Source organism: Amycolatopsis sp. NPDC048633, from assembly GCF_040650695.1.
GTDB lineage: Bacteria > Actinomycetota > Actinomycetes > Mycobacteriales > Pseudonocardiaceae > Amycolatopsis.
This window is the reverse complement of record NZ_JBEZHS010000029.1, coordinates 57092-110632: the sequence shown is the minus strand read 5'-3', so window position 1 is coordinate 110632 and position 53541 is coordinate 57092. Positions and strand designations below refer to the sequence as shown.

Genomic DNA, 53541 nt, shown 5'->3' with positions numbered 1-53541 from the left:
GTCCTCCAGCTGCCGGACCGTGCGGCTCAGCGCGGGCTGGGTGATCGCGAGGTCGGCCGCCGCCCCGGTGAACGACCTCAGCCGGGCCACCGCCTCGAAGCCGCGCAGGTGCCTCAGCTCCACCCGGCCGGACGCGAACTCGCTCATGCCTGAGGAGCATAGATTCACCCCAGCAGGCATTTCCCAGCCGGACGCGCCCTGCCTAGCCTCGAAATCATGACCACCAAGCTCGACGCGTTCGGCCTCTCCGTGCCGATCCTCGCCGCCCCCATGGCGGGCGGACCCACGACACCCCGGCTCGTCACGGCCGCGGCGGCGGCCGGCGGGGCCGGGCTGCTCGCCGGTGGGTACCAGGCCCCCGAAGCGCTCGCGCGGCAGATCGCCGAGGTGCGGGCGGCGTCCGTCCCGTTCGGGGTGAACCTGTTCGCGCCGAACCCGGTGCCGATCGACCCCACCACCTACGCCGCCTACGCCCGCACGCTGCAGCCGGAGGCCGACCACTACGACCTCGACCTGGCCGGCATCCCCCGCACCGAGGACGACGACAGCTGGCGCGACAAGATCGACCTGCTGCTCGACGCGCCGGTCCCGGTGGTCACCTTCACCTTCGGCCTCCCGGATCCGGCGGTGCTGCAGGCACTGCGCGGGGTGGGCACGCTCGTCGGCCAGACGGTCACCTCCCCCGACGAGGCGCGCCGGGCCGCGGACGCCGACTTCCTCGTCGTGCAGGCCTCCGCGGCGGGCGGGCATTCGGGCACGCTCACCCCGGGGTGGACACCCGCGGACATCCCGGTCACCGACCTCCTCCGCGCCGTCGCCCGGGTGAGCGGGCTCCCCCTCGTCGCGGCCGGCGGGATCGCCACCGCCGACGCCGTCGCCGAGGTGCTCCGGGCCGGCGCCGCGGCCGCGATGGTCGGCACCGTGCTCCTGCGCTCCGACGAGAGCGGCGCGTCGAAGACGCACCAGGCCGCGCTCGCCGATCCGCCCGGCGACCGGACGGTCGTCACCCGCGCCTTCACCGGCCGGCCCGCCCGCGCGCTGGCCAACGCGTTCACCCGCCGCTACGACCGGCTCGCCCCGGCCGGGTATCCGGCGGTGCACCACCTCACCGGCCCCCTGCGCAAGGCGGCGGCCGCCGCGGGCGACGCGGACCGGCTCCACCTGTGGGCCGGCACCGGGTTCCGGCACGCGTCCGCCGAGCCCGCCGCGCGCATCCTCGGCCGGCTCGCCGCCCACCTCTGAAGGAGACTCTTCGATGATCGAGCTCGTCGACTACCAGTTCGGGCCGCAGGCACGCCTGCGGCTGGCCGAAGCCCGCGATCGCCGCCGGGACGGCGCGATCGCCGCGCTGGAAAGCTTCTACCACGCCCTCAACCGCCGCGACCTCGACGCGCTTTCCGCCGTGTGGTCGCAGGACGAGCTGGCGCAGCTGAACAACCCGGTCGGCGGTATCCTCCGCTCCGGGGCGGCGGTCACCGACCTCTACCGCCGCATCTTCGCCGGCGACCTCCGCCTGACCGTCACGTTCGCCGACGCGGTCACCTACTGGTGGGCGGACGCGGTCGTGTTCGCCGGCCGCGAGCTCGGTCAGTACCGCGACCGCGACGGAACCACGGTGCCGCTGACGATCCGGACGTCACGGGTGTTCGGGTACGACTCGGGGCGCTGGCTGCAGGTTCACCACCACGGCAGCATCGACCACCCCGAAGAGCTTGCGAGGTACCAGAAAGCCGTCCGCGGCTAGTCGCGGGAAAGAGCGTCGGACTGCGAGGCGGCGACGGCCAGCGCCTCGGTGAGCCCGGTCAGCTCGAGCGCCCGCCCGACGGTGCTGCGCTCGGGGGTCACGACCCGGAGCCGGGTGGTGCGACCGGCTTCGCGGTAGACCTTGAGCAGGACCGTCATCCCGACGGAGGCGAGGAAGGAGACCCCGGTCAGGTCGATCACCAGCAGCGCCGGGTCGCGGCCGAGCGCCTCGGTGATCGCGTTCTCCAGGACCTGGACGCTGAAGAGGTCGACCTCGCCGGAAACCTCCAGCAGCTCCGCCTCGAACCCGACGTCGGGCCGGCGCGACGTCACGCGCAGCAGATCTCGGGGCCGGATCCGGCCCTCGCCAGCGGTCACCCGCACCTCCGGTTTTCTCGACCGTTTCGAGGCGTCCTACCCGCGTGATCGGCGGTTGAAACACGTCCGGCGGGCTCTCAGGCGATCGGCGCGAACTCGAGGGCGGCCGGCTGCTCCTCGGCGGGGGTCTCGACGACCGCGGGCGCGGGGTTGCGGTTGACGAGCAGCCGCAGCACGTCCGGGCGGGAGTAGTGGCCGACGGGGTCCGCGGCCGACTTGGCGATCGCGATCAGGTCCGGGTCGAGGTCGCCGTAGAGGATGCCTTCCTCCGTCTCGGGCAGCGGCTCGGCCAGCGGCGAACCCTCGGGACCGTAGATCCGGGCGAACCCGCCACCGGGCAGGAGCAGCTGCCGCTTCAGGTCGGTGTCGCAGAACAGCTCGAGCGCGGCCGGCCCGATCACGCCGCAGGGGGCGACGACGAACGTCCCGCCCTCGACCGCGTACATCAGGCTGGCCGCCGTGTTGACCTCCGGCCCCAGGGCCCGCGCGGCACCGCGGTAGACCGAGAAGCTCGGCCACGCCGCGACGTGGATTTCCTCGCCCTGGCTGTACATCGCGTACTTCGTCAGCGGTTGCAGGTGTTCCCAGCAGTTCAGCGCGCCGAGCCGGCCGAGCGCGGTGTCGTGGACCTGCAGGTCGCTCCCGTCCCCTTCGCCGAACACCGCGCGTTCGACGTGGGTGGGCTTGAGCTTGCGGCGCACCGAGATCAGCTCCCCGGTGTCGGCGATGAACGCCTGCGCCATGTACAGGCTGCCGCCGGCCCGTTCGCTGAAGCCGACCACGACGTGGATCCGGTGTTCGGCGGCGGCACGGCGGATGCGGTCCAGCTCGGCGCCGTCGCGGGTCATCGAGTGCGCGGCGTAGCGCGGGACGAACGCCATACCGGCCGCGGGCGAGTCGAGCCAGATCCACCACGGGTAGCCGGGGAGGAAGGTCTCGGGGAACGTCACCAGCCGCGCGCCGCCGGCGGCCGCTGCACCGATCAGGCCGACCACCTTGTCGACGCCCGCGGCCAGGTCCAGCCAGGCCGACTCGGCCTGGACGGCCGCCACGCGCACGGTTTCCTGCATTGCCGGGCTCCTTCGCCGAAGTGCTGGGGGCCTCCCACGATGCGCCCGCGCCACGGCGTCCGGCTGACCGATCGTGCCGCCGTCGCTTACCCGGCGTGCCACCCGCGAACCGACCTCGCCGCCGTCCGGAGGCGGCGGTACTCCCCCGGCGACCTCCCGGTGACGGCGCGGAAAGCCCGGTGGAACCCGGACTCGCTGTCGAACCCGCAGGCCGCGGCGACCGACCCGATCGTCCGCCCGGGATCGGCGACGAGGATCTCCTGGGCCCGCTCGATCCGCATCCGGCGCAGCCGTGCGGCGATCCCTTCGTCGCCGGCGATCCGGTACAGGGTGCGGCGGGAGACGCGGCACGCGCGGGCGACGGCGTCCGCGTCCAGCCGGGGATCGGCGAGGTTGCGGCGCAGGAAAGCCAGCACGCGCTCCCGCGCCATCGCTTCGGCGGCGGGCAGGCCGGGCCGGGCGTTCCCGGCGAACGAGGCGGTGGCCGAGAGCAGGCCGAGCGCGTGGGGAAGCAGGACCGCGGACTGGTCGGGGGCGGTCCTCGCCGAGTCGGCCAGCGACGTGAAGAAGGTCGACACCACCGCACCCGGCGTGCCGCGGCCGCACACCCGCGCGGTCAGCTGCCGGGTGTCGCGCACCAGCAGCTCCCGCTTCGGGACCTGGACGACGAGCTGGTGGAACGGCTCGTCGAAATGCAGCGTGTAGGGCCGGGTGCTGTCGTAGAACGCCAGGTCACCTGGCGAGAGCAAGGCCACCCGGCCGTCTTGTTCGACCCGGCCCGGCCCCCGCACCTGGATGCTCGCGAGCAGGTACTCCTCGTCGCCGCCCGCGACCAGCGACCGGGTGCGCCGCACGTGCTGGCTCCCGGCCACGACGGTGGACAGTTCGAGGTCGCCGACCGGGACGTGCTCGATCCGGCCGCTGAACCCGGCGCCGGCGACCGGCTCGGCAGCGAGCCGGACGAAGGTCGCACAGATCATCTCCCGCCAGTAGGCGAACGCCTCCTGAGCCGACACCACCGAGGTCGTCAGCTCCGCGTAGGCCCCTCTGTCCAATGTGGCGGACACGCACCGAGTATCCCCAGGTCACGGGGACGCTGTCCAGCGCTCGCGGGTAACCTCGGGGCGATGGCACGGATTCTCGTCACCGGCTCCACCCAGGGTCTCGGCCGGCTCACCGCCGAAGCCCTCCTGGACGGCGGCCACCGGGTGGTCGTCCACGGACGCGACGCCGGACGGCTGGACGACCTGGCCGCGCGCGGCGCCGACGTGGTCGTCGGCGACCTCGCCGACGTCGGGCAGATCCGGAGCGTCGCCGAGCAGACAGCCAGGCTCGGGCGGATGGACGCCGTGATCCACAACGCCGGGGTCATGACCGGCCCCACCGTGCTCCCGGTCAACGTGGTCGCGCCCTACCTGCTGACCGCGCTCTCCGACCTGCCCGCGCGCCTGGTCTACCTCAGCAGCGGCATGCACCGCGGCGGCCGGGCCGAGCTGGCCGGCCTCGACTGGTCCGGCACCCGGCCGACCGCCTCCTACTCCGACAGCAAGCTCCTGGTCACCACGCTCGCGGCCGCCGTCGCCCGGCGGTGGCCGCAGGTGCGCAGCAACGCCGTCGCCCCCGGCTGGGTCCCCACCCGGATGGGCGGCGCGGGCGCCCCGGACGACCTGCGGCTGGGCGTGCTGACCCAGGTCTGGCTCGCGACCGCCGACGACCCGGAAGCGCTCACCACCGACGGCTACTGGTACCACCGGAAACGCGCCGACCGGCACCCCGCGGCCGGCGACCACGACTTCCAGGCCCGGCTCCTCGCCGCGCTCGCCGGCCACACCGGGACTCCCCTCGCCTGAGGCGTCAGGAGCGCGAATGGGTCTCCATGAGAACTCCTCCGTTCCTCGCGGCAGCTCGTTGCCGCGTCCACGCTCGCAGCACGGAGGCCGGCTCTCCATCGCTCGCGGAGTGACGGAATCGCGCCCGGGCCTCATCATGGGTCGGTGCGCTCCGATCACTCGGACAGAGACTCGGACAGACCGGCCCGGCTCCGGGTCGACGCCGAGACGACGCTGATCCTGCGCGAGGCGTTCCACAAGATCGACGCGAATTACCGCAACGACCACTACGGCCTCTACGACTACGCGCGCGCCGTGATGAGCAAAATCGTTCCCCTGGACCACTTCTACATCGGGTTCTTCCACGGCGCGAACCGCGTGCGCTACCCCTACGGCTACGACGGCGGCATGTACACCGATCCGGCGTCGCACATCTACGGGCCGCACGGCCAGGCCGCCTGGCTCCTGAAGCACCGCCAGACCTACCGGATGCAGTACGACAACGGTGCCGCGCTCAACGCGGGCGTCGCATCCGGGGACACGAGCCGCGCTTCCGCCGATGCCGTCACCACTCCGCTGTTCCGCCGCGGCCGCGACGGCGAGCCGGCGGTGTTCGGCATGATGTCGATGCAGAGCTACCAGCCCGACACCTTCGACGACAACGCGGTGCGCGCCTTCGAATGGCTGGCCGAGCTGGTGGCCCGCGTGCTGACGACCGAAGCCGAAGACGTCGACGCGCTCCGCCGGCTGCCCGCCGATGTCGACGACGCGCCGCAGCTGGTCACCGCGGACCACATCGTCGAGCTGCTTTCCTCGCGGGTGGCGGACATCCGGCAGCGAGCCCAGGACGCCCTCGCGGTACCCGACGCTTCGCCGCGCGAGGCTTTGCAGCGCATAGTGACCGACTGCCAGCAGCTCCAGTCGGACCTCGTCGAGCTCACCCTCGACATCGACAACGGCCCCGAGGAACGCTTCCGCTCGCTCACCGCCGCCGAGCAGGGAGTGGCGGTGCTGCTCGGCAGCGACATGCACAACGAACAGATCGCCCGGGAGCTGGGGATCAGCCTCCACACGGTGAAGACCCACGTCCGCAACATCCTGGCCAAGTACCGGATGAGCGGACGCGCGGGAGTGGCCGACGACGTCCGCAAGCACCTGGCGCGCTGATCGCTCAGGCCGGCGAGCTCACCCGGGTGACGAGGTCCCGCACGGTGGCGAGGGTTTCGCCGGGGTGGTCGAGGTGCACGCTGTGCGTCGCTCCCGGCCAGCACACGACCTCGCCGCCGAACGCGGCCGCGAGCCGGGTGTGGCCGCGCCGTATCGCCGTGTCCGGCTTGCGGTCCGCGGTCACCACCACCGACGGCACCCGGGGCAGGTCGGCCTCCCGCAGGCCGCGGGACAGCTCGGTGATGCCGCGGACCGCCCTGGCCAGCACCGGGATGTCCATGTCCGCCATCCGCACGTACGCGGCCTCGCAGTCCGGCCGCAGCCGCTGGCGCCGCGCCGATCGGACGATGGACGCGCGGACGAGCCGGGGAAGCACCCGGCGCACCACGGGCAACGCCGCGAGGGTCCCGAGCGCGCGCGTCATGCGTTCCAAGGTGGCACAGGTGCGGGGATCGTTGATCACCGTCGGGTCGAGCAGCACCAGGCCCGCGACGTTTTCGGGGTGGTCGCGGGCCAGCAGCACGCCGACGGCGCCGCCGAGGCTCTGCCCGACCACCACCACCGGGCCGCACCCCAGGCGCTCGATCAGGGCGTTCAGGTAATCGCCGGCGCCGGCCAGCGTCCCGTCGGCGGCGGTACCCGTGCCGGGCCGGTCGTGCACGATCACCCGGCACCCCGGGTCCGCGACCAGGCCTTCGACGAGCCCAGGGAAGAAACCGTCGCACGCTTCGGCACCGCCGGGCAGCAGCAGCACCGGCTGCCCCGCTTCGCCGTGCACCCGGACCCCGTCGATCTCCATGCGCGCTCCTCGTCCACTACGTCCCGACGCAGATTGTTGCACAATCTCGCGGTGTATTGTCGAGCAATGACTCAAGCCGTCCCGGAGCGGATCGCCGCGGCCTTGCGCGGCGAGCTGCTCGACGGAGCCCACCCCGTCGGCACCCGCTTCCGCGAGGAAGTCCTGGCGGAGCGCTTCGACGCCGGCCGGCACACGGTCCGCTCGGCCCTGCAGCTGCTGGTCGAGCGCGGCCTGCTGGTCCACGAACGCCACCGGGGCGCGACCGTCGCCCCGTTGAGCAGGCAGCGGATCGACGAGGTCTTCGACTTCCGCAAGATCCTCGAGCTCGGCGCGTTGCGCACGGCTCAGGACCGGGAAGCGGACCTCGGTCCGGTGCTCGTCGAAGTGGAACGGCTCGAGGCTCTGGCCGAGCGGTCACCGGCGCCGTCGTGGCGCGAGCTGACCGGCGCCCACCGGGCGATCCACCGCGCGATCGTCGCGGCGGCCGGCAACCGGCGCGTGCTGGACAGCTACCGGCGCTGCGAGGACGAAGTCCGCCTGCTGCTGACGTTCGTCCGCCCGGACTTCGACGCGGCCCGCCTCGCCGCGGTCCACCGCGCCCTGGTCGAGAAGCTCGGCCAGGGCGGCGAAACGGCGGCGGCCGCCCTGGCCGCGGACATCGACCAGGGCGGCCGGGCCGCACTGCTGACGGCGTTGCGCCGCACCGAAGAGAGCGCGCGTCTCCTGGGGCTCTAGGACTTTCAGGCGCAGCCGGCGGAATCGGCGTCGAGCACCGGGTCCGTCGCCGGACGGCCGCTGAACGGGACCGTGTCGTGGACGGTCAAGGCGCCGTCGCGCAGGGTGTAGGCGGTGCGGGTGCCCGAGTAGGTGAGCTGATCGACCGGACGGCCGAGGTCGTCGGACTCCGCGGCGACGGTCACGAAGGCGCGGCCCCCGTCCAGCGGCGTGCACTGGTAACCCAGGTGAGCGGCGACGCCGCCGCCTTCGGCGACCGAGAACGGCTTGTCGTCGGCCCCGACGACCTCGCCGAGCTTGCGGCCGTCGTAGTGCAGCACGGAGAAGAACGTGGTGTTGGCGCCGATCGACCGGGTGACGAGCAGCTCGGCCCGGCCGTCACCGTTGAGGTCGGCCACGCGCGGCGCCTCGATGCCGAACTGACTGTCGGCCGGCAGGTGGATCGACGTGTACGTCCCGCCGACCGTGGCCGAGATCAGCTGGTCGCCGTCCCCGGTGAGCTGGGCGGTGACGGTCTCGATCTCCCCGTCGCCGTTCAGGTCGGCGACCGTGGTGACCGGGTTCGGGCCCGGCGCGGCCAGGGCGGGCACCGCGGCGGCGAGGCCCAGTGCGGCGGCCAGGCCGGCAACAGTGGCGGTACGGACGATTCCGGTGCGGTTCATGAGATCTCCCTCCCGTTCGGTGATCTTTTCACCGAACGTGCTCCCATGAAGAAAGACGGCCACGCATGGGCGGCGTGCAGCGGAAGTGCGATGTGCCACACGAACGCAACCCGCGCCGCCGTGGTCAGGGCCGGTAGGTGCAGAAGGCGCCGATGCTGTTGGACTGCTCCACGACGGTCTTGCCGTCGACGGTGATCTTGCAGGTGTTGTCCTTGTTGCCCATCTTGAAGTCCACCGCGTCGACGCTGACCGAGGTGAACGCCAGGTCGTCCATCGACAGGGTCTGGCGCCAGGTCTTGCCCTTCTCCAGGACCTCCTGGGAGTTCGCGCTGAACCCGCTGCTCCACTGCACGTTCGCCTTCGCCGCCGTCGTGACCTCGAGGACGATGGTGTGCTTCGCCGCCGCCGTCGGGGCCGCCGCGGCGGGCTCGGCCCCGGCGTCCGCGACCGCGGCCGGCGCCGCCGGGGCAGGCAGGCCGTTGGCGGTGTCGCTGACGGCCTTGCCGAACGCGGCCGTCCAGATGACGCAGATGACCAGTCCGAGCGCCGAAAGCACGACGGCGGTGATGGCCAGCCCCTTGTTGCTCGCCTGGCCGCGGTTCGCGCGCAGCGTCCCGACGACGCCGAAGATCAGCCCGAGGATCACCAGCGGCCACGCGATGACCCCGATGATCGGGATGAACGCGAAGACCAGGCCGACCAGGCCGAGCACGAACCCGGCGGTGCCGAGGCCGTTCTTGAGCTGGACCGGAGCGGACACGGGCGGCACGGGGGCGTAGGACATGGTTGCCTCTTTCAGCGCAGCGACGGCACGACCGAATGCGGTCACGCTTTGCGCCGTTCGTCGTCACGCGAGCCGCGCGCGTAACAAGGCCCTGCAGCCACTCTTGGTCACGACGAGGACTCGGGACACCTCGCGTCTCGATCATTTCCGCAGGTGGCTGCGGTGCGTAACTCGCCCACCGTCGTTACCCAAGGTGAGAAAGTGAGGCTCCCAGTTCACTCGTAAGGAGTACGTGCGCGCGTACGTCGACCGCATGGCGGCGACGCTCACTGCATCCCGGCCCCCGGACCGATGGCCGGCGTGAGGTCCATGTGGACGCGGTAGTCGGTCACCCGGTCCCCCGCCAGCCGGATGACCGTCACGCACGGCAGGGCCAGCGGCTTGCCGTCCGGGGCCGCCGTCTCGATCGTGAAGCGGCAGAACAGCTGGTCCTCCCCCACCTCCGCGACCTGCTCCACGACGTGGCGGACCCACGGCAGCGCGCCCGCCGCCCCGGCCGTCGCCGCGGTGATCGCCGCTCGGCCGGTCAGCGGCTCGTCGTTGGCGAACACATACGTGGCGTCGTCGGCGAACCACGAGGCGAACGCCGGAGCGTCGCCCGCGTCGACCGCCGCGCACATCGCGTGCACCATCCGCTCGCGTGAGTCGCTCACTTCCGCAGTTCCAGCCCGTAGCGGGTCATCACTTCCGCGACCAGCTTCATGTCCCGCCCGGGCGGCAGCTGGGACAGCTCCCGGTAGTAGTTCTCCAGCCCCGGCGGCGAAACCACGGCGATGACGCGGGTCTCCTCGTCGAACGGGTTGCGGAACACGTGCGGCACCCCGCGCGGCATCAGCAGCGAATCGCCCGGGCCGAGGACGTGCCGCTCGCCGTCGAGCTCCACCTCGACGCGGCCCTGAACACACGTGAACAGCTCGTCCTCGCGGGTGTGGACGTGGGTCGGCGGCCCGCCGAGCCCCGGCGGCACGACGTACTCGAACAGCGAATACGCGCCGTTCGTGTCGGCGCCGGTCAGGCGGGCGTGGATGCCCAGCCCGATCGCCCCGAGGTTCGTGCCGTCGCCGGGGTGGATGACGTGGTGGCCGGTCGCGGTGCTCATCGGGAAACTCCTTCGCTACAGCGGGGTCTTCGCGGGTTCGGGGGTGTCCGCCAGCCGGGTCAGCACGGCCGGCGTGAGCGACCGGTAGGCCGCGGGCGCGACCGGGTTCAGCCAGTGCGTGAAGCGGGTGAAGCGGCCGATCTGCACGCCGAGGTCGCCGAGCACCTCGTCGACGTTGTGGATGGAGAACGGGATGATCTTGGTGCCGCGGCAGTGGTGCGCGCCGGTCGCGACGTCGAGGAACGCCAGCTGGGCGACGACGTCCGCGCGCCGGGCCGGCTCGTCGGGCAGCGTGAGTGCGCCGGCGAGGTCGGCCGCGATCCACAGCGCCGCCATCTCGGCGTTGAGCGGGCTGAAGAACGACGAGTTGTACCCGTTGAAGTAGAGCCCCGGCGCGGCCAAGGGCTGGATCTGCCGGTACAGCAGGAAGTTCCCGCGTTCGTCGAAGAGCCGCTCCTGGACGGCGGCGGGCAGGAACGGGACGCCCTGGGTGAACCCGGTCGCGCAGACGACCAGGTCGGCCGGCAGCACCGTGCCGTCGGCCAGTTCGGCCATCGGCCGGCCGGCCTCGGCGAACAGCCGCGTGATCACCTGGTCGCGGCGGACGCGGATCGAGCCGTCGGCCACGCCTTCGAAGAATCCTTCGGTGGCCAGGCCGATCGCGTTCTTGACGATGTCCTCCATCCGCCCGCGCGGCACCAGGTCGTGCTTCGCGAGCCCGAACTGCCGCACCGACACGCTCCCGATGGAGTTGAGCATCGCGCGCCGCAGCCGGTTTCCCGGGCCGTGCAGGAACTTCTCGAACCCGCGCAGCCACCGGTAGCGGAACAGTGCCTCGCCCAGCCGGGTCAGCAGCAGCATCTTGAAGTTGACCACGCCGGCGATCTTGCGCGGGACCTTCCACAGCAGCTGGCGGGCGATGACGTCGGTGGTCTCGGCGACCTCGCTGATGGCCACAGTCACGTCGCAAGCCGACTTGCCGTAGCCGACGACGAGCACGTGCTTGCCCTTCGCCTCGGCGACGTCGTGGAAGTCCGAACCGGCCGGCAGCCGCCCGCCCGCCGCCTCGAACTCCGCGCGGCCCGGGTAGTCCGGCAGCGCCGGCTCGCAGAACACGCCGTTGGCGACGACGACGCGGTCGACCACCGAGGCCCCCTGCGCCCCGGTGGTCACCGCCCACCGCGCGCCGTCCGGGACCACGGACTCGACGGTGGTCCCGAGCCGCAGGTGCGGCGTGACGCCGAACTGGTCGGCGTAGCCGGCGAGGTACTCCTGGATCTGGGCGCCGGTCGGCCACTCCGGGAAGTGCCCGGGCATCGGGAAGTCCGAGAACGAGTACTGAGCCTTGGGGCTCTGCGTGGTCAGGCCCGGGTAGCGCCGGGTCCGGCTCCACACCCCGCCGACGTCCGGTGTCCGGTCGAAGACCTCGACGTCGTGGCCGGCCGCCAGCAGCACCTTGGCCGTGGTCAGCCCGGCCAGTCCGGCCCCGATGATCGCGACGCGCATGCCTGGTCCTCCTCGTCCGGCATCCGGGCCGGGTAGCCCGGCTCGGCGTGCGCCACAGCGTGGATCAGGGACGGGCTCCGGCCCAACCGCGAGTCCTGGTCACTGGGACGGCAGCTCCGGGCGCGGCACCGCCCACCGCCGGGCGGAGTAGGCGCGGCTCGCCGCCGCGGCCGCCATCCGCACGGCCGGCCCGATCCGGTCGGGCTGCACCGCGGCGCTGGGCCCGGTGACCGACAGCGCGGCGGTCACGCTGCCGGTGAAGTCGAAGATCGGGGCCGCGACACAGCTGATGCCGGCGTTGCCCTCTTCCCGGTCGTAGGCCCAGCCCTGCTCGTGCACGACGGCCAGCTCGCGCTCGAGCGCGGCGGCGCCGGTGATCGTGCGCGGGGTCCGCCGGGCGAGCCCACCGGCGACGACCGCGCCGACCGTTTCGGCGTCCGACCAGGCGAGGATCGCCCGGCCGAGCCCGGAGCAGTGCGCCGGGATGAACCCGCCGACCTGGTCGAGCATCGGCAGCTGACGGTGCCCGCTGATCTTCTCGACGACGAGCACCCGGGTGCCTTCGAGCACCCCGAGCTGCACGGTCGTCTTGGCCGCGGCGTAGAGGTCCTGCAGGTAGGGCAGCACGGCCTCGCGCAGCTCGTGGCGCACCGGCACCAGGCCGGACAGCTCGAACAGGCGGTTCCCGATCCGGTACTTCTCGCCGGGCTTGTCCAGCCAGCCCAGCTCGATCATCCGCGCCGCGGTGCGGTGCACGGTCGAGCGCGGCAGGCCCGAGCGCTCGACGAGCCGGGACAGCGTCAGCTCGCGGTGGGTCGCGTCGAAGGCGTCCAGCAGGGCAGCGGCGCGTTCGAGCGCGCCCGACGCCGCGACGTCTTCGCTGGAGTCCCGGGCAGTGGGACCCGTTCTTGGCCGGCCGGCGGTCATGGCCCGAATGTAGGTCACATCATGGAGAGCAACCAGTCCTTCCCGGACCGCCGCCGCGTCGCGCTCGTCGGCGGCGGAGCCGGCGGCATCGGCTCGGCCTGCGCGGCCGCGCTGCTGGCGACCGGGCACCGCGTGGTCCTCGCCGGCCGCACGGAGGCGACGCTGGCCGAGACGGCGTCGACGCTCGGCGAGGACGTCGGTCACGTCGTGTGCGACCTCGCCGAGCCGGCCGCGGCCGCCGACGCCGTGGCCCGGGTGCACGAGCGCCACGGCTCGCTCGACGTCCTCGTGGCCAACGCGGGCGGCCCGGCACCCGGCCGCGTGCTCGACGTCCCGGCGGAGCAGTGGCACCACGACCTCGACCTGCTGGTCCTCGGTCCGCTGTCCCTCCTGCGCGCCGCCCTGCCCGGGATGGCAGAGCGCGGTTACGGCCGCGTCGTCGTGATCAGCTCGACCGCGGTGCGGCAGCCACAGCCGGAGCTCGCCGCCTCGACGGTGCTGCGCTCGGCGACGACGTCGGCGGCGAAACTGGCCGCCCTCGAATACGCCGACCGCGGTGTCACCGTCAACTGCGTCGCGGTCGGTGCCACGCTCACCGCGCGACGCCTGGAGATCGTGCGCAGCCGGGCCGGCGCGGCGGGCATCGACGTCGCGACCGCGATGGCCGAGGACCTCGCCGCCATCCCCGCCGGCCGGGCCGCCGCGCCCCGGGAGGTCGCGGCCGCGGTGGCGTTCCTGGCCTCGCCCGAAGCAGGCTATGTCAACGGAACCGTGCTGGCCGTCGACGGCGGCCGCACGGAATGTCCCGCCTGAGCGGAAGGTGCGCCATGACCACGTCCGGACCCGGGTTCGCGATGACCGACTTCCTCGCGAGCATCAGCCACGCCGTCCGCCCCGACGGCCGGCGCCCGCTCGTGGTGCACGACGGCGACCTCGAAGAGATCCCGCCGGGCGCCGTCCCGAACCCGACGTCGCTGCGGATCGCCGGCACCCTGCCGACCGCGACGTTCGAGCTCTTCCGGCAGGTCATCCCGGCCGGCGAAAGCTCCGACATGCAGCGCCACCACCACGAGACCGTCCACTTCGTCCTGACCGGCGACGGCCACAGCGAGATCGAGGACGAGACCGTCGCCTGGACGACCGGATCGTTCGTCTACACCCCGCCGTGGACCTGGCACCGCCACCACAACGACTCGGCCGAGCACCCGGTCGAGTTCCTGACCATCGAGAACTCGCGGCTGCTCGGCCCGCTCGGGCTGAACCGCCGGCAAAGCGCGGGACTGGCGACCCTCGCCGAAGCCCGCGCCCGCTTCGACCACCGGGAGGACCAGTGACCGAGCCGATCCCCGACCACGTCGGCATCTGGGGCGAGCTGGGCGAGCTCGACCACACGCTGCGCCACGTCGACGTGCCGCTGGACGGACACCCCGTGCGGACGCGGGTGCTGCAGGCCGGCACCGGCCCCGACCTGGTCCTGCTGCACGGGACCGGCGGGCACCTCGAGGCCTACGCCCGCGACCTGGCCGGCCTCGCCCGCGACTTCCGCGTCACGGCCTACGACATGGTCGGCCACGGCTGGTCGGACCTGCCCGACCGGCCCTACACGATCGACGTCCTGTCCGCGCACCTCGTGTCCCTTTTGGACGTTCTCGGCATCGGGCGCACCCACCTGTCCGGCGAGTCGCTCGGCGGCTGGGTGGTCGCGTGGACCGCCGCGCACCACCCGGACCGCGTCGACCGGCTCGTGCTCAACACCCCCGGCAACATCGCCAACAAGCCCGAGGTGATGGCCCGGATGCGCGACACCACGATGGCGGCGGTGCTCGACCCGAGCGACGAGACCGTGCGCCGGCGCGTGGAATTCCTGTTCCACCACAAGGAGATGGTGACCGACGAGCTGGTGAACCTGCGCCGCCGCATCTACTCCCGGCCCGGGTTCGTCCGGGCGATCACGAACACCCTGGTCCTGCAGGATCCCGAGGTGCGCAAGGACTTCGCGTGGGACCCGGCGTGGGTGTCGAAGGTGAAGGCGCCGACGCTGCTGCTGTGGACCAGCCACGACCCCACCGGCGGGCTCGACGAGGCCGACCTGCTGCTCGGCTGGCTGCCCGACGCGCTGCTGCACGTCATCGACGACGCCGGGCACTGGCCGCAGTGGGAGAAGGTCGACGAGTTCGTCGAGGTCCACCGCACCTGGCTGCTGACCGGAACGGACCCGTCCTGATGGCCGCGGTCGCCGGGTTCGCCGGCATGTCCCACAGCCCGTTCGCGACCCTGCTGCCGCCGCCGTCCGACGGCGGTCCGGGCGCGAGGTTCCTGGCCGACGCCGACCGGGTCCGCCGCGCGGTGAAAGCCCTCGCCCCGGACGCGATCGTCGTGCTCGGGCCCGACCACTTCCACGGCAACTTCTACGACGTGATGCCGCCGTTCGTCCTGGGGGTCGAGCACGCCGCGGGGTTCGGCGACTTCGGCAGCACCGAGGGTCCGCTGCCGGTCGCCGGGGAGCTGGCGTGGTCCGTCCACAACGGACTGACGGACGCGGGCTTCGACGTGTCGCTGTCGTATTCGCTCACCGTCGACCACGGCATCGTGCAGACGTACGAGATGCTCACCGGCGGCACGCTGCCGATGGTGCCGATCGTCGTCAACACGGCCGCGCCGCCGCTGCCCACGTTGCAGCGGTGCCTCGCCTTGGGACAGGCGCTGGGGACGGCTGTGCGTGCGGCGGAGTTCCCCGGCCGGGTCCTGGTGGCGGCGAGCGGCGGGCTGTCGCACTGGCTGCCGTCGAACGATCCCCGCGAGATCGACGGCGAGCGCCGGGCGTCGCTGATCCACGGGCGTTCGGACGTCCACGCCTTCGCCGCGGCCCGCGAACCCCGCGTCCGCGCCATGGGCGGCGACCCGGGCGCGCGCGTGAACACGGAGTGGGACCGGTGGTTCCTCGACCGCTTGACCGCGGGCGACGCCGGCGCCGTGGCCGACCTCGGCCACGAAAAGCTCGAGGCGTCGGCGGGCAGCGGCGGCCACGAGGTGCGCTGCTGGCTGATCGGCCAGGTCGCGGCCGGGGCCCCGCTCGCGTGGACCAGCTACGAGCCGGTCCCCGAGTGGATCACCGGCATGGGCATCGGCACCACGTTCCCCGTCGCCTGACCGCCGATCGGGCAAGGACGGTTCCTGTTCGCACCCCCGGCGGCGCCGCGATCTTGCCGCGGCTCCCCGGGGTGCGCTACCCCGGTGGAGGACCAGCGCGACTTCCTCTCCAGGAGCGGCTCGTGAAGAAAATGCTCGCCGTCGTGGCCGTCGTTCTGCTCGCTCTCGGCGGTTTCGCCACGCCGGCCGCCGGGGCGAGTGGCAAGAAAGGCGTCAGCGCCAACCCGTATCCCGGTGCCGCGACCGCGTTGCAGGACGTCGGGGCGAAGTGGTTCTACACCTGGGCCGCCGACCCCCAGGGCATCGCCGCGCCGAGCGGAACCGAGTTCGTGCCCATGATCTGGGGCCGGGACTCCGTGACGCAGGACCAGCTCGACCGGGCCAAGGCCGCCGGCACCACCCTGCTGTCCTTCAACGAACCGGACCTGGCGGGCCAGGCGAGCATGCCCGTCGAGACCGCGCTCGACCTCTGGCCGCGGCTGCAGTCCACCGGGCTGCGCCTCGGCGCGCCCGCGGTCGCCTACGGGGGCGACGTCGCGGGCGGCTGGCTCGACCGCTTCATGAGCGGCGCCGCGGCGCGCGGGTACCGCGTCGACTTCATCCCGCTGCACTGGTACGGCGGCGACTTCTCGAGCGCGGCCACCGGCCAGCTGCAGTCCTACCTGCAGAAGGTCCACGACCGCTACCACCTCCCGGTCTGGCTGACCGAGTACGCCCTCATCGACTTCTCGGGCTCGACGCCGCGCTACCCATCCTCGGCCCAGCAGACCGACTTCGTCAGCCGGTCCACCGGGATGCTGGACGGATTGTCGTTCGTGGAGCGGTACGCGTGGTTTTCGCTGTCCACGTCGACCTCCCCGACGGGCCTGTACTCCGGCACGACCCCGAACGCGAGCGGCGTGGCTTACCGCGCTGGGTAGCCGCGCTCCTGGACGACCCACGTGTTGCCGTCCGGGTCGGCGAAGCCGAAGAAGCTCGCGTAGTCACGCCGGTCCGGGTCCACCCCCGGCGCGAAGTCCCCTTGCCAGTCCGCGGACTTCTTGTGCCGCAGCTCGCTGACCGGGACGCCGCGCCCGGCCAGCTCCCCGTGGGCTGCCTCGATGTCGGCCACCACCAGGTAGTTGTCCCGGGCCGAGCCCGGGGCCGCGCCGGTCAGGCCGACCCCGAGCTGGACCGAGGCCGCCGACCCGGGCGGGGTCAGCTGGACGACCCGGAAGCCGTCGTGCGGCCCGTAGTCGACGTCCAGGCCGAACCCGACCTGCGACGTGTAGAACCGGACCGCCCGGTCGACGTCGGCGACGGCCAGGGTGAGGACCTCGATGCGGAACTCCATCACGCACGCCCCCGCCGGGCCGGGCGCCGGACGACCCGCCGCGGTACGTAGATCGCCGGGACGAGCCCGACCTCCGGCGTGACCGTGCCGGCCGGGCGCGGAACCTTGCGAGTGATCATGACTGCTCCTCCTCAGACGAGCGGTTCGCCGCCGTCGACGCCGAGCGAGACACCGGTCAGGAAGGTGCTGCCCAGCGCGAAGACCACGGCTTCGGCGATTTCTTCGGGACGTCCGACGCGCCGCGCCGGGCTGGTGGCCGCGCGGGCGGCGAACAGGGCGGCCTTCTTCTCGTCCCCCAGGGCGTCGTAGGCCCCGGTGTCGATGGTGCCGGGCGAGACCGCGTTCACCCGGATCGGCGCCAGCTCCACCGCGAGGCCCCGGGTCAGCGCGTCCACCGCGGCGTTCGTGGCGCCGACGGCGAGCATGCCGGCGGCGGGCTTGCGCGCCGACGATCCCGAGAAGAAGACGAACGAGCCGTCCTCGGGCATGCGCGGCGCGAAGTGCTTTGCCAGCAGCAGGGGGCCGAGCACCTTGACGTCGAACGACCTCAGCACGACGTCGTGGGCGAGGTCGCCCACCGTGCCGCGGGCCCGGGCCGACGCCGTCGACACGACGTGGTCGACCCGGCCGAGGCGCTCGGCCAGCGCGGCGACGGAGGCTTCGTCGGTCAGGTCGACGGTGGCCGCCGTGACATCCGGGTCGTCGTACGCCTTGGCCAGTGCTTCTTCGTCGCGTCCGGCGACGACGACCGTGGCCCCGGCCGCCCGCACGGCGAGCGTCACCGCCCGGGCGATGCCGCTGCCGCGGCCGATGACGAGAACAGTGCGGTCTTTCAGGGAAGTCATCTCAGTTTCCTTTCGAAACGATCAGCTCGTCGGGGTCCAGGCCCCGGTCGATCCCGTGCGGGGTGACGGTCTGGCCCGGTTCGAGGGTCAGCTTGCGGCCGTCGAGGGTCACGTCGACGACGTCCGGCTCGAACGACACGAACCCGGACACCCGCTCGACCTCGGACCACGCCTCCGGGTAGGACCAGGCGGCGCGCTTGCCCGACCCGATGTCGAAGTAGCCGGCCAGCCCCTTGTACGGGCAGAAGGTCTCGCCGTCGACCGGCGTCAGCGCCGTCAGGTCGATGTCCTCGCGCGGCACGTACCAGCGCGGCGCGAAGCCCGATTCGTAGAGCACGACCGGGCGCCGGGTCTCGGCGACGACGCGGTCGCCCTCGCGCACGACGAGGTGCCGCGAGGTCTGCCGGATGTCGATGCGGTGGTACGGGTCGGCAGCGTGCCCGACGATCCGCTCGTCCTCCTCGTAGAAGGCGTCCATCGCCCGCCAGGCGAAGGCGACGCGGTCGCGCAGGACGTCCGCGTGGCCCGGGAGGCCGGTGTAGCGCCAGGCCGCGCGCGGCGCCTGCTTGCCCGCCGCGTGGACCGAGTACCACTCGGCCGGGCCGAGCTCGCGGTGCGTCGTCGTCCGGTTCTCGGCGACGAGCACGTCCTCGCGGACGTCGGCGAGCGGGAAGTACGCCACCGGGTAACGGCCGGGCTCGTGCAGCAGGACGACGTCCTCGCTGTCGGCCACCCACTCCCCGCCGAACCGCACGCGCATCCGCCGCCGCAGCGGCTCGGCGAACAGCATCCGCTCGGGCAGCGGCTGCTCGACCAGGAAGTGCCCCACCGCCCGCGTCGCCAGTGGTCCCTGCTGCCAGGCCAGTCCCATGATGTCCTCCTCGGTTCTAACCCTTCTAAGCTGCTTTGATAGTTAGACATGCAATCAGGCGTCGTGTAACCTGTCAAGTATGAGTTTGGAGGTTAGGCAGATGGCGACCGACGAGACACTGCTCCTGGACCTGCTGAACACCACCCCGGTCCGCGACGGGACACCCGGCGACGACCTCGCCGACGCGCGGGCGGCCCGGGAGTGGCTGGCCGGCCACGGGCAACCGGCCACCGACGACGAGCACCGCACGCTGCTCGAGGCGCGGTCCGCGCTCCAGGCGATCGTCCGCGGCCAGGACGCGCCCACCGCCGCGGCGCGGTTCGTCGACGACGTGACCTACCGGGCGTCCTTCGGCGACGACGGCGTCGAGTGGGTCCTCGACCTCCCCGCCGGCCGGTCCGCCGCCGCGCGGGCCGTGCTCGCCTGGGACGCGCTCGCCAAGTCGAGCCCCGGCCGGCTGCGCCCGTGCGCCAACCCGGAGTGCCGGCTGTTCCTGATCGACCACAGCAAGCCCAACAGCGCCCGCTGGTGTTCGATGGCCGTGTGCGGCAACCGCATGAAGGCCCGGCGGCACTACCAGCGCTCCCGCACGGCCGCGGACTGAAGGAGACGACCACCATGGCCCGCTTGGTGTCACTGAACGTCGGGATGCCGGAGGACGTGCCCTGGCAGGGGCGGACCGTCCACACGGGAATCTTCAAGTACCCCGTCGAAGGCAGGCTGATGGTCCGCCGGCTCAACGTCGACGGCGACGGCCAGGGCGATCTGGGCGGCCACGGCGGCGAGAACCGCGCGGTGCTCGTGTACCAGCGCCAGTCCTACGAGCACTGGCGGCGGTTCCTCGGCCGCAACGACCTCGAAGACGGCCAGTTCGGCGAGAACTTCACCGTCGACGGCCTGCCCGACGACGAGGTGCACATCGGCGACCGGTACCGGATCGGCGAGGCCGAGTTCGAGGTCACCCAGCCGCGCGTCACGTGCTTCCGCGTCGGGATGCGCCTGGGCGAGCCGCGGATGCCGTCGCTGCTGGTCGCACACCACCGGCCCGGCTTCTACCTGCGCGTCATCACCGAAGGCCACGTCGAGGCCGGCGACGAGATCGTCCGCACCCGGACCGGCCGCCACGAGATGAGCGTCGCGGACATCGACGCGCTCCTCTACCTGCCGGGCCGCGACTCCGGCGCGCTCCGCAAGGCCGTCGACATCCCCGCGCTCAGCCCGGGCTGGCAGGGGTCGTTCCGCGACCTGCTGGCCGAGGAGCCGGCTCCCGCGCCGACCGGGTGGCGCGGCTTCCGGCCGCTGCGCGTCGCCCGGGTCGTGCCCGAGAGCACGACGGTTTCCTCGATCCACCTGGCCGCCGACGACGGCGCGCCACTCCCCCGGCCCGAGCCCGGCCAGTACCTCACCCTGCGCGTCCCCGGCGCCGGCGACCCCGCGCCGGTCCGCAGCTACTCGCTGTCGGCGGCGCCGTCGGACCGCGAGTACCGCATCAGCGTCAAGCGGGACGGCGTGGTGAGCAGCTACCTCCAGGCCAAGCTGACGGCGGGCGCGCTGGTGGACGTGGCGGCGCCTCGCGGCGACTTCGTCCTGGCCGGCGACGACCGTCCCGTGGTCCTGCTGTCCGCGGGCATCGGCGTGACGCCGGTGCTGGCGATGCTGCACGCGCTCGCCGCCGGCCGGAGCACGCGGGAAGTCTGGTGGCTGCACACCACCCGGACCGCCGCCGAACAGGCGTTCAGGGCCGAGGCGCACCGGCTGGTGGCGAGCCTTCCGAACAGCCACGAACACGTCTACCACTCGGCCGAGAGCGGCCGGCTGACCCGCGATGCCTTGTCCGCTTTGGACCTTCCGCTCGAGGCCACCGCATACCTCTGCGGACCGGACGCGTTCATGACGGCGATGCGCGAAGCCCTGGTGTCACTGGGCTTCGACGCTTCCCGCGTCCACAGTGAACTGTTCGGTGGGGTGTCCGCGATCAACCCCGGGCTGACCGACGTGGCCCGGAAGACCCCGCACGCCCCGGCGGGGACGGCGGGAACCGGGCCCGAGGTGACGTTCGCGCGCAGCGGGCTCACGGTGCCGTGGAGCGAGGAGTTCCCCAGTCTCCTGGAGTTCGCGGAGGCGTGCGATGTGCCGACGCGCTGGTCGTGCCGGACCGGGGTCTGCCACACGTGCGTGACGCCGGTGCTCTCGGGCCGCGTGAAGTACGACCCCGACCCGCTGGAGACGCCGGCCGAGGGCGAGGCGCTCATCTGCTGTTCGCGGCCGCGGGAGGACGTCGTGCTGGACCTCTGAAGTCAGCGGAGGTCGAGCCGCATGAGCCAGCGGACCCGGCGGTCGGCCCGCGCTTCGGTCGGCCGGATCCGCTCGAAGCCCGCCGCTTCGAACAACGACGTCGTGCCGACGTGGGCGGCGCTCGAACCGATGCGCCCGCCCTCCGGGTCGACCGGGTAGCCCTCCACCGCCGGGGCGCCGTGCGCACGCGCGTGGTCGACCGCGCCGGCCAGCAACGCCGCGGACACCCCGCTGCGGCGGTAGGGCGAGCTCACCACGAAGCACACCACGCTCCACACCGGCAGGTCGTCGAGCGGCGGCATCGTCCGCGACCGCACGAGACGCACCATGCTCGACCGCGGCGAGATGCTGCACCACCCGGCCGGCGTGTCCCCGTCGTAGGCGAGCACGCCCGGCGCGGGTTCGCCCGCGCAGAGGCCCCGGACCCGCTCGGTTCGCTCCTCGCCGCGCAGCGCGTTGTACTCGGCCGAGGTGATGCGGTACGCGAGGCACCAGCAGGCGCGTTCGTTACCGCTGGGGTTGAGGATCGCGGCGACGTCTTCGAAGCGCGAAGCAGGACGGATCATGAACATGGGACCACCGTAGAATCGGATACCCGACAAGGCGATGTCGGTTAGGGGGCGCACGTGGATCGGCTCGTCGGCTCCGGCCGCTACCCGGGGATGACCCAGCTGCACCAAGCCGTGCCGCTGGTCGAGAGGCAGCACGCCCTGATCGAGGAGATGCGCGCGCGGGCGCCCCGGTTCGTGACGGGCCGCGTCCTGGCCGAGCGCACCGGAACGACGGTGCGGACCGTCGAACGCGACGTGACGCGCCTGCGCGCGGCGGGCGTCCCGGTCGAGGTGAAGCGCGGCGCCGGCGGCGGCTACCGGCTCACCATGCCGGCCGTCGTGCCACCGGTGAGCTTCAGCCCCGGCGAGGTCGCCGCCCTCGTCGCGTCCCTGGTGGCCCTCGGCCCGTACACCTCCGCCACCGCGTGCAGCGCGCTGGACAAGCTCCTCACCGCTTTCCGGTGAGGAGCTGCCGACGCGGTCACCGGCCGGCTCCGGCGCACCGGGCGTCCGCAGGTCCGACGTGCCGGACGGGCACGATGCGCGTCACCGGCACCGGAACCGGCGGACCGGATCCGGTGAGCACCGTCGTATAGACCGTTATACGATTCAAGTGGACGAGCGGCGTCGTCTCACAGCTCGAGGCCGCGACGAGCCTGACGTCAGGCGACGCGTGGTCGCTTCAAATTCGCTGCCCCACAGGGCAGCCGGCGCCTCCGATGTAGCAGGCGTAGAGCAGTCCGGCGGCCCCCACCACGGCCAGCCGTCCCGGAATCGTCATCGCTCGGGCCATCCTCGTGCTCTTCCTCGGAATGTGAACCGCCCCCTCGCCCATTCACATCAGTTGGTGAACTCGGCCGCGATCGTAAACTGACGTGGCCGACGCGGTCAACTGAGGTGGACCGGTGACCGTGAACCCACCTCACCGCAGTTGGCGGCGCGGTAGACTCCTGCCATGCCGGAGGAGATCGCCGCGGGAACCCTCTCCACGAAGCTGAACCACCTGTTCGGCGTCGTGCGGCCCGCCGACGGCGACGAGTACACCTTCGACGAGGTCGCCGAGTCGATCCGGACCCAGGGCGGTCCCACCATCTCCGCGACCTACCTCTGGCAGCTGCGCAAAGGCCTGCGCGACAACCCGACCAAGCGGCACCTCGAAGCGCTCGCGGGGTTCTTCGGCGTGCCCCCGGCGTACTTCTTCGACGACGCGGAAGCCGAACGCATCGACGCCGAGCTGACGCTGCTCAGCGCGTTCCGGGACGCACCGGTCCGCCAGATCGCGCTCCGCGCGCGCGGGTTGTCGGCGAAGAGCCTCGAAGCGATCAGTGACATGGTCGACCGCGTCCGCGAGCTCGAAGGCTTGCCCGAACCGGCGAGCGACGCCGAACGATGAGCTCCCGCGGGCGGCGGCAGCTGCGTCACCGGTTCGCCGCGGTGCTGCGGGACCTGGACCTGCCGGCCTCCTTCGACGTGCCCACGCTGTGCGCGGCGCTGGGCGAGCGGCGCGGGCGGCCGATCCGGCTGCTGCCCCTGCCGGGTCTGTCCGAGGTGTGCGGGCTGTGGATCGCCACGGACACGACCGACCTGATCGCGTACGAGCAGCACACGAGCGCGCCCCACCAGGACCACATCGTGCTGCACGAGATCGGCCACATGCTCTGCGACCACTACCCGGCATCCCTCACCCCGGCCGAGCAGATGCGGCTGCTGCTGCCCAGCCTGGACCCCGACATGGTCCGCCGGGTCCTGGGGCGCGCGGGGTATTCGAGCGTGGAGGAGCGGGAAGCGGAGTTCTTCGCCTCGATGCTGGGGCAGCACACGGGACTGGCCCACCGCGGCAACTCGGCAGCCGACCGGCTGCGCTCAGCCCTCGAAGACGGCGGCGACCGTGGGTGAGGCGAACGGCCGCCCCGCGCCGACGACCTCGGGCCGACCCATCCCGCCGGCGAACCGAGGCGACCGTGGGTGAGGTCATCCGCCGCTACGGTCCCGCGGCCCTGGCCTGGGTCCTGCTGATGTTCCTGCGCCCCGGACCGGCCCCCGGCCGCCGCCTCGTGCGGTTCTGCGTGCTGGGCCTGGCCGTCTCCCAAACCGCGCTCACCCCCGCCGTCCGCGATCTCACCCGCGTCCTGCACGTCCCCAGCATCGAACTGCTCGTCGCCCACCTCGCCATGGTCGGCGCGGTCTGGGCCGGCGCCCAGCTCCTCCTGCGGCTGCACGGACTTCCGGCGAGCGCCCACCGCCACACCGCCTGGGCCCTCATCGGCGGTGCCGCGATGGTCATCACCTTCGCGCTGGCCCCCGACGTGATGCCGCAGTCGCCGTTCGTCATGGAGTACTGCATCGCCTACGCCGTGGCGCTCCTGCCCGAGTTCGCGGTCATCGCGCGCCTGTGCCTGCAGGACGCCCGCAAGGCGCCGGACCGGATCCTGCGCCTCGGCCTCGGCCTGGTCGTCGCCGGGGTCGTCGCCGCGGCCGGCTACATGGTGGTCCGGACCGTCATCGCGATCTCCGCCCGTGCCCCGTTCGACTTCGAGTACGGCAAGGGTTTCCTGCTGAGCAAGGCCCTCCCCACGACGGCGCACCTGCTCGTGCTCGTCGGCGTCGGCGTGCCCGCGGTGGCCGGCTGGCTGCGCCGCCACCGGCAGTACCGCCGGCTCGGCCCGCTCTGGCTGGCCCTCTACCGGGCCGAGCCCGCGATCGCGCTGGAACCGCCGCGCACCACCGTGTTCCCGACGCGGCTGCAGCTCTACCGGCGGGTCATCGAGATCCGCGACGGCCTGCTCGTGATCCGCCCGTACCGCAGCGGGTCCGGCGCCGGGGAACAGCAGGAGGCCGCCGAGATCGTGGCCGCCCTGCGCGCTCGCGAAGACGGCCTGCCACCGCTTTCCCCCGAGACGACCGTCCAAGGTGGACAGGACCTCGGCAGCGACACCGAGTACCTCTGCCGGGTCGCCGACGCCTTCCGCGAGATCAGCAGGCGGCCCACCGCGGACGTCTCCTGATCACTCCACCGGCGGCGTGCCGTGCGTGTGGAACGACTCGATCGTCTTCAACCCCCACGCCTGCCCCTTGGCCCGCTCGGCCTCGGTCCAGGTGACCGGTTCCCAGTCCGGCGCGAAGATCAGCCGCCCGGTGGGGTTGCACAGCTCGATGCGGTTGCCGCCCGGCTCGTACACGTAGAGGAAGAACGTCTGCTGGATCGCGTGCTTGTGCGGCCCGGTCTCGATGTGGACGTCGTTGTCGAGCGCGATGTCGGCCGCCCGCAGGATGTCCTCGCGCGTGTCGGTCGCGAACGCGATGTGGTGCAGGCGCCCGTTCGACTTCGTCCAGTCGTTCGTGTAGACGATGTCGTAGGACTTCTGCGCGAAGTGCGTCCACTGCCCCGAAATCACGCCGCTGTCGAGCTGGATCTGCTCGGTGACCCGGCCGCCCAGCGCGTCGCAGATGAACCGGCCGTTGACCTCGGCCTCGCGCGCCAGGTAGTTGACGTGGTCGAGGCGCCGGACGCCGACCCCGCGCCCGGGGTAGGCCTGCGCCTGGTTCTTCAGCGCGGGCCGCAGGTGCTCCGGCGGCCGGTAGCGCTCGGTCTCCCAGTAGACCTCGAGCTCGTGCCCGTCCGGGTCGCGGAACAGGTACGTGGGGCCGATCCCGGGGTCGCCGTCGACCCAGCCGACGCCGAGCCCGCGCTCCTCGAGGGCGACCACGCGCCGCTTGAGGGCCTCTTCGCTGGACGCGCGCACCGCCGTCCGCCCGACCCCGGACGTCTTCGCCGCGGTGAGCTTCAGGCTGTGGTGCTCGTAGTCGTCCCACGTGCGCAGGTAGACGGAGTCGCCTTCGGCGCCGTTCTCGGTCAGCCCGAGCACGCGGACGAAGAAGTCCAGGCTCTTCTCCGGCTCCGGGGTGAACAGCTCGACGTGACCGAGGTGCGCGATCTCGTGGCGGGGCGAGGGCTGCGGCATCGATGCTCCTCAGAGGCGGGGGAAGACGGTGCCGTCGAACAGCTTCCGCGCGGTGCGGATCACCGTCGACCGGCGGACGTGGGACCCGTCGAACTCGATGCCGACCGCGAGCTTGCCGCTCGGGTGCTCGATTTCGACGGGCTTGCCGGCGGGCGGCGCCTGCAGGAGGTCCTGGCCGACGGCGCCGTCGAGCAGCAGCGCCGTGACGACGCTGACGCCGCCGAGCACGCCGATCGACGGGTGCGGCTTGACCGGGATGAACGTCCGGGTGCAGATCGCGCCGCCGTCGCGGGGCGCGGCGACCAGCGTGGTCTTGGGGACCGAGCTGCCGCGGACGTCGCCGAGGCCCATCAGCTTCCCGGCTTCGACGCGCAGCGCGTCGATCCGCTCGGCGAGCCCGGTGTCGGCGGCGAGCTCGGCCGGGTCTTCGTACCCGGTGATGCCGAGGTCTTCGGCGCGCGCGACCACGACCGGCATGCCGTTGTCCACACAGGACACTTCGATGCCGCCGACGTTGTCGCGGACGTGGCCGGTGGGCAGCAGGCTGCCGCAGACGGACCCTTCGGTCTCGGTGAAGTCGAGCTCGACCGGGGCGGCCGTGCCGGGCACGCCGGAGATGGCCGTGTCGCCGCTGTAGTCGACATCGCCGCCGGGGGTGGCGAAGGTCGAGACGGCGATGGTGCCGGTGTTGACCAGCCGCACGCGCACGGTGGTGCGGTCTTCGCCGGCGGGCACGAGCCCGCGTTCGACGGCGAACTGCCCGACGCCGGCCAGGAGGTTGCCGCAGGTCTGCCGGTCGGAGACGGTGGGCTCTTCGACACCCAGCTGCAGGAACAGGTAGTCGATGTCGTGCCCGGACTCGCTCGCCTTCCACACGATGGCGACCTTGCTGGTGACGGGCTGGGCTCCGCCGACGCCGTCGATCTGGCGCGGGTCGGGGGTGCCCATGATCCGCATCAGGAGGTCGTCGCGGCTCCCGGGGTCGGCGGGAAGGTCTTCCGCGAGGAAGTAGGCGCCCTTGGAGGTGCCCCCGCGCACGAGCATGCAGCGCACGCCGGTCATGCCTGCTCCTTCTCGTACTCCTCGGCGGTCAGGTAGCGGACCCCGAGGGCGTCGAGCTTCTCGCGCAGGCCGTAGCGGTCCAGGCCGAGCTGCCCCTGGGCGAACGCTTCCCGTGCGGCGGCTTCCTTTTCGAGCCGCGCCTGGGAGGCTTCGAGTCCTGTTTGGACGTCTTCGCGGCGGACCCGCATGACACCGTCGTCGTCGGCGAGGATCGCGTCGCCCGGGCGGATCACCTGCCCGCCGATGACGACGGGCACGTTGACCGCGCCGGCGGTCGCCTTGACGGTGCCCTGCGCGCTCACCGCGGCCGACCACACGGGGAAGCCGAGGGCGCGCAGGTCGGTGACGTCGCGGACGCCGGTGTTGATGACGAGGCCGTGGACTTTGCGGTAGCGCAGCGCGGTGGCGAACAGCTCGCCGAAGAGCCCGTCGCGGCAGGGCGAGGTGGTGGTGACGACCAGGACGTCGCCTTCGCGGCACTGCTCGACGGCCGCGTGGATCATGAGGTTGTCGCCGGGCCAGCAGAGCGCGGTGACGGCGGTGCCGCCGATGCGCGCGCCGTCCTGGATCGGGCGCAGGTCCGGGCCGAGCAGCCCGGAGCGCCCGAGAGCCTCATGAACGGTGGCGACGCCGTAGTCGGCCAGGCGCGCGACCTGGCCGAGGTCGGCACGCGGCGGATCGGTGACGATGACGGGCTTCATACGAACTACGGTACGGTTCGGTTGACGAAATTGTCAACAATTTTGGTGGCCAAGTGGGAGTGGGTCGAGCGGAGGGTTCGAGCGGTCCGCAACGAGCGGGCGGTGCGGGTCGCGAGCCCCCGGGACCAGCGTCGCGAATGGGTCATTCGCGGCGTCGGAGGTCCCGAATGAGTCATTCGCGACGTTCGCCCGGCCACTCCGGGGCGCTCCGCGAGTCGCGAGTGCAGCGGCAGACTCCGCAGCACCGATTTCCCGGACCACCGCAAGTCACGAGTGCAGCCGCGAGACTTCGCGGCACCGATCACCCCCGGCCGCCCGCAAGTCACGGGTGCAGCGGCGAGACCTCGGCGTCGGCCGCTTTGAGGGCCTCGATCACGCTCCCCAGGTGCGCCCGCGCTGCCTCCGCCGCCCTCTCCGGGTGGTGGGCGCAGATCGCGTCGATGATCGCCAGGTGCTCCGGGAGCGAGACCTGCGGGCGGCCCGGCCGCATCGCCAGCCGGAACTGGTGGCGCACGCTCTGCCCGCGCAGTCTCTCCAGCACCTGCGCCGCCGTGCGCTGGCCGCTGATCTCGCGGACCCGGCGGTGCAGCCGCTGGTTGAGGCCCGAATACCCGACCACGTCCCCGCCGGCCACCGCCTGGTGCATCAGCTCGCCGAGCTCCTTCAGCTCGCCGACCTCCGCGTCGGAAACGCGCTCCGCCGCCTTCGCCGCGCACAGCGACTCGAGCATCATCCGGACCTCGGAGATCTCGACGGCCTCCTCCAGCGACACCGCGCGCACCCGGGCTCCCCGGTTCTGCACGCGCTCGACCAGCCCCTCGTTGGTCAGCTCGATCAGCGCCGCGCGCACCGTCGCGCGGCTCGCGGCGAACTGGGCGGAGAGGTCCGCCTCCACCAGCCTCTGGTTGGGCACGAACTCGCCGCGGACGATCGCGTCGCGGATGGCCGCCACCACGGAACGCTCCCCCGGCTGCCCGTCCGCAGCACTCTCCGTCATACCCCGGCTCCGTTTGTTGACAATTTTGTCGAGAACATCGTGTACTCGATCGTAGCTTGTAGAGAGGATTCTGCTATGACCGGAACCATCGCGGTACTGGGACTCGGCGAAGCGGGCAGCGCACTCGCCCGCGACCTGACCGCGGCCGGGGCCGTCGTGCGCGGCTACGACCCGGCCGTTCCCGCCGCCGAGGGCGTCGTCGCGACCGGCTCCGAAGCCGAAGCCGCCGAAGGCGCCGACCTGGTGCTCAGCGTGAACAGCGCGTCCGCGGCCGTCGACGCGCTCGAAGCCGGACTGACCGGCCTGAAAACCGGCGCGGCCTGGGCCGACCTGAACACCGCCTCCCCCGGCACCAAGCGCAAGCTGGCGATAATCGCCGCCGGGCACGGCGTGCCGTTCGCCGACATCGCGATCATGGCGCCGGTGCCGGGCCGCGGCCTGCTCGTCCCGATGCTGGCCACCGGCACCGCCGCCGGGGCCGTCGCCACCGCGCTGAACTCGTTCGGCGCCGCGGTCGAGGTCATGGCCGGCGACGCCGGGCTCGCCGCCGAGCGCAAGCTGCTGCGGAGCGTGTTCTTCAAGGGCATGTCGGCCGCCGTGGTCGAGGCGCTGACCGCCGCGCGCGCCGCGGGCTGCGAGGACTGGCTGCGCAAGATCGTCGTCGACGAGCTCACCGCGGCCGGCGCCGCCACCGTGGACCGGCTGGTCGACGGCTCGATCAAGCACGCCGTCCGCCGGACGTCCGAGATGGCGGCGGCCACGGAGATGCTCGGCGAGCTGGGCGTACGCGCCGACGTCGCGGCCGCGGCTCGTGACCAGCTTGCCCACCTGGCTGATTGACGCCCGAGAAATCGGCGGCACGGACCGGTTCGGGACGCGGCCGGTCGCGATCGTCCGGTTCGGTGTCCGGGCCGTGGCAGGGAGGCGCCCTGGTCGCGAGTGGACTGTCCTCTTTGAACTTCCCGGTGTTCGCGATCGCGGGCGTCCGCTTCCGGACCGGCCCGCCGGACGCCGGTCCCGGATTCGCGGAGCGCCGGGCCTGCGGCTCGGCCCGCGCGACGACGAGCGGCCGCCCGTGAACGCCGGCCGCCGCGCCCCGGAAATGGCCCTGGGCCCGGCTGAACCACTCCAACCCGTTTGCCAACCCCGGCCACCGGCCGGGAGGACTACATTCGAGGGTCCGGGAGCCACCAGGCCCCGGGCCACTCCGCCCCGGTCCCCGGCGGCACCACTTGCCGTGGTGAATACCCGACCGGAGGGCCGGAATGACAGCCGAAACCACCCTCTGCCCGAGCGCGGCCTCCGCCCCGGTCCGATGACCGGCTCACGGGCGTTTCCCGAAGACACGACGGACGCCTTCGCCCTGACCGGCGAGCAGCGGCACCAGGCCGTCCGCGTGGTCGCTTCGGCTTCGCACGACGCCGACGACTGCGCGCTGCTGCTGGCCGTCCTCGGCCTCACTCCCGCCGAGGGTCGTCCGCCGGCGGACGACGCCGCTCCCGGTTCCGCTTGCGCGGGGCGGCCCGCGGAAGCGCCGAGACCGCACCGACGGTGGCGAAGCACCGCACAAGCGCGGCGCTGGTAGGCCACGCCGTCCCGCACCGCTCCTCGTGACGACAGTTCTGCGCATCAAGTCTATTGAGGACGGTCACCGGCGGTTTCCGGTCCGGCCCGGCACTCTGCCCGGAACTCGGCGATCCGCGTCAGCAGCGCCTGGCCGTCGCGGCTGGGCGGGCCGTCCCGGAGCACGGCCTCCAGCGGCCGCAGGCGGCCCTCGGCGCGCACCGACCGGACTCCGCGCGCGGCATCGATGGCCGAGGCCCCCACGCGCGCGGCGGCCTCGGTGTCGCGCCGGACGGCGTGCCCGAGAGCCAGCATGATCTGGGTCAGAGAACGGCTTCTGCTCATCTCCGGCCCGTAGGCGGCCACCGCGTCGTCGAGGAACGGGATCGCGCGGGCCGCGTGGCGGGGGTCCACGGTGCACGCGAGCTCGACCCGGACCGTGCCGATCATCGCGGAAAGGTCGTTCGCGTCGAAGAACCGGGCCCACGGCGCGGCCCCGGAGTCGGCGGCGAACGCGTCGGCCGCCTGGCCGAGGTGCCGCAACGCGGCGGCCTCGTCCGCGCGCATCGCCCAGGCCCACGCCTCGTTGGCCGACAGGATCGCCTGCGTCCGGGCGTACGGCCCGCGGCGGGCCGCGGCCCGGCCCTGCTCGAACTCGGCCAGCGCGTCGTCGACCTCACGGCGGTGCAGGTGCAGGCGGCCGCGCCGGTAGCGGATGTTGGCGAGCAGGTCGTGGTCCCCGGCCTCCACCGCCAGCTCCGCCGCGATGCCGAACGACCGGAGGGCGGACTCGTCGCGGCCGGAGTCGAACTCCGTCCACGCCAGCAGGTTGTGCAGGTCGGCCAGCGCGCGGCACAGCCGGCGCCGCAGCCGGGGCGGGACGGTTCCCTTGCGCAGCACCACTGTCCACGAGCCGAGCGCGGCGAGCGGGGCGCGGCAGAACCCACCGCCGTACCGGTAGTCCAGGGCGCGGAACGCGCGGGTCGCGGCTTCGAGCGCCGCCAGATCGCTCACTCCGACCCGGAACGGCCGCGGTTCGCCGCGGGCAGCCATCGGACCGCCTCCGTTCCCGGCTGGGAGGCTGGATTCACCACCATGGTCCGGGGCGGTCCGCAGACTTTAAGCGATTCCCGGCACCGGGAAATCCGCCGGACGGGTAAGGCCGGAAATATTTTCGGCAAGAGCGTGAATATTCACGTGCAGTTGCGAAAACAGGACCGGGAATTACCGTGTCGGGCCACTGCCGAACAGATCCTGAACATTTGCCGACCGGGTGACAACTTCTTCGGCGACCGCGGTCAGCCGGCGTCCCCGCGCCCGCGCGTAGTCGCGCAACAGGGCGAAAGCCGCGGCGACGTCCACGCCGAGCCGCTCCGCCACGAAACCCTTCGCCTGCTCGATGACGATCCGGCTGTTCAACGCCGTCTGCAACTGCTCGACGAGGACTTCGTGCCGCCGGGCGACGCGCGCCTGGATCAAGCCGATCGTGGCCACGTCGACCATCGCCTTGGCCGCCCGCACCGAATCCTCGCCGGGTTCGCCGGTGGCGCCCTTGAACAGGCAGAGGGCACCGACGTTTTCGTCACGCAGCCGCATCGGGACGGCGTAGACCGCCGCGTATCCCGCCGTCGCGGCCATCCGCCGCAGCCGGGGCCACGGCGCGTCGCCGTCGGCGAGATCCGGGTGGCTCACCGGCTCGCCACCCCGCCAGGCCTCGAGGCTCGGCCCTTCCTCGACCTGGATCTGGAACAGTTCCACGACTTCCGGGGCTTCGTCGGCGCTGGCGACCACCTGGAGCCTGCCGTGCGGATGCGCCAGCAGGACGCCGGCCGCGTCGGCGTCCAGCAGCTCGACGCACCGGCCCGCGAGCAGGTGGAGGAAGTCGATCAGGTCGAAATCGCCGGTCAACGTGTCGGCCAGCTCGACGAGCGTGTCGATCAGCGCGGCCTCGCGCATCGGCCTCCTTCCCACTCCGGCAGCCTACCGCCGCCGGTTTCGGTCATCGCAGGTCCGGATCGGGCTCGAACCGCAGCCGGCGGGCGACGACGTCGGCCGCGACCTCGGACAGGCGGCGGCCGTCGGCGAAGGCCCGCGCCCGCAGCCGGGCGAACGCGGTTTCCAGGTCGGTGTCGAGCTGGGCGGCGACCATCCCGGTCGCCTGGTGCACTTCGGGTCCGACGATCGGGAACTCGTCCCCCACCGGCCCGGGGACCGGTCCGCTCCGGGCGACCTGCTCCCCCATCAGCATCGCCAGCACGAGGTCGGCGAACACCAGCGCCTCCCGGAGGCTCGCGGGCCCCGGCGAGAGCGGCGTGCCGTGGAGCAGGACGAGCACCCCGGCCCGGACCACCCCGACGGCCAGCGGGAACGCGAAGCACGCGCGCGCACCCGCCTCGGCCGCCAGCGGCGCGAACACCGGCCACCTGCGCAGCGCCGCTTCGGCGTCGAGGTCGGTGCTCAGCACGGGGGACCCCAGTTCCAGGGAATCCCGGATCGGCCCTTCTCCCACCGTCACCTCGAGCTCGGGGATCCGGTGGCCGAGCTCCCCGATCGAGCTGTGCAGCTCCGCCACCCCTTTCGGCCCGGTCACGATCAGGCAGGCCGCTTCGGTCCCGAACCGCTCCGCGGCGACCGCGCACACGAATTCGACGGACACCGCGCGGCCCCGTTCCCCGGCCAGGGCGGTCAGCGTCGCCCACAGGCGACCCAGCGAGGAGTTTTCACCCCACTCGTCACGGATAGTGGACACTGCCCAGCGCTTCCCAATTCTGCGATCGGCGATTCCCCACGACGGGAAGCGCCTTCGCAGGGTACCCGAGCGTCGGAGCGGTGACATTCGCCGGGAATCCGGGGTCGGCGGACCCTGGACCGGGTGCCGCGGCGCGACAGGCTGAAGAGGGGAAACGGCCAAATCCGGCTGTTCGCCCGAAGACCCGGCCACCTCCCGGCGCGTCGCGACCGCGACGGCGACCGGCGACGGCGGCCACCGCGACCGCCCGCCGATCCGGACCCGGGGGCGGACTCGGCGCGGCATGGCCACGACCCGAGGAAGGACCCCCCATGACCGCCGCACGCAGCTATCCCATCCGGGTCGAGGCGCGGCTCGACGAACCCCTGTCACGCTGGCTCTGGCTGGTGAAATGGGTGCTCGCGGTCCCCCACTTCCTGATTCTGGCGGTCCTGTGGTTCGCCTACCCGTTCGTCGGCCTCGTGGCGTTCTTCGCGATCCTGGTGACCGGGCGGTACCCGCGGGCGCTCTTCGGTTTCACGGTCGGCGTCCTGCGCTGGAGCTGGCGCGTCCAGTTCTACGCGACCAGCGCGCTCGGCACGGACCGGTATCCCCCGTTCACGCTCGCCGACGCGCCGGACTACCCGGCGCGTCTGGAAGTCGAGTACCCGCACCACCTTTCCCGCGGGCTCGTCCTCGTGAAGTCGTGGCTGCTGGCGCTCCCGCACCTCGTCCTGGTCGGCCTGTTCGCCGGGGGCGGCAGCTGGCTCGCCGGACGGGACGGCTCGGACGGCTTCACGTGGGCGGCCGGCGGGCTGGTCGGCGTCCTCGTGCTCGTGGCCGGGGTCGTGCTGCTGGTGACCGGCCGGTACCCGCGGCCGCTCTTCGACTTCGTGCTCGGCCTGGACCGCTGGGTGCTGCGGGTGGCCGCCTACGTGTCCCTGCTGACCGATGTCTACCCGCCGTTCCGTCTCGACCAGGGTGGCGCCGAACCGGGTGGCACCGCACCGGCGCCGTCCTTGGACACGCCCGCACCCGGGCACGCCGGCTGGACCGGCGGCCGGACCGCGGCGGCGATCGGGGGCGCGGTGCTCGTGCTGGTCTCGGCCGGGTTGCTCACCGGCGGCGCGGCCGTCCTGTGGGCGGACCGCACCCAGCGTGACGCCGACGGCTACTTCAGCGACTCGAACACCTTCTCCGCCGGCGGGTACGCCCTCACCAGCGATCCGGTCCGGCTCGACGGCATCGAAGCCGGAGCCGCGGGCTGGGCCGCGACCGTGGGCGAGACCCGGATCCGCGCGACCGGCGCCGACAAGCCGGTCTTCGTCGGGATCGCCAAGACCGCGGACGTCTCGCGCTACCTCGCCGCGGCGGAGTACAGCACCGTCTCGGACCTGACGGAAGACGCTGCCGTGACGACGATCCACCCCGGTGGCGCGCTCAGCGTGCGACCGGGCGACGCCGGGATCTGGGCCGCCGGCGCGGCCGGCGTGGGCACCCAGACCCTCACGTGGCCGGTGCAGGACGGCGAGTGGACGCTCGTGGTGCTGAACGCAGACGGTTCCCGCGGCGTGGTGGCGCAGGTCGAAGCCGGCGCGACGGTCCCGGCCCTGGGCTGGGTGGCGGCGTTCGTCCTCGGCACCGGCGTGCTCCTGCTCGCCGGCGGGGTCGCGCTGATCTGGATCGCCGCCCGCGGCGCCCGCGGCCCCGGCACGCCGCACCTGCCGGCGCCCGAGCCGCAACGGTCGTCCACGGTGTGAGGAATCGCCCCGCGCACTGACTGCCGTGCGCGGGGTCCCTCATCCGGGGGATTCTTTCTGGTGGGTGGCCTAAAGCGCCTAGGCTGTTCGGACTGCCCCGGACCTCGGCACGTCAGCCGATCCACGTTCCGCGTGGAGCTCTCCGACGTACGAGGAGCCACCGATGACGGCCGGGAACCCGCACCTTTTCGCGCCGACGGGCCAAGGCACCCACCTCCCGCCGCGACGGCAGATCGCGTTCAGCTTCGGGAGCTGGCGCGTCACGTTCACCGGTTCGGATCCACGCTCGCCGCGAACGGGCTTCCTCGCCGGCCGGGTCGAGTTCGGCCCGCACGGTGCCCGGGTCCCCGTCATCGCCGACGACAGCCTTTCCCCGACGGTGTGCTGGGTCGACGACGAGGACGTCATCGCCGTGACCGCACCACCGGCCGGCGAGGCGGGCGGCCCCAGGAGGTCTTAGTCCGCCAGCGTGCCGCACACCGTCCGTCCGCGCCGATGATGGACCTGCGGCTGATCTCGGCCGAGGAAGGCGAGACGGTCTTCCGCCTCACCCCCGGCGAGTTCCACGACAATCCCATGTGGACGGTCCACGGCGGGGTGTACGCCACGATGCCGGACTCGGCGGCGGCGTGCGCGGTCCACACGACGCTGCCCGCCGGCGGCCGGTTCAGCACCCTGGACCTGTCCATCGGGCTGGTCCGGGCGATCCGGGCGGGCACCGGGCCCGTCACGGCGACCGGCCGGGTCGTCCACGCCGGCCGCAGCATCGCGCTGGCCGAAGCACGCTTGACGGATTCCGCGGGCACCTTGCTGGCCACAGCCACCGCAAACTGCTTCGTGAGCCGCCCTTGACGAAGTCAAGACGACCGGTCATATTGAACTCATGACTGAGATCAAGCCCCGGTTCCGGAGCATCGACGGGTTGTCCATCCGCTACGCCGAGAGCGACGGGCCGCACGAGGCCGACGCGCTCCTGCTGAGCCCCTGGCCGGAAAGCCTATTCGCCTTCGACGCGAGCTGGGCGCGGCTGGCCGAGCACGCCCACCTGGTCGCCGTCGACCTGCCCGGGTTCGGGCACTCCGAGCTGCGCGAAGACCTGTTGTCGCCGCAGGCGATGGGCGAGTTCGTCGTGCGGATCGCCGACGAGTTCGGGCTGGCGAAGCCGCACGTCGTGGGGCCGGACATCGGCACCAGCGCCGCACTGTTCGCCGCGGCCGCCCACCCCGGCCGGTTCAGCAGCGTCACCGTGGGCTCCGGCGGGGCGTCGGTCCCGCTGAACCTGGGCGGGGTGCTGGACGAATGGGTGCGCGCCGAGGACCTGGCGCCGTACCGGGCCCTGGGCCCGAAGGACATCGTGACCTTCGCACTCGGGACCATCGAGGGCTACCAGCTGCCCGACGTCGTGCGTGAGGACTACCTCGCCGCTTACCGGGGCCAGCGGTTCGTCGAGCAGATGCCGTACGTCCGCGCGTACCCCGCCGAGCTGCCGGTGCTCGGCGGCCTGCTGCCCGGCATCGAGACGCCGGTGCAGATCATCGCCGGGCGCAAGGATCCCGTGGTGCCGCCGGCCAACGCCGAGTACCTGCACGAGCGGCTCCCCCACAGCCGGGTCGTCGTCCTCGACGCCGGCCACTTCGTCTGGGAGGAAGCCGCGGACGAGTACGCGGGCGCGATCACCGGCTGGTGGCGGGCGAACGCGCCGGTACAGTCGGCTTGATCGGCGGAGGGGACCCGAAATGGCCAGGGCCAGCATGCGCGAGCAGATCGTGGACGCTGCATACGAACAGTTCCACCGGCACGGCTACAACGCCTGCGGGGTCAAGCTCATCACCGACAGCGCGGGCGTGCCGAAGGGGTCGTTCTACAACCACTTCGCCAGCAAGGAAACCCTTGCCCTGGTCGTGATGGAGCGCTACGGCGACACCCGGCGCGTGCCCGAGCTGGCCGACCGGTCCGTCGCGCCGCTGGCCCGGCTGCGGGCCCACTTCGAGTTCCTCGCCGGGGACATCGAGAAGTACGGCTACGAACGCGGGTGCGTGTTCGGGAACTTCAGCACCGAGGCCGCCGACCACAGCCCCGCCATCCGCGAAGGCCTGGTGACGGCCTTCGCGACCTGGGCGGCGGCCGTGGCCGACACGATCCGCGAAGCCCAGGCCGACGGGTCCGTGACGTCGGCGCAGGACCCGGAGATGCTGGGCCGGTTCCTCGTGAACGCCTGGGAAGGCGCCATCGTCGGCGAACGGGCCGCCAAGGACGGCTCCGCCTTCGCCGCGTTCTTCACGATCGCGTTCGAGACGCTCCTGCGCTGAACCGGGTCCGCAGCTCCCCGATCCCCTCGACCCGGCTGACCAGCACGTCGTCCGGCCCGAGGTAGCGCGGCGGGCTCATCCGGTTGCCGACGCCCGCCGGGGTGCCGGTGAAGACGAGGTCGCCGGGCAGCAACGGGCAGATCGCCGAGAGGCGCGCGATCAGCTCGGGCACGCCGAAGATCATCTCGCCGGTGCGCGCCTTCTGGACGACGGTGCCGTTCAGCTCGGTGACCAGCCGCAGGTCGCCGGGGTCGGCGAACTCGTCCGGCGTCACCAGGGCCGGGCCGGTCGGGCCGAAACCGGGGAACGACTTGCCGAGCGAGAACTGCGGCGGGGTGCCGAGCAGCTGCACCGCACGCTCGGAGAGGTCCTGGCCGACCGTCAGGCCGGCGACGTGGTCCCAGGCCTCTTCGGCGGCGATGTGGTGGCCGCCGTCGCCGATCACCACGACCAGCTCGACCTCCCAGTCGACGCGGTCGCCGGGCACCTCCACCGTGGTGTCCGGGCCGGTGATGCAGCTGGGGAACTTGGTGAACACCAACGGATCCGCGGGCGGCTGGTAGCCCGCTTCGGCGGCGTGCGGCGGGTAGTTGAGGGCGACCGCGAAGACCTGGCGCGGCCGCGGCACGGGCGCGTCGAACGCGCGGCCGGCCAGGGGTTCCGCAGTGGGCAGCGAAGCGTTCGCCGCCCACACCCGGAAGGCCGCCCACTGCTCGAGGACGGCCATCGGGTCGGGGCCGAAGCGGCCGTCGCTCGCCCGGGCGACGTCGATGACGCCGTCCCCGGCGAGCAGGACCGCCCGGTCGTCCACTGTGGACAGACGCATCAGATCCACTGGTCCGCGGCCGGGGGCGGGGTGCCGTGGGCGTCCTGCCAGGACACGACGCGGTTGCGCAGCACGCCGATGCCTTCGATCTCGGCCTCGACGACGTCGCCGGGCTTGAGGTAGTTCGCGAAGGGGTCTTCGGTGCTCGCCGCGACCCCCGCGACGGTGCCGGTCGTGATGAGGTCGCCCGCGCTGTAGGTCTGCGGCGAGTGGTAGGCGATGAGCTGCGGGATCGACACGGACATGCGGCCGGTGTTGGACTTCTGCCGGACGTCGCCGTTGACCCGCAGCTCCATGTCGAGGTTGTGCGGGTCGTCGATCTCGTCCGCGGTGACGATGTACGGGCCGATCGGGCAGAACGTGTCGATGGCCTTGGAGAAGGAGAAGACGCCCGACTCCATCTCGCGGCGCTGGATGTCGCGCGCGGTGATGTCGTTGAAGACGAGGTAGCCGCCGATGTGCTCGGCCGCCTGCTCGGCGTTGAAGAACTTGCCCGGCTTGCCGAGCACGATGGCCAGTTCGAGCTCGTAGTCCAGTTCGGACGTCAGGTGCTCGGGGTAGACGATCGCGTCGCCCGGGCCGATGATCGCGTCGACGTTCTGGAAGAAGACGATGCCCTTGTTCACCGGGTGCGACCAGTTGACCCGGGCGAGGTCTTCGTGGTGCTCGCGGAAGTTGCCCGCGGTGTGGAAGAACTTCTTCGGCACGATCGGCGCGCGCAGGCGCACCTCGGCCAGGGGGTAGCGGCGGCCGGTCTCGGGCACGTCACGGTCGCGTTCGAAGAACTCGCGGGTCGACGCGGTGTCGAGTTCGAGCACCTGGTCGTCGGCGATGCGCCCGACCTGGTTGTCGTTGAAGGTGACGAGCTTCATCGGGGTCCACTTCCTGCGGGGTCGGCCACGCGGAACACACGCAGCTGGAGGGCCAGCGTCGCGTAGTAGCCCACCAAAGTGGTGAGCTCGACGGCCATCCGGTTGCCAATGATTGGCACGGTCTCGGCGTAGGTCACGTCGTCGACGTCCTCCTCGCCCAGCATCGAGAACACCAGGCGCAGCGCGGCCCGCTCGGTCTCGTCGGCCAGCTCGGGCAGCGCGCGGGCGCGGACCGCCTCGAGCTGCGTCTCGGTGATCCCGGCGGCTCGCGCATGCGGCTCGTGCGCGTGCCGTTCGAACGCGCAGTCCCAGCGGGCGGCGACGGCGAGGATCGCCAGCTCGCGGACGCGGTCGGTCAGCGTCGTCTCGTACCGGATCGCGGCGCCGAGCCCCTGCAGCGCCTGCCCGGCCGGGGGCGCGACGAGCATCGCGTTGAACGGCCCGGTCAGCGCGCCGGCGGCGTCGACCAGCGAAAACCGCTGCGGCCCGGCCGCGCGGGGGCCGCCGGTGATGGTGTCGTACAGCGCCCGCTGCTCGGGGTCCAGTTCGTCGGGGGTGAGGTGCGGCAGCCTGCTCATGGCGGCCATCCCACCAGCGCCCGCGGTTCCCCTGCCCGGAGTTGCCAACCAATGGCACGGTCGTTCCTCGGCTCGCGCTCGGAACCTACCGTCGGCAGGACCGAGGACCGAAGGAGTGCGCGGAGTGGACTGGCTGGGTCTGGACGGGCGGAAAGCCCTGGTCGCCGGCGCCGGGGGCATCGGCGGCGGGGTCGCCGCGGCGCTCGCCGAAGCGGGCGCGGAGGTCGTGGTCACCGACGTCGACGAAGAGCGGCTGGCCGCGGTCGGGACCAAGACGCTGCAGGCGGACCTGGCCACGGCAGAAGGCAGCCGCGAGTGCGTCGCCCAAGCCGTCGAGATGCTCGGCGGGCTGGACGTCTTCGTGCACGCCGTCGGCGTCAACGACCGGCGGCCGGTGCTCGAGACGCCGGACGAGGTCTGGGAGTCGATCGTCACGCTGAACCTGTCCAGCGCGTTCTGGACCGGCAAGGCCGCGGGCGAGGTGATGGTGGCGGCCGGGCACGGCCGGATCGTCTACCTGTCGTCGGTGTCCGGCCTGCTCGCGCACCCGCACCACGCGCCCTACGCCGCCACGAAGGGCGGGGTCAACCAGCTCGCCCGGGTGATGGCCCGGGAGTGGGCGGGCAGCGGCGTCACCGTGAACACCGTCGCGCCCGGCTACACCGAGACCGGGCTGACCCGCCACCACCTCGACCGGCCCGGCGTCCGCGACGAGCTGACGTCGCTCGTCCCGGCCGGGCGGCTCGGCACGGTCGACGACCTCGTCGGCCCCGTCCTGTTCCTCTGTTCCGAGCGCTCGGCGTTCGTCACCGGTCACGTGCTGTACGCCGACGGCGGCCGCACCCTCGTTTAAGGAGTTCTTCGTGCGATTCACCGACAAGACCGTCCTCGTCACCGGCGCCGGCACCGGGTTCGGCGCCGAGATCGCCGTGCGCGCCGCGCAGGAGGGCGCCGACGTCGCCGTGCACTACCGCGGGTCCCGGGCCGGTGCCGAGCGCACCGTGGAACGCGTCGAAGCGCTGGGGCGCAAGGCTTTCCTCGTGCAGGCGGACATCTCCGAGCACGACCAGATCCGCCGCATGGCCGACGAGGTGTGGGCCCACTTCGGCCGCGTCGACGTCGCGGTCAACAACGTCGGCGACGTCGCCCGCGACCAGATGTCGTGGCGGGACATCACCGAGGAGTCGATCGACCACGTCCTGGCCGTCGACATCAAGGGCACGCTGCTGTGCACGCACGAGTTCGGCGACCGGATGCTCGCCCAGGGCGGCGGCGCGATCGTCAACATCGGCTCGACCGTCGTCGCGCGCGGCAGTGCCCGCGCCCCGCAGTACGCGGCGGCGAAGTACGGGATCATCGGCCTGACCAAGTCCTACGCGCGCGCCTTCGCACCCACGGTGCGGGTGAACGTCTTCGCGCCGGGCTTCATCGAGACCGAGGCGACGCTGGGCCGCGAGGACTGGAAGTCCGGGCGCGGCGAGCAGCTGCGCAACGACACCCCGATGGGCCGCATCCCCCGGCCCGAGGAGCTCGCCGGGACCGCGCTGTTCCTCGCGTCCGAGGACGCGAGCCACATGACCGGCAGCTTCATGGTCGCCGACGGCGGCTACAACATGATCGGCGCATGATCTTTCGTCAGTGAGGACGAGCGGATGAGCGAAACCAGAGTGGTCTTCACCGGTGGCCGGGTGTTCGACGGGACCGGCTCCCCGGCGGTGCCGGGTGACGTCGTGGTCCGGGGCGACCGGATCGAAGCCGTGCGCTCCGGCGTCGAACCCGAGCCCGGTGACCGGGTCGTCGACTGCCGGGGTGCGACCGTCATGCCCGGGCTGGTGGAGTCGCACGCGCACCTGACGTTCCCGTCGGCCGTCGGGCACATCGACCCGTCGTTCAACCCGCCGCTGGACGTGTCGTTCTTCCACCACATGCCGACGCCCGACGAGCACCTCGCGCTCGCCGAGCGCAACGCGCGGATCCTCCTCGATCACGGTTTCACCAGCGCGTACTCCGCCGGGTCGCTGACGCCGGTGCCGACCGAGGTCCGGCTGCGCGACCGCATCGCCGCCGGCCTGGCCGCGGGGCCGCGGATGCGCGCGGCGTCGTTCGAGCGGGACAACAACCCGGTACAGATGGGCCCGAAGGGACCGGAGCCGAAGGAGATCGGTCCCGAAGCGGTCCGCGCGTTCATCCGGGAGCAGGCCACGCTCGGCTTCGACAGCGTCAAGCTGCTGATGAGCAACGACGACGTCTTCTTCGAAGGCGGCTCGATGGTCACCCAGTACAGCGCGGAGGAAGCCGCCGCGGCCGGTGAGCAGGCGCGCGAGTCCGGGGTGTGGCTCAACTGCCACGCGCAGTCGCCCGAGTCGATCAAGCTGGCCGTGCGCAGCGGGTTCCGGTCGGTCTACCACTGCTCCTACGCCGATCCCGAGGCGATCGACCTCCTGGAAGAGCACAAGGACGAGATCTTCCTGTCCCCCGCGGTCGGCATCATGTGGGCGAACGTCCACGAGGGCGCCGAGTTCGGCATCGACGCGGCCTTAGCGGAGAAGATGGGCTCAGTGAAGTCCCTGGCGGCGATGGAGCAGCTCTACCCGGAGCTGCGCAAACGCGGCCTGCGGGTGCTGCCCGGCGGGGACTACGGCTTCCCGAACAACCCGATCGGGCGCAACGCGCGCGACCTGGAGCTGTTCGTGCGGCTGTTCGGCTACTCCCCCGCCGAGGCACTGCGGGCGACGACGCAGTACGGCGGCCAGGTGCTGGACATGCCGGTCGGCGTACTCACCGAGGGCTACTTCGCCGACGTCCTGGTGGTGCGCGGCGACCCGACTCTTGACGTCAGTTTGCTGCAGGACAAGGACAACCTGCTGGCGATCATGCAGGACGGCCGGTTCCACAAGGCGCCCGCCGCGTGACGGTGTACCGCGAGGTTCTGGGCTTCCGGCCCCTGGAGCTGGACCTCCACCTGCCATCCTCTTCCGGGCCCTTCCCCGCGATCGTGTACCTGCACGGCGGCGGCTGGCGGCGGGGTTCCCGGCAGACCACGATCCCCGCGTCGTTGTGCTCGACGTTGGCCTCGCGGGGTTTCGCGGTCGCCGCGGTGGACTACCGGCTGAGCGGGGAGGCGCAGTTTCCCGCGCAGCTGGACGACGTCCGGGCGGCCGTCGATTGGCTTCAGTCCGAAGTGGACTGTGCTCGGACGTTCCTGTGGGGCGAGTCGGCGGGTGCGCACCTGGCGCTGCTGGCCGCGTTGGACGGCGGGTCCGTCGACGGTGTTGTCGCGTGGTACCCGCCCACGGATCTGCTCGGCCTCGACGGTGACGTCTCGCGGGAGACTCAACTGCTCGGTGTTTCGCCTCGCGACAACCCGGCCCTGGCGCGGCAGGCGAGCCCGCTGAGTTTCGTTCGTGAGGATGCCCCGCCGATCCTGCTGATGCACGGGGATGCCGACGACATGGTGCCGCCGGACCAGAGTGTCCGGTTGGCTTCGGCGTTGCGGGCGGTGGGTGCGCCGGTGGAGCTGGACCTCGTGCCGGGTGCCCGGCACATGTGGGCGGACGCCCAGGACTTGGGTGCGATCGTCGACCGCTCGGTGCAGTTCCTGCGCGGGCTCGCTTGAACGCCCTGAAAGACTCTTTCATGTCGTCTGGCGACATGAAAGAGTCTTTCAGGGCACCGGGCGGGCGGCCGGTCGCGGTCGCCGGGGTCCAGGCGAGCAGGCCGGCCAGCGGCGCGAGGCCCCGAACCGCCCGACCGCAAGCCGCACGCCGCGCAGAACCCGGCCGCTCAGCCCGCGACCGCCGCCGCAAGCCGCACGCCGCACGCCGCGCACCCGCTCAGCCCGCGACCACCGCCGCAAGCCGCGCACCCGCTCAGCCCGCTCAGCCCGCGACCGCCGCCGCCAGCAGCCGCAGTGCCCGGTCCACCGGCTCGATCGCCGACGGCAGGCCCAGGAACCCGTGCAGCATCGAAGGAATCTGCACGTGGTGCACATCGACCCCGGCCAGGGCCAGCGCGGCGGCGAACTTCTCCCCCGACGGGCGGAGGTCGTCGTACTCGGCCGTCAGCAGCAGCGTCGGGCACAGCCCTTCCAGCACCGCCAAGCCCGGCATCGCGTAGCCGTCCGCGCGGTTCACCGGGCCGCCGAGGAAGTCTTCCGTGATCGTGCGGACCTCCTCCGGCGGGAAGTGCAGGATCGGCGGCACCTCGGCCATCCGCCGCGTCAGGGACGCCGACGCCGGCGGCAGTTCCGGGTGCAGCACCGGGTAGACCAGCGCCAGCTCCGCCGGTACCCAGCCGTCGTCGTCGCGCAGGCGCAGGGCCGCACCCGCCGCCAAGTTGCCGCCCGCGCTGGCGCCGCCCAGCACGATCCGCGACGGCGCGAGCGCATCACGGACCCAGCGGACCGCCGTCACCACGTCGTCGTGCGGGGCCGGGTAAGGGATCGCGAGCCGGTAGTCCACGCTCACCACCGTCGCGCCCGCGCGCGTGACCACCTCGCGCGCCACCCAGTCCGCCTCCGGCATGTCGAGGTCGCCCATCTTGAACGCGCCGCCGTGCAGCCACACCAGGCACGGCCCCGCACCCTCGTCCGCCGAATAGACGCGGACGCGCACCCCGGCCGCGGTCTCCTCGCGGGTCTTGACCGCCGGCGGCGGCCCCCCGGCGGACGGCGTCATGAACTGCACCATCCGGTCGCGGAACGCGGGATCGGTGACCAGCGCCTCGAACGACGGGACACCGTCGAGCAGCGGGAGTTTCGCGGCGACAGCGGGGTGGATCGGCATGCGGGTCAGCCTTTCGGGTGGCCGAGCGGGAACAGCGGATCGACCGTCCCGCCCGGGAGGTCTTCGGGATGGGCTTCGACGGCGGCCATCGACGACGGCAGTTCGAACGGCAGCCGCCCCTCGGCGCGAGCGCGGCCGAACACGACGTCGAGCACCGCGTCATCGGTGGCACCGAAGTCCCCCAGCAGCGCGGCCGCGGACGCGGCGACTTCCGGCAGGACCGCCGGCCGCTCGAGGAAGACGTCGACGACTGTCGGCACCGTCGCGGCCAGCGCGGTGAGGTGCTCGAGCCGATCCGGAGCCAGGTCGAGACGGCCCTGATGGAAGAACGCCTCGGGCAGCCGCGCGGCGGGTTCACAAGGAGCGTCGAGACGCACCAGCGCCACCTCGGCCTCCTCCGAAGTGTCCACAATGGACGCATAGCGGGCGGCAACCTCACGGTCCACGCCTTCGACGTACAGCCGGACACCATCGGACAACGGCAGCACGCCGGAGCCGGTGAGCACCACCATCGACCGCCGCTGAGCGGACGCCCCGGCCGCGACGAAGTCCGAACGCCCCACCGTGAGCACCGCGTTTTCCTCGGACACGTAAGGGTTTTCGAACAGTCCCAAGTGGAACATCAGGGCGAGCACCCGCCCGGCGGACTCGTCGAGCCGCGCCTCCCGGACCCGTCCCGCGATCACCTCGGGGCACCATTCCCCGCCGAACTGGTCGACACCGGCGTCGAGCAGCAGCAGCGCCCGCGAAGTCCGGTCCAGGTGCTCCACACCCCACGCGCGGGCCGGCCACACGGTCCCGTCGGCGAGCACGCTGTCGCTCAAGAGCCCGAAATCCGTGCACACCAGGCCGTCGAAGCCTTCATCACGGCGCAGCTGCCCGGCCACCACCGAAGGGTCGAACGCGAACCCGACCTCCCGCAGTCCCGCCACCCCCACCGGACGCCCGTAATACGGCATCACCGCCGCCGCCCCGGCCCGCAGCGCCGGACGGAACCGATCGCGGTGCAGCTCGAACCGCCCGGCCGGGTAGACCTGGTCCGGCCCGGACGCGAAATGCGCGTCGAGCCCGCCGGCCTGCGGTCCCGCGCCCGGCCAGTGCTTGACCATCGCCGCCACCGAACCCGGGCCGAGCGCCGGTCCCTGCAGACCTTCGACGTAGGCTGCCGCCAGCCGCGCGACGACGTCCGGGTCGGCCCCGAACGTGCCGGAGATCCGGGCCCAGCGCGGTTCGCTGGCCAGGTCGGCCATCGGGTGCAGCGCGAGCCGGATACCGACCGCCGCGTACTCCGCCCGCACCGCCGACGCGAACTCGCGCACCAGGTCCTCGTCGTCGAGCGCACCGAACCCGAGCGGCTCCGGCCAGCGCGAACAACCACCGGACGGCACCGACGTCAGCGGGTTGTCGTTCGCCGAGTGCCGCGGGTCGGACGACACCAGCACCGGGATCCCGAGCCTGCTGTGCGCGGCGAGGTCCTGGACGCGGTTGTGCCAGCGGGCCAGGGGCCCGGCGGCGACCGGCGCCATCAGGCTCAGGCAGCGCAGGTGCCCGTCGCGCAGCACGGACGTCGTCGGCGCGGCCGGCAGCAGCCCGGCGGGCGCGTCGACCACGCCACCGTCCAGGGCGACCGCGACCGGAGCGTGGAACAGCAGCCCGGCCTTCTCCTCCGCCGTCATCCGGGCGAGCAGGTCGCGCACACGCTCACCGACCGGACGGCGAGGGTCCTCGTACGGGGCCATCACCCCGTCGCCGTCGAGATCGCGGAAGGCGACGCCGTCGTCGTCGAGCAGAGGGAGCATGCCGCCGAGGATGACCGCCGATCCGGCGCGTCACCCACCGCTGTGCCATTGAATGGCAACCTCAGCGACCGGCCAGCTCCCGGGAGATGCCGCGGGCCGACGTCTGCACGGCCAGTCCGAGCCGCCGGGGCTGGGCGACCCGCTTGGGGACGAGCACCCCGAGCACACCCACGACCGCTTCGTCCCGGCCGAACACCGGCGCGGCAACGGAAACGATCGAATGGCGCTCGTCCTCGCGCCGGTAGATCGCCAGCCGTTCGCGGCGCACCTCCGCGAGCGTGCGGCGCAGGACGTCGGCGGGGATGAGCCGGTTGTGCGGCTCGCTGTAGACCGGCTTCGAAAGCAGCTCCTCCTGCACCTCCTTGGGCGCGAAGGCCAGCAACGCGAGGCCGACTCCGGTGGAGTGCAACGGAAGCCGGCCGCCGATCCGGTAGTCCACCGGCGTCGCCTGGTGCGTCGAAAGCCGTTCGACGAGCATCGCCTGCATCCCGTCGCGGACGGCCAGCTGGACGTGCTGGTGCGTCACCTCGGAAAGGTCGTTCATGAACGGCAGCGCCACCTGCCGCAGCCCGTGGCCGCGCGGCGCGAGCGTCGCGACCTCCAGGAGGCGAAGCCCGACGCAGAACCGCCCGGCGTCGTCGCGCTCCAGCGCACCCCAGTCCACGAGCCGGTTCGCGAGCCGCAGCGCCGAGCTGGGCGGGATCTCGGCCCGGCGGCTCAGCTCGGCCAGCGAGAGCGTCCGGTGCTCCGCGTCGAACGTCGAGAGCAGCGCCAGGGCACGGTCGATGACCGGCTCACCGTGCGCCGGACGGCGGCCACGCACCCGCACGGGTTCGGTCACGACCACCTCGACGTTCCATTGATTGGCATCGCTCTCACCGTACACGGCATCGGGCGCCCATCCTTCCCCGCAAGTCACCCGGTGTGCCGCCGCGACCGAGACGTGAAAGGTGCCCAACGATGAGTACTTCTTTCCGCCCGTCCTCCGCCCTCGACGAGACGGCGTTCCCCGGACCCCGGCGCGGGTTTCTCTTCTTCTTCGCCTTCGCCGCGGTCGGCGCGGGAATGGCGGTGCTCGTCCCGGCCGTGCTGACGCTGTCGGTCAAGGCGACGCTGCTCGACCCGGCCGGCGCCACGACGATGGTGTCCATCGTGACCAGCATCAGCGCCCTGTGCTCGCTGATCGCCTTCCCCGTCTTCGGCCGGCTGTCCGACCGCACGACGGGCCGCTTCGGCCGGCGCAGACCGTTCCTCGTGCTCGGCGCCATCCTGTTCACGCTGGGCGCGATCGGGCTCCAGCTGGGCGCGACGACGTTCGCGCTGACCGTGGCGGCGAGCTGCACGACGGTCGGCGCGAGCGCGTCCACCGTCGCGTTCACCTCGGTCATCCCGGACCAGCTGCCGCCGGACCGCCGCGGCCCGGCGTCGGCGATCGTCGGGCTGAGCCTCCCGGTCGGCGCGGTCCTCGGCCTGTTCATCGCGCAGCTGGTCGCCCCGAACCTGCCGGCGATGATCTTGTTGCCCGCCGGGCTCGCGGTCCTCGGGACGGTCCTGCTCGCCGTCACGATGCGGGACCGGCGCCTGCCGGCGGCCGAGCGGCCCGCCTTCGCGTGGCGCGACCTGCCCCGGACGTTCTGGGTGAACCCGGTGCGGCACCCCAACTTCGGCTACACGTGGCTGAGCCGGCTGCTGATCTTCTTCGGGGTCGCCGCGATCCAGGCGTACCAGGCCTTCTACCTGATGAACGTGTTCCACATCCCGCCGGCCGGCATCGCGAACGCGGTCTTCCTGTCGACGCTCGTGCTCACCGGCGTGGCCCTGCTGTTCGCTCCCCTGGCCGGCAAGATCTCCGACCGCGTCGGGCGCCGCAAGCCGTTCGTCGTCACCGCCGCGGTGATCTTCGGCTGCGGGCTGCTGTTCGCGACGTTCACCAGCACCTATCCGCTGTTCCTGGTCGCGATGGGCATCATCGGCCTCGGCCAGGGTGTCTACTTCGCGGTGGACATCGCGCTGATCACCCAGGTGCTGCCCGACCCGGCCGACACGGCGAAGGACCTCGGGCTGATGAACCTGGCCGGCAACCTGCCGACGTCGGTGGTCCCGGCGCTGGCCCCGGCGATCCTCGCCATCGGGGCGAGCGCGGCGGTGCCGCAGAACTTCCCGGCGCTGTTCATCGCGGGCGCGGTCGCCGGGCTGCTCGGCGCGGTGCTGATCCTGCCGATCCGGAAGGTGCGCTAGTGCCGCTGTTCGCCTCACCCGCACTCGACTACGTCAGCACCGCGGTCGTCGAACTCGGTGCACCGCTGGAAGTCGGCGAGAGTCCGGAGGGCCGGTTCCGGGTCGTCCCGATCACGGGCGGGAGCTTCGACGGGCCTGGACTCGCCGGGCGGATCCAGCCGGTCGGCGCGGACTGGCAACGGATTCTGCCCGACGGGACCACGCTCGTCGAAGCGCGCTACCTCGTCGAGACCGGCGACGGCCTGGTGTCGATCACCTCCACCGGTGTTCGCTCCGGGCCGTCCGAGGCGCTGGCCGCCCTCGCCCGGGGTGAGCACGTCGACCGGTCGCGGTACGAGTTCCGGCTCACCGTCAAGGTTTCCGGTGCGGCCGACCGGCGGCTCACCGCCGGCATACTGGTGGCCTCGGCGGAACGCACCCCGGACGCCGTCCGCTACGACCTCTACCGGCTGTCATGAAGCCCACGCGGTTGCGGCTCGACCACCTGACACCGGGCCGTCCCTCGGTGTCGCCGCGCGGCTCGTGGTGGCTACCGCCCGGATCGGCCGTCCAGCACGCATACGAGATCCGGCTGACGGGCCCGGATTGGACGTCGGGACGGTGCGAGAACGATCGGTCGGTGCTCGTCGAGCTTCCCGAGCGTCCGGCGACGGCGTGGCAGGTCCGCGTCTGGACCGACCTGGGCGAGAGCGACTGGTCGGACCCGGCGCCCTGGAACGTCGTCACGTTGCCTGCCTCGCTGGGCAGGGCGGCCTGGGTCGAGCCACACGAGCCGGTCATCGCGCCACCCGGCCGTCGACCGGCGTACCAGCTGCGGCACGAGTTCACGCTCGACGAGCCCGTCGTGACCGCGACGGCGTGGGCGACCGCGCACGGGATCTACGAGCTCTTCGTCAACGGCGCCCGCGTCGGCGACCTCGAGCTGACGCCCGGCTTCACCGCCTACCGCAAGCGGCTCCAGGTCGAACCACACGACGTGACCGACCTGCTGCGGCCGGGGAAGAACTCGATCGAGTTCCTGCTCTCCGACGGCTGGTTCCGCGGCCGCCACGGCTTCGAACGCACCGCGGACGGCTTCGGCACCCGCACCGCCGCCTTGCTGGCCTTGGAAGTCGACGGCACCACGAAGGTCACCACCGGCCCGGGCTGGTGGTCCCGGCCGAGCCGGATCACCGCCGACCTCATGGACGGCCAGGAGACCGACTTCCGGCTCCCCGCACCGGGTTCCCTCGGCCTGGACACCCCCGGCTGGTACCACGTGCATCCCCGGACCGGCGACCAAGCCCAGCTGGTGCTCACCGAAGCGCCCCCGGTCCGCCGGATCGAGGAGCTGCGACCGGTGTCCGTCACCCGGCTCGCGGACGGCGTGGTGGTGGATTTCGGGCAGAACATCACCGGCTGGGTCCGGCTGCGCGACCTCGGCCCGGAAGGCACCCGGCTGACGCTCACCCACGGCGAGCACCTGGCGCCGGATGGCCGGGTGACCACCGATCACCTGCGCGCGTTCGACTTCGCCACCGGGAAGCTGTTGCCCGCCGGGCAGGTCGACACGGTCGTCTCCGCGGGCCGCGCCGAGGACGTCTTCGAGCCGCGGCACACGACCCACGGCTTCCGGTACGTCCAGATCGACGGGCACATCCCTCAGGTCACCGCGGTCGTCGTGCACACGGACCTCCCCGAAACCGGCCGGTTCGGCTGCGGCGACGCGCGGCTCGAAGCCCTGCACCGGACGGCGGTGTGGAGCCTGCGCGGCAACGCCTGCGACGTCCCGACCGACTGCCCGCAGCGGGAACGCTCGGGCTTCACCGGCGATTGGCAGGTGCACGTCGCCACCGCCGCCCGCACCCACGACGTCGGCGGGTTCTCCCGGAAGTGGCTGCGCGACCTGGCCGCCGACCAGTGGCCCGACGGCCGCGTCCCGACGATCACGCCCGACCCCGCCGGCGACGGCCCGTCCGGCAACAAGTTCCAAGACGCGATGACCGGTTCGGCGGGCTGGGGTGACGCGGCGGTGCTCGTGCCCTGGGAGCTCTGGCGCGCATACGGCGACCTCGAAGTCCTCTGTGGACAGTACGAGTCGATGGTCGGCTGGGTCGAGTACGCGGCCGCGGCCGCGCGCGAGCAGCGTCACCCTTCGCGTGTGGCCGCCGCGGCTCCGCACGAGAAGTTCCTGTGGGACATCGGCGGGCACTTCGGGGAATGGCTCGAGCCGGGCGTCCCACCCAACCCGGATCCCGGGGCCGACCACGGCATTGTCGCCACGGCCTACCTGGCCCGCTCGGCCCGGGTGCTCGGCCGCGTCGCCGAGCTGCTCGGCCACAAGTCGGACGCGGCCCGCTTCCGGTGGCTCGCGAACCGCGCCCGGGACGCGTGGCAGCGCGAATACCTCGGGCCGGGCGGTGTGCTCACCGAACCCACGCAGGGCAACCACGTCCGGGCGCTCGCCTTCGGGCTGGTGCCCGCGCACTTGCGGGACGTCGTCGCCGGACGGCTCGCCGGCCTGGTCGCCGCGGCCGGCGTCGGTACCGGCTTCCTCACCACCGGGCTGCTGCTGCCCACGCTGGCCGACACGGGACACGTCGACCTCGCCTACCGCGTCCTGCTGTCGACCGGGATCCCGTCCTGGCTGGCGATGCTCGACCGCGGCGCGACGACGTTCTGGGAACGCTGGGACGCCGTCGACGGCGATCAGGTGCGCGGCTCGCTGAACCACTACAGCAAGGGCGCGGCGATGTCCTTCCTGCACACCCACATCGCCGGGATCCGGCTGCCGGACGACCCGGGCCACGCCGAAGCGGGCTACCGGCGGTTCGTCGTCCGGCCCTGCCCCGGCGGCGGCCTCGAGTGGGCCGAGGCGGAACACCTCAGCCCCTACGGCCCGATCCGCAGCGCCTGGGAACGGACCGGCGGCCGGCTGCGGCTCACCGTCGACGTGCCGCCCGGAGCCCGCGCCGGGATCGAGCTTCCCGGTGGGGAAAGCACCGACGCGGGACCGGGACGGCACACGTTCACGGTGTCGTCGTGATCGCTTCCGGAGCCGTGGACCGCAGCCTCGCCTGCCGCGTCCGCGGCCCGAAGATGGCCAGCACGACCGCACCGACCAGCCAGGTCCCGGCGATGAACAGGAACACGCTCTGGTAGCCGCTCCCGTTGTACAGCGCGGCGACGATCAACGGGCCCACCGCGTTCGACAGCCGGCCGAGGCCGTACGACACCCCGGTGCCCAGCGAGCGGCCGCGCGTGTCGAACAGTTCGGGCGAGTACGCGTACCCGAGTGCCGTGTAGCCGCGCTCGAACATGTTCACCAGGAAGCCGAACACCACGATCAGGACCGGGTTGAACGTCAGCCCGTAGAACAGGCCGCACAACGCGATCACGGCGCCGAACGCGACCAGGCACCACTTGCGTTCGAACCGGTCGGTGACCAGGGCCGCCAGGTACGAACCGAGCGGCGCACCGACCGTCGTGAGCGCCACGTAGAACACCGACTTCTCGACGCTGAAGCCTTCCTTGGCCAGCAGTGTCGGCGCCCAGCTCGAGTAGCCGAAGAAACCGATCGTCTGCGTCACCCACAGGACGGTCAGCAGCAGCGTGGGGTACAGGTACTTCTTCTGCAGCAGCAGCCGCAGCGGCGCCTTGCCCACCGGGGCTTCCTCGATCGGCGGCGCCGGCTCCGGCAGCGGGCCCTTCTCCGCCGCGACCTGCGCCTCGATCTCGCGCAGCACCGCGTCCGCCTCGGCGTGCTCGCCGCGGCTCTCGTGCCAGCGCGGCGACTCCTTCAGGTGCCGCGTGAACAGCACGAGCAGGACGCCGAGCGCGCCCCACAGGTACACCAGCCGCCACGACCACGAGTTGATCGGCACGACCGCGCTGGCGATCAGGTTGGTGACCGGCGTGCCGCAGATGCCGATCACGATCGCGTACGCCTGGTACTTACCGCGGCTCGCCGCGGGGTACAGCTCGCTGACGTAGATGACCGCGACGACGGTCATCGCCGACAGGCCGGCCGACGTCAGGATGCGGAACACGCCCAGCGACACGATGTCCCAGGAGAACACCGCCGCGAACGAGAAGACGCCGAACCAGACGGTCGTCCACATCAGCGCGTTCTTGCGGCCCCAGCGGTCGGCGAGCTTGCTGGCGATGATCGAGCCGAAGAACATGCCGACGAACGACAGCGAGGTCACGTAGGCGACCTGGTTCACCGTCACGCCCCACAGTTTGATCAGCTTGGGCGCGGTCGTGGCGAAGCTGTTGATGTCCGCGAACTCGAAGAAGTAGGCGAACGAGACGGCGAGCAGGGTGACCTTGTGGAAGCGCGAGATCGGCAGGCGGTTCAGCCGGTTGAGCGCGTTGGCGTGCTGCATTGCATGCCCTTCAGGGGGTTTCAGGCGGTTTCGCCGGGCCAGTAGAGGCGCATCGGGTTGTCGACGAGGAGTTTCCGCCGCAGTTCCGCGGTTTCGGCGATCTGCGGCACGTAGTCGACGAGCAGCCCGTCGTCGGGCATGTGGTCCTTGAGGTTCGGGTGCGGCCAGTCGCTCCCCCACAGCACCCGGTCCGGGAACTCCGTCACGACGCGCCGGGCGAACGGGACGACGTCGGTGTAGGCGTTCCGTTCGCCGTCGAGGGCCGGCGGTCCGGTCACCGTGAGGCGTTCGGGGCAGCTGACCTTGACCCAGACGTCGTTGCGGTCGACGAAGCCGAGGAACCTGGCGAACTCCTTGCCGTCGGCCAGCTTCGTGACGTCGGGGCGTCCCATGTGGTCGATCACGAGCGGTGCGGGCAGCTCGCCGAAGAAGTCCTCGAGCTCGGGCAGGTCGGCGGCCTCGAAGTAGAGGACGACGTGCCAGCCGAGCGGGGCGATCTTCTTCGCGATCGTGCTCAGGTCCTCTTTGGGCGAGGCGTCGACGAGCCGTTTCACGAAGTTGAACCGCACCCCGCGGACGCCTTCGGCGTCGAGTTCGCGGAGCTCTTGTTCACTGATGTCGGGGCGAACGGTGGCGATCCCGCGCGCCCGGCCGCCGGCTGCCCGGACGGCGTCGAGCATGGCGGAGTTGTCGGCACCGTGGCAGGTGGCCTGCACGATGACGTTGCGTGCGACGCCCAGGTGGTCGCGCAGGGCGAAGAGCTGGTCCTTGCTCGCGTCGCAGGGCGTGTACTTGCGCTCGGGCGCGAACGGGAACTCTTTCTCCGGGCCGAAGACGTGACAGTGGGCGTCGACGGTCCCGTACGGCAGCTCGAAGTCCGGTGTGGACGGATTCGCGTACCAGTCCAGCCAGCCGGGCGTCTTGGTCATCGGCCTTGTCCCTTCAGGAGGGCGTCCAGGCGCGGGTAGACGGTGCGGGCGTTGCGCTCGCGGATCGCGGCCCAGTCCTCTTCGGACAGTTTCGCGGCTTCGGCGTACCGGCGGGTGTCGTCGAAGTAGTGGCCCGTGCGCGGGTCGACACTCCGGACGGCACCGACCATTTCGGACGCGAACAGGATGTTGCGCGCGGGGATGACGTCGAAGAGCAGGTCCGAACCCGGCTGGTGGTAGACGCAGGTGTCGAAGAAGACGTTGTTCAGCACGTGGTCCTCGAGCTCGGGCTTGCCCAGCGCCATCGCGAGACCGCGGAACC

The 53541-nt window shown here is 72.3% G+C and carries 62 protein-coding genes (2 of these 62 only partly in view); 31 read left to right on the top strand and 31 right to left on the bottom strand.

Annotation, left to right across the window (positions count from 1 at the left end; all coding sequences use genetic code 11):
* A protein-coding gene (locus AB0C38_RS36995) for a LysR family transcriptional regulator (RefSeq protein ID WP_360682429.1) crosses the window boundary here: on the bottom strand, nt 1–147 show its beginning. It extends 723 nt beyond the left edge of the window; 147 of the gene's 870 nt are visible here — the first part of the coding sequence; the start codon lies at nt 145–147; the stop codon falls past the left edge of the window.
* A 69-nt stretch (nt 148–216) separates the two neighbouring features.
* Here AB0C38_RS36995 and AB0C38_RS36990 point away from each other — a divergent pair, with 69 nt between their 5' ends.
* A complete protein-coding gene (locus tag AB0C38_RS36990; RefSeq protein WP_360682428.1) occupies nt 217–1242 on the top strand; it encodes a nitronate monooxygenase in 1026 nt (341 codons plus the stop codon).
* 13 nt (nt 1243–1255) lie between these two features.
* Nucleotides 1256–1744 (top strand): nuclear transport factor 2 family protein, encoded by a 489-nt coding sequence (locus AB0C38_RS36985; RefSeq protein WP_360682427.1) that lies wholly within the window; start codon nt 1256–1258, stop codon nt 1742–1744.
* On the opposite strand, the gene AB0C38_RS36980 is transcribed toward AB0C38_RS36985, so the two are convergent.
* From AB0C38_RS36980 to AB0C38_RS36970, 3 genes are all read right to left on the bottom strand, one after another.
* The gene (locus AB0C38_RS36980) at nt 1741–2121 is read right to left on the bottom strand and encodes an STAS domain-containing protein (protein WP_360682426.1); all 381 of its coding nucleotides are present in this window, start codon (nt 2119–2121) and stop codon (nt 1741–1743) included. The two genes, AB0C38_RS36985 and AB0C38_RS36980, sit on opposite strands and share 4 nt — an antisense overlap.
* A 77-nt stretch (nt 2122–2198) precedes the next feature.
* A complete protein-coding gene (locus AB0C38_RS36975; RefSeq protein ID WP_360682425.1) occupies nt 2199–3191 on the bottom strand; it encodes a carbon-nitrogen hydrolase family protein in 993 nt (330 codons plus the stop codon).
* A gap of 86 nt (nt 3192–3277) precedes the next feature.
* Entirely contained in the window at nt 3278–4258 is a 981-nt protein-coding gene (locus AB0C38_RS36970) for a helix-turn-helix domain-containing protein (RefSeq protein ID WP_360682424.1), read from the bottom strand.
* 60 nt (nt 4259–4318) lie between these two features.
* Here AB0C38_RS36970 and AB0C38_RS36965 point away from each other — a divergent pair, with 60 nt between their 5' ends.
* Nucleotides 4319–5041 (top strand): SDR family NAD(P)-dependent oxidoreductase, encoded by a 723-nt coding sequence (locus tag AB0C38_RS36965; protein WP_360682423.1) that lies wholly within the window; start codon nt 4319–4321, stop codon nt 5039–5041.
* A 144-nt stretch (nt 5042–5185) separates the two neighbouring features.
* On the top strand, nt 5186–6187 hold the full coding sequence (locus AB0C38_RS36960; RefSeq protein WP_360682422.1) for a LuxR C-terminal-related transcriptional regulator: 1002 nt from the start codon (nt 5186–5188) through the stop codon (nt 6185–6187).
* Nucleotides 6188–6191: 4 nt separating this feature from the next.
* On the opposite strand, the gene AB0C38_RS36955 is transcribed toward AB0C38_RS36960, so the two are convergent.
* Complete coding sequence (locus AB0C38_RS36955) at nt 6192–6986, bottom strand: alpha/beta hydrolase (RefSeq protein WP_360682421.1); 795 nt, start codon at nt 6984–6986, stop codon at nt 6192–6194.
* Nucleotides 6987–7052: 66 nt separating this feature from the next.
* Between AB0C38_RS36955 and AB0C38_RS36950 the strand changes: the two genes are divergently transcribed.
* A complete protein-coding gene (locus tag AB0C38_RS36950) occupies nt 7053–7721 on the top strand; it encodes a GntR family transcriptional regulator (protein ID WP_360682420.1) in 669 nt (222 codons plus the stop codon).
* A gap of 5 nt (nt 7722–7726) precedes the next feature.
* Here the strand turns inward: AB0C38_RS36950 and AB0C38_RS36945 are convergent, their stop codons facing one another.
* The 6 genes from AB0C38_RS36945 to AB0C38_RS36920 all read right to left on the bottom strand — a co-directional run bounded on the left by AB0C38_RS36945 (nt 7727) and on the right by AB0C38_RS36920 (nt 12699).
* The gene (locus tag AB0C38_RS36945; protein WP_360682419.1) at nt 7727–8383 is read right to left on the bottom strand and encodes a VCBS repeat-containing protein; all 657 of its coding nucleotides are present in this window, start codon (nt 8381–8383) and stop codon (nt 7727–7729) included.
* A 124-nt stretch (nt 8384–8507) separates the two neighbouring features.
* Nucleotides 8508–9167, bottom strand: coding sequence for a DUF4190 domain-containing protein (locus AB0C38_RS36940; protein WP_360682418.1), 660 nt, complete (start codon nt 9165–9167; stop codon nt 8508–8510).
* A 266-nt stretch (nt 9168–9433) separates the two neighbouring features.
* Entirely contained in the window at nt 9434–9820 is a 387-nt protein-coding gene (locus AB0C38_RS36935; RefSeq protein WP_360682417.1) for a nuclear transport factor 2 family protein, read from the bottom strand.
* Complete coding sequence (locus AB0C38_RS36930; protein WP_360682416.1) at nt 9817–10266, bottom strand: cupin domain-containing protein; 450 nt, start codon at nt 10264–10266, stop codon at nt 9817–9819. The genes AB0C38_RS36935 and AB0C38_RS36930 overlap by 4 nt, the downstream gene beginning before the upstream one ends.
* 15 nt (nt 10267–10281) lie before the next feature.
* Nucleotides 10282–11772, bottom strand: coding sequence for an NAD(P)/FAD-dependent oxidoreductase (locus AB0C38_RS36925; RefSeq protein WP_360682415.1), 1491 nt, complete (start codon nt 11770–11772; stop codon nt 10282–10284).
* Between the two features lie 99 nt (nt 11773–11871).
* The gene (locus tag AB0C38_RS36920) at nt 11872–12699 is read right to left on the bottom strand and encodes an IclR family transcriptional regulator (RefSeq protein ID WP_360682414.1); all 828 of its coding nucleotides are present in this window, start codon (nt 12697–12699) and stop codon (nt 11872–11874) included.
* A 21-nt stretch (nt 12700–12720) separates the two neighbouring features.
* Here AB0C38_RS36920 and AB0C38_RS36915 point away from each other — a divergent pair, with 21 nt between their 5' ends.
* From AB0C38_RS36915 to AB0C38_RS36895, 5 genes are all read left to right on the top strand, one after another.
* Entirely contained in the window at nt 12721–13512 is a 792-nt protein-coding gene (locus AB0C38_RS36915; protein ID WP_360682413.1) for an SDR family oxidoreductase, read from the top strand.
* 14 nt (nt 13513–13526) lie between these two features.
* Nucleotides 13527–14033 (top strand): cupin domain-containing protein, encoded by a 507-nt coding sequence (locus AB0C38_RS36910; protein ID WP_360682412.1) that lies wholly within the window; start codon nt 13527–13529, stop codon nt 14031–14033.
* Nucleotides 14030–14923 carry an alpha/beta hydrolase gene (locus AB0C38_RS36905; RefSeq protein WP_360682411.1) on the top strand — a complete coding sequence of 298 codons (894 nt, stop codon included), beginning with the start codon at nt 14030–14032 and terminating at the stop codon, nt 14921–14923. The genes AB0C38_RS36910 and AB0C38_RS36905 overlap by 4 nt, the downstream gene beginning before the upstream one ends.
* Nucleotides 14923–15849, top strand: coding sequence for a 2,3-dihydroxyphenylpropionate 1,2-dioxygenase (locus tag AB0C38_RS36900; protein ID WP_360682410.1), 927 nt, complete (start codon nt 14923–14925; stop codon nt 15847–15849). The genes AB0C38_RS36905 and AB0C38_RS36900 overlap by 1 nt, the downstream gene beginning before the upstream one ends.
* A gap of 131 nt (nt 15850–15980) precedes the next feature.
* On the top strand, nt 15981–16769 hold the full coding sequence (locus tag AB0C38_RS36895) for a glycoside hydrolase family protein (protein ID WP_360682448.1): 789 nt from the start codon (nt 15981–15983) through the stop codon (nt 16767–16769).
* On the opposite strand, the gene AB0C38_RS36890 is transcribed toward AB0C38_RS36895, so the two are convergent.
* From AB0C38_RS36890 to AB0C38_RS36880, 3 genes are all read right to left on the bottom strand, one after another.
* Nucleotides 16754–17182: a VOC family protein gene (locus AB0C38_RS36890; protein ID WP_360682409.1), complete on the bottom strand. Its 429-nt coding sequence runs from the start codon at nt 17180–17182 to the stop codon at nt 16754–16756. The two genes, AB0C38_RS36895 and AB0C38_RS36890, sit on opposite strands and share 16 nt — an antisense overlap.
* Before the next feature lie 131 nt (nt 17183–17313).
* Nucleotides 17314–18027, bottom strand: a complete 714-nt coding sequence (locus tag AB0C38_RS36885) for an SDR family oxidoreductase (RefSeq protein WP_360682408.1) — start codon at nt 18025–18027, stop codon at nt 17314–17316.
* A gap of 1 nt (nt 18028) precedes the next feature.
* Nucleotides 18029–18898, bottom strand: a complete 870-nt coding sequence (locus AB0C38_RS36880) for a DUF427 domain-containing protein (RefSeq protein WP_360682407.1) — start codon at nt 18896–18898, stop codon at nt 18029–18031.
* 79 nt (nt 18899–18977) lie between these two features.
* Here AB0C38_RS36880 and AB0C38_RS36875 point away from each other — a divergent pair, with 79 nt between their 5' ends.
* Together AB0C38_RS36875 and AB0C38_RS36870 are read left to right on the top strand one after the other, a co-directional pair.
* Complete coding sequence (locus AB0C38_RS36875; RefSeq protein ID WP_360682406.1) at nt 18978–19502, top strand: CGNR zinc finger domain-containing protein; 525 nt, start codon at nt 18978–18980, stop codon at nt 19500–19502.
* Nucleotides 19503–19516: 14 nt separating this feature from the next.
* Nucleotides 19517–21193, top strand: a complete 1677-nt coding sequence (locus AB0C38_RS36870; RefSeq protein WP_360682405.1) for an MOSC and FAD-binding oxidoreductase domain-containing protein — start codon at nt 19517–19519, stop codon at nt 21191–21193.
* A gap of 2 nt (nt 21194–21195) precedes the next feature.
* Here AB0C38_RS36870 and AB0C38_RS36865 read toward each other — a convergent pair whose 3' ends face one another.
* Complete coding sequence (locus AB0C38_RS36865; RefSeq protein ID WP_360682404.1) at nt 21196–21765, bottom strand: GNAT family N-acetyltransferase; 570 nt, start codon at nt 21763–21765, stop codon at nt 21196–21198.
* 54 nt (nt 21766–21819) lie between these two features.
* Here AB0C38_RS36865 and AB0C38_RS36860 point away from each other — a divergent pair, with 54 nt between their 5' ends.
* The 4 genes from AB0C38_RS36860 to AB0C38_RS36845 all read left to right on the top strand — a co-directional run bounded on the left by AB0C38_RS36860 (nt 21820) and on the right by AB0C38_RS36845 (nt 24749).
* On the top strand, nt 21820–22209 hold the full coding sequence (locus AB0C38_RS36860; protein ID WP_360682403.1) for an HTH domain-containing protein: 390 nt from the start codon (nt 21820–21822) through the stop codon (nt 22207–22209).
* A 490-nt stretch (nt 22210–22699) separates the two neighbouring features.
* The gene (locus AB0C38_RS36855; protein WP_360682402.1) at nt 22700–23137 is read left to right on the top strand and encodes a helix-turn-helix domain-containing protein; all 438 of its coding nucleotides are present in this window, start codon (nt 22700–22702) and stop codon (nt 23135–23137) included.
* Complete coding sequence (locus AB0C38_RS36850; RefSeq protein WP_360682401.1) at nt 23134–23640, top strand: hypothetical protein; 507 nt, start codon at nt 23134–23136, stop codon at nt 23638–23640. The genes AB0C38_RS36855 and AB0C38_RS36850 overlap by 4 nt, the downstream gene beginning before the upstream one ends.
* A gap of 65 nt (nt 23641–23705) precedes the next feature.
* Nucleotides 23706–24749, top strand: coding sequence for an MAB_1171c family putative transporter (locus AB0C38_RS36845; RefSeq protein ID WP_360682400.1), 1044 nt, complete (start codon nt 23706–23708; stop codon nt 24747–24749).
* On the opposite strand, the gene AB0C38_RS36840 is transcribed toward AB0C38_RS36845, so the two are convergent.
* The 4 genes from AB0C38_RS36840 to AB0C38_RS36825 form a co-directional block, all read right to left on the bottom strand.
* A complete protein-coding gene (locus AB0C38_RS36840; RefSeq protein ID WP_360682399.1) occupies nt 24750–25706 on the bottom strand; it encodes a catechol 2,3-dioxygenase in 957 nt (318 codons plus the stop codon).
* A 9-nt stretch (nt 25707–25715) separates the two neighbouring features.
* Nucleotides 25716–26768 carry a 4-oxalomesaconate tautomerase gene (locus tag AB0C38_RS36835; protein ID WP_360682398.1) on the bottom strand — a complete coding sequence of 351 codons (1053 nt, stop codon included), beginning with the start codon at nt 26766–26768 and terminating at the stop codon, nt 25716–25718.
* The gene (locus tag AB0C38_RS36830; protein WP_360682397.1) at nt 26765–27469 is read right to left on the bottom strand and encodes a 4-carboxy-4-hydroxy-2-oxoadipate aldolase/oxaloacetate decarboxylase; all 705 of its coding nucleotides are present in this window, start codon (nt 27467–27469) and stop codon (nt 26765–26767) included. Before AB0C38_RS36830 ends, AB0C38_RS36835 begins: the two co-directional genes overlap by 4 nt.
* Before the next feature lie 322 nt (nt 27470–27791).
* Nucleotides 27792–28466, bottom strand: coding sequence for a GntR family transcriptional regulator (locus AB0C38_RS36825; protein WP_360682396.1), 675 nt, complete (start codon nt 28464–28466; stop codon nt 27792–27794).
* 75 nt (nt 28467–28541) lie between these two features.
* Between AB0C38_RS36825 and AB0C38_RS36820 the strand changes: the two genes are divergently transcribed.
* The 3 genes from AB0C38_RS36820 (at nt 28542) to AB0C38_RS36810 (ending at nt 30051) form a co-directional block, all read left to right on the top strand.
* The gene (locus tag AB0C38_RS36820; RefSeq protein ID WP_360682395.1) at nt 28542–29306 is read left to right on the top strand and encodes a DUF1932 domain-containing protein; all 765 of its coding nucleotides are present in this window, start codon (nt 28542–28544) and stop codon (nt 29304–29306) included.
* Between the two features lie 62 nt (nt 29307–29368).
* On the top strand, nt 29369–29545 hold the full coding sequence (locus AB0C38_RS36815; protein ID WP_360682394.1) for a hypothetical protein: 177 nt from the start codon (nt 29369–29371) through the stop codon (nt 29543–29545).
* Between the two features lie 236 nt (nt 29546–29781).
* On the top strand, nt 29782–30051 hold the full coding sequence (locus AB0C38_RS36810; protein ID WP_360682449.1) for a hypothetical protein: 270 nt from the start codon (nt 29782–29784) through the stop codon (nt 30049–30051).
* A 50-nt stretch (nt 30052–30101) separates the two neighbouring features.
* On the opposite strand, the gene AB0C38_RS36805 is transcribed toward AB0C38_RS36810, so the two are convergent.
* From AB0C38_RS36805 to AB0C38_RS36795, 3 genes are all read right to left on the bottom strand, one after another.
* Nucleotides 30102–31082 carry a hypothetical protein gene (locus AB0C38_RS36805; protein ID WP_360682393.1) on the bottom strand — a complete coding sequence of 327 codons (981 nt, stop codon included), beginning with the start codon at nt 31080–31082 and terminating at the stop codon, nt 30102–30104.
* A gap of 171 nt (nt 31083–31253) precedes the next feature.
* Nucleotides 31254–31985: a GAF and ANTAR domain-containing protein gene (locus AB0C38_RS36800; RefSeq protein WP_360682392.1), complete on the bottom strand. Its 732-nt coding sequence runs from the start codon at nt 31983–31985 to the stop codon at nt 31254–31256.
* Nucleotides 31986–32028: 43 nt separating this feature from the next.
* Nucleotides 32029–32778, bottom strand: coding sequence for a GAF and ANTAR domain-containing protein (locus AB0C38_RS36795; RefSeq protein WP_360682391.1), 750 nt, complete (start codon nt 32776–32778; stop codon nt 32029–32031).
* A gap of 311 nt (nt 32779–33089) precedes the next feature.
* Between AB0C38_RS36795 and AB0C38_RS36790 the strand changes: the two genes are divergently transcribed.
* The 5 genes from AB0C38_RS36790 (at nt 33090) to AB0C38_RS36770 (ending at nt 36826) form a co-directional block, all read left to right on the top strand.
* Entirely contained in the window at nt 33090–34517 is a 1428-nt protein-coding gene (locus tag AB0C38_RS36790) for a DUF4389 domain-containing protein (RefSeq protein WP_360682390.1), read from the top strand.
* 163 nt (nt 34518–34680) lie between these two features.
* A complete protein-coding gene (locus AB0C38_RS36785) occupies nt 34681–34977 on the top strand; it encodes a hypothetical protein (RefSeq protein WP_360682389.1) in 297 nt (98 codons plus the stop codon).
* 35 nt (nt 34978–35012) lie between these two features.
* Nucleotides 35013–35369, top strand: coding sequence for a PaaI family thioesterase (locus AB0C38_RS36780; protein WP_360682388.1), 357 nt, complete (start codon nt 35013–35015; stop codon nt 35367–35369).
* Nucleotides 35370–35400: 31 nt separating this feature from the next.
* Nucleotides 35401–36234, top strand: a complete 834-nt coding sequence (locus AB0C38_RS36775) for an alpha/beta hydrolase (RefSeq protein WP_360682387.1) — start codon at nt 35401–35403, stop codon at nt 36232–36234.
* Nucleotides 36235–36253: 19 nt separating this feature from the next.
* Nucleotides 36254–36826: a TetR family transcriptional regulator C-terminal domain-containing protein gene (locus tag AB0C38_RS36770; protein WP_360682386.1), complete on the top strand. Its 573-nt coding sequence runs from the start codon at nt 36254–36256 to the stop codon at nt 36824–36826.
* Here the strand turns inward: AB0C38_RS36770 and AB0C38_RS36765 are convergent.
* The 3 genes from AB0C38_RS36765 to AB0C38_RS36755 are packed head-to-tail and all read right to left on the bottom strand — an operon-like array spanning nt 36795 to nt 39102.
* Nucleotides 36795–37652 (bottom strand): fumarylacetoacetate hydrolase family protein, encoded by an 858-nt coding sequence (locus AB0C38_RS36765; RefSeq protein ID WP_360682447.1) that lies wholly within the window; start codon nt 37650–37652, stop codon nt 36795–36797. The two genes, AB0C38_RS36770 and AB0C38_RS36765, sit on opposite strands and share 32 nt — an antisense overlap.
* A complete protein-coding gene (locus tag AB0C38_RS36760) occupies nt 37652–38524 on the bottom strand; it encodes a fumarylacetoacetate hydrolase family protein (protein ID WP_360682385.1) in 873 nt (290 codons plus the stop codon). Before AB0C38_RS36760 ends, AB0C38_RS36765 begins: the two co-directional genes overlap by 1 nt.
* Nucleotides 38521–39102: a carboxymuconolactone decarboxylase family protein gene (locus AB0C38_RS36755; protein ID WP_360682384.1), complete on the bottom strand. Its 582-nt coding sequence runs from the start codon at nt 39100–39102 to the stop codon at nt 38521–38523. Before AB0C38_RS36755 ends, AB0C38_RS36760 begins: the two co-directional genes overlap by 4 nt.
* Nucleotides 39103–39226: 124 nt before the next feature.
* Between AB0C38_RS36755 and AB0C38_RS36750 the strand changes: the two genes are divergently transcribed.
* Genes AB0C38_RS36750 through AB0C38_RS36735 form a run of 4 tightly spaced genes read left to right on the top strand, consistent with a single transcriptional unit; the run spans nt 39227 to nt 42718 of the window.
* Nucleotides 39227–39955: an SDR family oxidoreductase gene (locus tag AB0C38_RS36750; RefSeq protein ID WP_360682383.1), complete on the top strand. Its 729-nt coding sequence runs from the start codon at nt 39227–39229 to the stop codon at nt 39953–39955.
* Nucleotides 39956–39965: 10 nt separating this feature from the next.
* The gene (locus AB0C38_RS36745) at nt 39966–40730 is read left to right on the top strand and encodes an SDR family oxidoreductase (RefSeq protein WP_360682382.1); all 765 of its coding nucleotides are present in this window, start codon (nt 39966–39968) and stop codon (nt 40728–40730) included.
* A 24-nt stretch (nt 40731–40754) separates the two neighbouring features.
* On the top strand, nt 40755–42014 hold the full coding sequence (locus tag AB0C38_RS36740; protein ID WP_360682381.1) for an amidohydrolase family protein: 1260 nt from the start codon (nt 40755–40757) through the stop codon (nt 42012–42014).
* A complete protein-coding gene (locus AB0C38_RS36735; RefSeq protein WP_360682380.1) occupies nt 42011–42718 on the top strand; it encodes an alpha/beta hydrolase in 708 nt (235 codons plus the stop codon). Before AB0C38_RS36740 ends, AB0C38_RS36735 begins: the two co-directional genes overlap by 4 nt.
* 262 nt (nt 42719–42980) lie before the next feature.
* Here AB0C38_RS36735 and AB0C38_RS36730 read toward each other — a convergent pair whose 3' ends face one another.
* From AB0C38_RS36730 to AB0C38_RS36720, 3 genes are all read right to left on the bottom strand, one after another.
* On the bottom strand, nt 42981–43886 hold the full coding sequence (locus AB0C38_RS36730; protein WP_360682379.1) for an alpha/beta hydrolase fold domain-containing protein: 906 nt from the start codon (nt 43884–43886) through the stop codon (nt 42981–42983).
* Nucleotides 43887–43891: 5 nt separating this feature from the next.
* Complete coding sequence (locus AB0C38_RS36725) at nt 43892–45685, bottom strand: glycoside hydrolase family 3 N-terminal domain-containing protein (RefSeq protein WP_360682378.1); 1794 nt, start codon at nt 45683–45685, stop codon at nt 43892–43894.
* A gap of 61 nt (nt 45686–45746) precedes the next feature.
* The gene (locus tag AB0C38_RS36720; protein WP_360682377.1) at nt 45747–46526 is read right to left on the bottom strand and encodes an IclR family transcriptional regulator; all 780 of its coding nucleotides are present in this window, start codon (nt 46524–46526) and stop codon (nt 45747–45749) included.
* A gap of 119 nt (nt 46527–46645) precedes the next feature.
* Here AB0C38_RS36720 and AB0C38_RS36715 point away from each other — a divergent pair, with 119 nt between their 5' ends.
* Genes AB0C38_RS36715 through AB0C38_RS36705 form a run of 3 tightly spaced genes read left to right on the top strand, consistent with a single transcriptional unit; the run spans nt 46646 to nt 50948 of the window.
* The gene (locus AB0C38_RS36715; protein ID WP_360682376.1) at nt 46646–47923 is read left to right on the top strand and encodes an MFS transporter; all 1278 of its coding nucleotides are present in this window, start codon (nt 46646–46648) and stop codon (nt 47921–47923) included.
* Entirely contained in the window at nt 47923–48381 is a 459-nt protein-coding gene (locus AB0C38_RS36710) for a DUF3237 domain-containing protein (protein WP_360682375.1), read from the top strand. The genes AB0C38_RS36715 and AB0C38_RS36710 overlap by 1 nt, the downstream gene beginning before the upstream one ends.
* The gene (locus AB0C38_RS36705) at nt 48378–50948 is read left to right on the top strand and encodes a family 78 glycoside hydrolase catalytic domain (protein ID WP_360682374.1); all 2571 of its coding nucleotides are present in this window, start codon (nt 48378–48380) and stop codon (nt 50946–50948) included. The genes AB0C38_RS36710 and AB0C38_RS36705 overlap by 4 nt, the downstream gene beginning before the upstream one ends.
* Here AB0C38_RS36705 and AB0C38_RS36700 read toward each other — a convergent pair.
* The 3 genes in view from AB0C38_RS36700 to AB0C38_RS36690 are tightly spaced (at most 20 nt apart) and all read right to left on the bottom strand, a layout consistent with a single transcriptional unit that may run on beyond the window.
* Nucleotides 50932–52290 carry an MFS transporter gene (locus AB0C38_RS36700; protein WP_360682373.1) on the bottom strand — a complete coding sequence of 453 codons (1359 nt, stop codon included), beginning with the start codon at nt 52288–52290 and terminating at the stop codon, nt 50932–50934. The two genes, AB0C38_RS36705 and AB0C38_RS36700, sit on opposite strands and share 17 nt — an antisense overlap.
* A gap of 20 nt (nt 52291–52310) precedes the next feature.
* A complete protein-coding gene (locus tag AB0C38_RS36695) occupies nt 52311–53219 on the bottom strand; it encodes an amidohydrolase family protein (RefSeq protein ID WP_360682372.1) in 909 nt (302 codons plus the stop codon).
* On the bottom strand, nt 53216–53541 hold the 3' end of the coding sequence (locus AB0C38_RS36690; RefSeq protein WP_360682371.1) for an amidohydrolase family protein. It continues 700 nt past the right edge of the window; only the last 326 of its 1026 coding nucleotides appear in the window; its start codon lies beyond the right edge, outside the window; the stop codon is at nt 53216–53218. Before AB0C38_RS36690 ends, AB0C38_RS36695 begins: the two co-directional genes overlap by 4 nt.

Bases quoted from the DNA above. Each gene is read 5' to 3' on its own strand.
- AB0C38_RS36965 (WP_360682423.1), top strand. From the start codon at position 4,319: ATGGCACGGATTCTCGTCACCGGCTCCACCCAGGGTCTCGGCCGGCTC.
- AB0C38_RS36990 (WP_360682428.1), top strand. From the start codon at position 217: ATGACCACCAAGCTCGACGCGTTCGGCCTCTCCGTGCCGATCCTCGCC.
- AB0C38_RS36945 (WP_360682419.1), bottom strand. From the start codon at position 8,383: ATGAACCGCACCGGAATCGTCCGTACCGCCACTGTTGCCGGCCTGGCC.
- AB0C38_RS36780 (WP_360682388.1), top strand. From the start codon at position 35,013: ATGATGGACCTGCGGCTGATCTCGGCCGAGGAAGGCGAGACGGTCTTC.
- AB0C38_RS36865 (WP_360682404.1), bottom strand. From the start codon at position 21,765: ATGTTCATGATCCGTCCTGCTTCGCGCTTCGAAGACGTCGCCGCGATC.
- AB0C38_RS36740 (WP_360682381.1), top strand. From the start codon at position 40,755: ATGAGCGAAACCAGAGTGGTCTTCACCGGTGGCCGGGTGTTCGACGGG.
- AB0C38_RS36855 (WP_360682402.1), top strand. From the start codon at position 22,700: ATGCCGGAGGAGATCGCCGCGGGAACCCTCTCCACGAAGCTGAACCAC.
- AB0C38_RS36725 (WP_360682378.1), bottom strand. From the start codon at position 45,685: ATGCTCCCTCTGCTCGACGACGACGGCGTCGCCTTCCGCGATCTCGAC.
- AB0C38_RS36900 (WP_360682410.1), top strand. From the start codon at position 14,923: ATGGCCGCGGTCGCCGGGTTCGCCGGCATGTCCCACAGCCCGTTCGCG.
- AB0C38_RS36805 (WP_360682393.1), bottom strand. From the start codon at position 31,082: ATGGCTGCCCGCGGCGAACCGCGGCCGTTCCGGGTCGGAGTGAGCGAT.
- AB0C38_RS36875 (WP_360682406.1), top strand. From the start codon at position 18,978: ATGAGTTTGGAGGTTAGGCAGATGGCGACCGACGAGACACTGCTCCTG.
- AB0C38_RS36890 (WP_360682409.1), bottom strand. From the start codon at position 17,182: ATGGAGTTCCGCATCGAGGTCCTCACCCTGGCCGTCGCCGACGTCGAC.
- AB0C38_RS36850 (WP_360682401.1), top strand. From the start codon at position 23,134: ATGAGCTCCCGCGGGCGGCGGCAGCTGCGTCACCGGTTCGCCGCGGTG.
- AB0C38_RS36800 (WP_360682392.1), bottom strand. From the start codon at position 31,985: ATGCGCGAGGCCGCGCTGATCGACACGCTCGTCGAGCTGGCCGACACG.
- AB0C38_RS36765 (WP_360682447.1), bottom strand. From the start codon at position 37,652: ATGCGTCTGTCCACAGTGGACGACCGGGCGGTCCTGCTCGCCGGGGAC.
- AB0C38_RS36775 (WP_360682387.1), top strand. From the start codon at position 35,401: ATGACTGAGATCAAGCCCCGGTTCCGGAGCATCGACGGGTTGTCCATC.
- AB0C38_RS36895 (WP_360682448.1), top strand. From the start codon at position 15,981: ATGCTCGCCGTCGTGGCCGTCGTTCTGCTCGCTCTCGGCGGTTTCGCC.
- AB0C38_RS36810 (WP_360682449.1), top strand. From the start codon at position 29,782: ATGACCGGCTCACGGGCGTTTCCCGAAGACACGACGGACGCCTTCGCC.
- AB0C38_RS36885 (WP_360682408.1), bottom strand. From the start codon at position 18,027: ATGACTTCCCTGAAAGACCGCACTGTTCTCGTCATCGGCCGCGGCAGC.
- AB0C38_RS36835 (WP_360682398.1), bottom strand. From the start codon at position 26,768: ATGACCGGCGTGCGCTGCATGCTCGTGCGCGGGGGCACCTCCAAGGGC.
- AB0C38_RS36760 (WP_360682385.1), bottom strand. From the start codon at position 38,524: ATGAAGCTCGTCACCTTCAACGACAACCAGGTCGGGCGCATCGCCGAC.
- AB0C38_RS36880 (WP_360682407.1), bottom strand. From the start codon at position 18,898: ATGGGACTGGCCTGGCAGCAGGGACCACTGGCGACGCGGGCGGTGGGG.
- AB0C38_RS36790 (WP_360682390.1), top strand. From the start codon at position 33,090: ATGACCGCCGCACGCAGCTATCCCATCCGGGTCGAGGCGCGGCTCGAC.
- AB0C38_RS36730 (WP_360682379.1), bottom strand. From the start codon at position 43,886: ATGCCGATCCACCCCGCTGTCGCCGCGAAACTCCCGCTGCTCGACGGT.
- AB0C38_RS36910 (WP_360682412.1), top strand. From the start codon at position 13,527: ATGACCACGTCCGGACCCGGGTTCGCGATGACCGACTTCCTCGCGAGC.
- AB0C38_RS36940 (WP_360682418.1), bottom strand. From the start codon at position 9,167: ATGTCCTACGCCCCCGTGCCGCCCGTGTCCGCTCCGGTCCAGCTCAAG.
- AB0C38_RS36975 (WP_360682425.1), bottom strand. From the start codon at position 3,191: ATGCAGGAAACCGTGCGCGTGGCGGCCGTCCAGGCCGAGTCGGCCTGG.
- AB0C38_RS36700 (WP_360682373.1), bottom strand. From the start codon at position 52,290: ATGCAGCACGCCAACGCGCTCAACCGGCTGAACCGCCTGCCGATCTCG.
- AB0C38_RS36840 (WP_360682399.1), bottom strand. From the start codon at position 25,706: ATGCCGCAGCCCTCGCCCCGCCACGAGATCGCGCACCTCGGTCACGTC.
- AB0C38_RS36985 (WP_360682427.1), top strand. From the start codon at position 1,256: ATGATCGAGCTCGTCGACTACCAGTTCGGGCCGCAGGCACGCCTGCGG.
- AB0C38_RS36955 (WP_360682421.1), bottom strand. From the start codon at position 6,986: ATGGAGATCGACGGGGTCCGGGTGCACGGCGAAGCGGGGCAGCCGGTG.
- AB0C38_RS36930 (WP_360682416.1), bottom strand. From the start codon at position 10,266: ATGAGCACCGCGACCGGCCACCACGTCATCCACCCCGGCGACGGCACG.
- AB0C38_RS36715 (WP_360682376.1), top strand. From the start codon at position 46,646: ATGAGTACTTCTTTCCGCCCGTCCTCCGCCCTCGACGAGACGGCGTTC.
- AB0C38_RS36920 (WP_360682414.1), bottom strand. From the start codon at position 12,699: ATGACCGCCGGCCGGCCAAGAACGGGTCCCACTGCCCGGGACTCCAGC.
- AB0C38_RS36925 (WP_360682415.1), bottom strand. From the start codon at position 11,772: ATGCGCGTCGCGATCATCGGGGCCGGACTGGCCGGGCTGACCACGGCC.
- AB0C38_RS36870 (WP_360682405.1), top strand. From the start codon at position 19,517: ATGGCCCGCTTGGTGTCACTGAACGTCGGGATGCCGGAGGACGTGCCC.
- AB0C38_RS36770 (WP_360682386.1), top strand. From the start codon at position 36,254: ATGGCCAGGGCCAGCATGCGCGAGCAGATCGTGGACGCTGCATACGAA.
- AB0C38_RS36950 (WP_360682420.1), top strand. From the start codon at position 7,053: ATGACTCAAGCCGTCCCGGAGCGGATCGCCGCGGCCTTGCGCGGCGAG.
- AB0C38_RS36785 (WP_360682389.1), top strand. From the start codon at position 34,681: ATGACGGCCGGGAACCCGCACCTTTTCGCGCCGACGGGCCAAGGCACC.
- AB0C38_RS36705 (WP_360682374.1), top strand. From the start codon at position 48,378: ATGAAGCCCACGCGGTTGCGGCTCGACCACCTGACACCGGGCCGTCCC.
- AB0C38_RS36820 (WP_360682395.1), top strand. From the start codon at position 28,542: ATGACCGGAACCATCGCGGTACTGGGACTCGGCGAAGCGGGCAGCGCA.
- AB0C38_RS36915 (WP_360682413.1), top strand. From the start codon at position 12,721: ATGGAGAGCAACCAGTCCTTCCCGGACCGCCGCCGCGTCGCGCTCGTC.
- AB0C38_RS36755 (WP_360682384.1), bottom strand. From the start codon at position 39,102: ATGAGCAGGCTGCCGCACCTCACCCCCGACGAACTGGACCCCGAGCAG.
- AB0C38_RS36825 (WP_360682396.1), bottom strand. From the start codon at position 28,466: ATGACGGAGAGTGCTGCGGACGGGCAGCCGGGGGAGCGTTCCGTGGTG.
- AB0C38_RS36695 (WP_360682372.1), bottom strand. From the start codon at position 53,219: ATGACCAAGACGCCCGGCTGGCTGGACTGGTACGCGAATCCGTCCACA.
- AB0C38_RS36830 (WP_360682397.1), bottom strand. From the start codon at position 27,469: ATGAAGCCCGTCATCGTCACCGATCCGCCGCGTGCCGACCTCGGCCAG.